This is a genomic window from Bradyrhizobium sp., from assembly GCF_049798375.1.
Lineage (GTDB): Bacteria > Pseudomonadota > Alphaproteobacteria > Rhizobiales > Xanthobacteraceae > Bradyrhizobium.
Genome location: NZ_JBARGP010000694.1, coordinates 1 through 51,390, shown reverse-complemented (window position 1 = coordinate 51,390; position 51,390 = coordinate 1). Strand labels below are relative to the sequence as shown.

Here is a 51,390-nt window from a genome sequence, read left to right as displayed (position 1 = left end):
GTACATGATGACGATGGCGCCGCCGAAGATCAGGTGGAAATGGCCGGTGATCCACTGCGTGTTGTGGATCGTCGCGTCGAGCTGGTAGCTCATGTTGATGAGCCCGCCGGCTCCGCCGAAGCCGAGCATCACGAACGAAAAGGCGAGCGCCAGCATCATCGGATTGCGCCATGGAAGGGCACGAATCCAGCCGAATGCGCCGCGGCCACCGCGCAGCCTGGCGGCGATCTCCACGGAGGCGCAGATCGTGAACACCGTCAGCAGCGTCGGGAGCGCCACCAGCGCCGTGAACGTCGAGTGGATGAACTTGAACCCCGCACCGACCTGCGGGTCCGCGAAGGTATAATGGATGCCGATCGGCATCGCCACGATCAGGAACAGGATGAACGCGATCCGTCCCATCGTGTCGCTGTAGAGGCGGCCACCGATCGCGCGCGGCACAATGGTGTAGTAGGCGATGTAGCTCGGCATCAGCCAGAAATACACGATGGCGTGCAGCGTCCAGGCGAAGAATACGCGGGCGAGCCCAGCGTCGATCGTGGTCCGCCAGCCGAGCGCGACCGGGATGATCTGCAGCAGCAATTCGAGCGGCACCCACGGCCGTCCAGGCCCATAGATAGGAGCCGGCGACGTTCGCGAACATCGCAAGCGGCACTGGCTCGCCCGGGTGTTCGCGTCGCCAGATGCGCAGGTTGATCGACATCAGCGCGCCCCAGATCCAGGAGCCGAGCACCACCAGAACGACGCCGATGTAGTAGAAGGCGTTGCCGATCAGCGGGGGGGTAGAGGGTGTAGAGCACCGAGGCGCGGCCGAGCGCCACCGGCACCATCGCCATGACCGCGCCGGCGACGATCAGCCAGAAGGCCGCCCAGGCCCAGCGCACGCCGACGAGAGGCTGCTTCAGCGCAGACTCGGTGATGGCGTAGCCGAAGCCCATCGCCACCAAGGTCGGAAAAACGTAGCCCATGACCGTGCCGTGCGCGGTGAGCGAACGGTAGTAGAACTCCGGATTGGACAGCCAGGTGCCGAGCGGGCTGTGAATGAACATCTGCCAGGCGCCGAGGCAGAGCGCCAAGCCGAAGGCGGCGAACGCCAGCCAGAAGTGCGCGAGGATGAGCTTCCTATTCACCAACACAGCTCAGCCTCGCCAGCATTCCAGGCCGAACCGCCTCCGTCCTTGCTGAAACGCAACCTCAAAGATGTAAAATCTACATTCGCCATTTCTGATTCTAACGGTTCGTTTACGGATCTTCCGGTCCGCTAGACCGTCGAGATTTGCGCCGCCTCAAAGCGGACGTCCTCCGCACACCCTAGATTCGCGGTGACGCTGTCCGCCCGAGTCCTTCATGACCCTCTTCGTGTATGTTTGCCCTATCACCAAACAACCAGTCCAGCATTGGCTCGATCGGGGCGGCGCGACGCGTCAAAACGAGGCGTTCGTCGCAGTGCCATGCCAGGCCTGCGCGCGGCTGCATTTCCTGAATCCCAGGACGGGCAGGCTACTCGGCGATAAGCCCCGGCGGAAACGGCTGCGCTCAGACGAAGTCGGTCCGCCCAGCGCTCGATCTCGTCGACCTCGGCCTCGATTTCCGTTCCGAGGTCGCCGGCGAAGCCGCGCCATGCGGAAAGATTGCCCTTTCGGAACGCCTATGAGGACCGGAATCTCCCGATCAAGGGCGACGGCGATCAGATGCCGCAGACCTCGGCCTTCGCACTCGGCCTTGCCGAATTTGTTGAGCACCAGGACGTCCGGAGCGCTCTCGAGCGCGGACGCAACCCGGACAGCAACGCCGGTGAGCGCGGATTCGTCGAGCCTGCAGGACGAGGCGCCCGCTCCGCGGTTCTCGAAGATCGCCGACCGGAGGCCGGTCGACAGGTCGTCGAGGATCACATCGCACTGCAGCGCGCCTCCACGACCACCACGCCAACAAGCGCAGCCACTTTCGCCAAGACGCTCGGAAAGAGGGTGACGGCCGGCGAGCCGCGTGCCCCGCACCGGCGAACTCGTCGGCCCTATAAAGCTAGGATTCACATGCCGTCCAAGCTCGACCCACATATTGCTGCGATCGAGGGCTGGCTGGCAGAGTAACCGCAGCTGACGGCGCTCGCCATCGTCGGCCGGCTGAGCGAGATTCAGCCCGAGGAGTTCGGTGCAAGACAGCATTCGATAGTGCAGCGTCTGCTGAGGGCGCTTAGACGGAAGACGGCCGAGCAATTGGTCGCCGCTGCCCCACTGCCGAGGTTGTGGACGGCTCGGGCTATGTAGGGCCCGACCCGCCCACAGCCCCTTTCGTCGAGCAAGCCGGGAAAGCCACCTGGCGCGGCCGATCAGTCGAGGTCGCATCAACCTGTGCAATGGCGCCATAGGGTAACATCCGCTCATGCGGCAATACGGGTGGTCCCAGTCGAACGCCGATTGACATCCCTCCCCGCTACCACCATCGGCCGAAATCCGCCCTTCCCTTCGAAGTCATTGATGGGCCTATGGATTCTGACGCAGCGAATTGCGCCAGGCGTGCCGCAGGCGCGCGTGGATTTCGACACGCCAGATCAGGCCGCCAACCCTGAGCTTAGGGGGAGGCGAGATTCTTAAGCGCCGCCGCGCCGCCCGGCTTGGTCTTGGTCTCGATCTCGGACATGAAGCCTTGTGCCGGCCTCGCTTGCCTTGGACAACGCGCCCCGCGTCCTCGGACAACAGGCGGCCCCGTCGCTGCCCATGGCCGTAACGATTCCCGGAAGGGCCTCCGAGCGCACCTTCCATTAATCCCGCCCCGGCGGCGTGCGGCGATAGGCTCAATACCCGGCGTACAATCGCACTCGGGAGTTAAATGCACTGGACTGCACCCTTTAAATGAGACACGGTAATTACAGTGACAGGCATTCCGAGGATGACCTGTGGCAGTACGAGCGAAGAGCCGTCAGTTTCCGACGGCGTTCAAGCTGAAAGCGATCAAGCGTTGAGCGAGGCGAAGGCGTTCTGGCGGTCGCTCGCGATCTAGGAATAGTACGCAAGATCCTGCATGACTGGGCCAAGGCGTGGAAGGCCCATGGGCCGGAGGGGTTGAACCGCAAGCGGGGACCGAAACCTGGCCCTCGAAAGCTCAAGCCTCTGGCGGCCTATGACGAGAAGCGCTCGGCTCTCGCGCAGGCGAAGAACGCGCGGATAGCCGAGCTCGAACGGCTGGTTGGCCGCCAGTAGATGGACCTCGATTTTTCTCGGCAAGCCTTGCGCGCATTGGAGCGGCCGGCAGCGCAAGGCAAACCCGTATCCCCATCATCGAAGTCATCAAGACAATGACATCGAGCACAACCGATTCCCACGCTGATGTGCTGCACCTGTGCCGGCTCGCAGGCCTGCCGCGCGCAACCTATTATCGGCGTCTCGCCAGACAGGACAGCAAGGCGGCCGAGTGCGAATTGCGCGACCTGATCCAGCGCATCTGCCTGAAACATATTTTCTACGGCTACCGGCGTGACCGCGATGCTCAGGCGCCAGGGCATAGCCGTGAATGCCAAGAAAGTTCTTAGATTAATGCGCGAAGACAATCTGCTCGCGCAGCGCAAGACGCCGTTCCTGAAGCCGCCCGCGGAGCGACCATCGGGCGTTCTCGTCGTCCCCAATCTCATCCGCGGCCTGGCGCCATCCGCCCCCGATCAGATCTGGGTCGCCGATATCACCTATGTCCATCTGGCCAAGGCCTTCGCCTATCTCGCCGTCATCCTCGACGCATTCTCACGCAAGGTGGTTGCTGGGCCTTCGAGAACACGCTCGATGCTTCTCTTGCCATTACGGCTCTGGAGAAAGCGATCGCTGCGCGACGGCCGCCGCCGGGCAGTCTGATCCATCACTCGGACGGCGGTGTGCAATATGCTTCCATTGCCTATCGCAAACTGCTGGCCGATCGCGACATCACCGTCAGCATGAGCCGACCGGGCAATCCGTTCGACAATGCAAAAGCCGAAAGCTTCATGAAGACGTTGAAGGCCGAAGAAATTAACGGCAAGGCCTTTGTCGACCTCGCTGACGCCCGCCGCCGCATCGACCGCTTCATCGCAGACGTCTACAACAAGGAACGCCTACATTCGGCGCTCGGCTACCGATCGCCCCTTGAGTTCGAAACGGCGTTCGCGCAGACAAGGTGCAATAACGCACCGTGGCAACCGCACTGTCACTGCATTTTCGTGTCTCACTTTTGGGGTGCACTCCAGCACTGTAGTGGCATGTCGCGAGATTGCGCCAAGCTTCGAAAACCGCCTGGTTCAGGGTCAGCGGACATTGTCGCAAGCCATAGGTTCGTACAGCGGATCCAATGCCCGGCGGACATTGGGAACGCTCGGCCGTGTTGCCTGTGCGCTCAGTACCTGTGCCTCGACGAAGGCGGAGAGTAGGCCGAGCGCGAGATCAGAATGCTGTGCTTCGATCGCTCTGTCCAGCCACTCGGGCAGCTCGCGCTCGCGCGAAAGGGCGCAATACCACTCCCCCTGATCATAGGCGATGCGACGAACTTGCCAGAGCGGCAATTCAATCTCAATCAGGGCCAGCGCAGCGTCTGCCCAGGCCTCCGCATCGATCAAGCGCGTCAGGCGTCCTGTCTTTTCGTTTTGTCCGAGAGACAGGAAGCGCCGGCAGGCCTTGTCGAGGATGTCCCACATCAGCGGGCGGGTCACAACATGCGCGATCCGTAGCCGCTCGATGAGCACCATGGGATCGAAATGCTGGGTGACGTGGGGCAGGGTGACGACGGTCATGGGAGTTTTCTCGGCCAACCGGCCAAGCGGACCGGCACCGTTAACATGGTCCGGAAGGGCATTTGAAAACGAGGCGAGGCGGCCTGCAGAAAAATAAGTATTTCATAAACGTGGTCGCGGTCCGTTGCGGGATGCCGCGGCTGGGCTTCGGAATCAAGATCGAGGCGAGAGGGGTCGCGTCGGCCTACCACCCGCCTTTATGAAATTCATATAACTTAGCCATCGCCCTCACCTCGAAAACCTATGGCTGAAGTGGCAGTTCAGCGCCATGCCATTCCCGGCTGTCCGCTCGGCAAGAATGTGCTGCATTTAACATACCGCAATCGACCGCCGGAAACAGAGGAATAGTTGCGTCAGGAAATAGGCGCGACGAGGAGTATCTCCATGATGGACATTCTGATGCTGGCGCTGGCCTTCGGGTTCTTTGCGCTCGCGATCGGCTACACCTTCGCCTGCGAACAGCTGTGACGGGAGTGTGGTCATGATTTTCGACTATACGCTTGCTGGCGCCGTCTCGTTCGGCCTGCTCATCTATCTGACCTACGCGCTGCTGCGGCCCGAGCGCTTCTGACGTGCTCGTTCTCCTGAAGCTGCTTCTGGCGGATGTCATTCTCGTCGTCCTCCTGCTTGCTTTGCTTTTTGCGCTGTTGCGCTCAAGACAGTTCATCAAAGCTTGATGCCAAGGACATAGACCATGACCGTGATCGGTTGGCTCCAGATCATCCTCTATTGCGCCATCATCGTCGCGCTGACAAAGCCGGTCGGCGGCTACATGACGCGCGTCTTTACTGGCGAGCGCACCTTCCTGTCGCCGGTGCTGCGCCCGGTCGAGGCCGGGATCTATTGGATATCCGGCGTTGACGAGAGGCGCGAACAGCATTGGCTGACCTATACGATCGCCATGCTCTTGTTCCATGTCGGCGGCTTCCTGATCATCTATGGGCTGATGCGGCTGCAAGCCGTGCTGCCGTTCAACCCGGCCGGTCAGTCCGCGGTCGCCGAGGATCTCTCGTTCAACACCGCGATCTCCTTCATCACCAACACCAACTGGCAGAACTACGGCGGCGAGAGTACGCTGTCTTACCTGGTTCAGATGGTCGGGTTGACACACCAGAATTTCCTGTCGGCGGCGACCGGCATCGTCCTGGCGGTGGCACTGATCCGTGGCTTCGCGCGCGCCTCGATGCGCACCGTCGGCAATTTCTGGGTCGACGTGACCCGCTGCACGCTCTACGTCCTCCTGCCGATCTGCATCATCTACACGCTGTTCCTGGTCTGGCAGGGCATGCCGCAGACGCTTGGGGACTACGTTGAAGCGGCCACGCTCGAAGGCGCCAAGCAGACAATCGCGGTCGGCCCTGTCGCCTCCCAGGTCGCGATCAAGATGCTCGGCACAAACGGCGGCGGCTTCTTCAACGCCAACGCCGCCCATCCCTTCGAGAACCCGACCGCGCTGTCGAATTTCGTCCAGATGCTATCGATCTTCGTGCTCGGCGCTGCCCTCACTAACGTGTTCGGTCGCATGGTCGGTAACCAGCGCCAGGGCTGGGCCATCCTCGCCGTCATGGGCGTGCTGTTCATCGCCGGCGTCGCCGTCACCTACTGGGCAGAAGCCAGCGGCACCAACACGCTCAGCGCGCTGGGCCTGACCGGCGGCAATATGGAAGGCAAGGAAGTCCGCTTCGGCATCGTCGCGTCCTCGCTGTTCGCCGTGATCACCACGGCCGCCTCCTGCGGCGCGGTCAACGCCATGCATGACAGCTTCACTGCGCTCGGCGGCATGATCCCGCTGATCAATATAGAACTCGGCGAGATCGTTGTCGGCGGCGTCGGCGCCGGCATGTATGGCATCCTGCTGTTCGTCATCCTCGCGATCTTCGTCGCAGGCCTGATGGTCGGCCGCACGCCGGAATATGTCGGCAAGAAGATCGAGGCGCGCGAGGTCAAGATGGCGATGCTCGCCATTCTCATCCTGCCGCTGATGATCCTAGGCTGGACCGCGGTCGCGGTGGTGCTTCCCTCCGCTGTGGCCTCGATGGCCAATGCCGGCCCGCACGGCTTCTCCGAAGTGCTCTATGCCTACACCTCGCAGACCGGCAACAACGGTTCGGCCTTTGCAGGTCTGACTGGCAATACGCCCTTCTACAACATCACTGGCGGTGTCGCGATGTTCGTCGGCCGCTTCTTCATGATCATCCCGGCAATGGCGATTGCCGGTTCGCTGGCGGGCAAGAAATCGATCCCGCCCTCGATGGGCACGTTCCCGACCACGGGCGGGCTGTTCGTCGGCCTCGTCGTCGGCGTCATCCTGATCATCGGCGGCCTGACCTTCTTCCCGGCGCTCGCGCTCGGCCCCATCGTCGAGCATCTCGCGATGAACGCCGGCAACGTTTTCTGATCCCGCTTTTGGAGTGATCTCCATGGAACCTATTCACAAGCCCAACAAGCGCATGCCGGTCTCGGCTATGCTGGATCCGAAAATCGTGGTGCCCGCCTTTGGTGCGGCTTTCACCAAGCTCGATCCACGCTTCATGATCAAGAACCCTGTGATGTTCGTGGTCGAGATCGTGGCTGCGCTCACCACCGTGATCTTCCTGCGCGACGTCTTCACCGGCGGCGAGCATCTCGGCTTCACCTTCCAGATCATCCTCTGGCTGTGGTTTACCGTGCTGTTCGCAAATCTGGCTGAAGCGGTCGCAGAAGGCCGCGGCAAGGCGCAGGCGGAATCGCTGCGAAAGACCCGCACTGAGGGCCAAGCCAAGCTTTTGACCGGATCGGGGCGCGAGTTCAGGCTCGTGCCGGGCACCGGCCTGAAGGTCGGTGACCTCGTGCTGGTCGAGGCGGGCGATACCATTCCGTCCGACGGCGAGGTGATCGAGGGCGTTGCTTCCGTCAACGAGGCCGCCATCACCGGCGAGTCCGCACCCGTCATCCGCGAGTCCGGCGGCGACCGCTCGGCGGTGACAGGCGGCACGCAGGTGCTGTCCGACTGGATCCGCGTTCGCATCACGGCGGCACAGGGCTGGACCTTCATCGATCGCATGATCAAGCTGGTCGAAGGCGCCGAACGGCAGAAGACGCCGAACGAGATCGCGCTCAACATCCTCTTGGCCGGCCTTACCATCATTTTCGTGTTTGCCACCGTCACCATTCCGAGCTACGCGGCCTATGCCGGCGGCTCGATCTCGGTGGTCGTGCTGGTCGCGCTCTTCGTGACGTTGATCCCGACTACCATCGGCGCGTTGTTGTCGGCCATCGGCATCGCCGGCATGGACCGCCTCGTGCGTTTCAACGTGCTGGCGATGTCCGGCCGCGCGGTCGAGGCCGCCGGTGACGTCGATACGCTCCTGCTCGACAAGACCGGCACCATCACGCTCGGCAACCGCCAGGCGACAGCCTTCCGTCCCCTGCGCGGTGTCACCGAGCAGGAGCTTGCCGATGCGGCCCAGCTCGCCTCGCTCGCCGACGAGACTCCGGAAGGTCGCTCCATCGTCGTGCTGGCGAAGGAGAAATATGGCATCCGCGGCCGCGAAATGGCCGAGCTGGGAGCGACCTTCATTCCGTTCACGGCGCAGACCCGCATGAGCGGCGTCGATGCAGGCGGCTCGTCGGTGCGCAAGGGCGCGGCCGATGCCATACTGAACCATATCGGTGGCGGTGCGCCGCTGGCGGTTGCGTCGGGCAACACCGCGCGGGCGATCCAGCCGGCAGCGCTGTCGGATCTCGGCCGCGAGGTTCAGACCATTGCCGATGACATCGCCAAGGCCGGCGGCACGCCGCTTGCGGTTGCCAAGGACGGCAAGCTGCTCGGCGTCATCCAGCTCAAGGACATCGTCAAGGGCGGTATCCGCGAGCGCTTTGCCGAGCTGCGCCGCATGGGCATCCGTACTATCATGATCACCGGCGACAATCCGATGACCGCCGCCGCGATCGCAGCGGAAGCCGGCGTCGACGACTTCCTGGCGCAGGCCACCCCCGAGGACAAGCTCAAGCTGATCCGCGACGAGCAGGCCAAGGGCAAGCTGGTTGCGATGTGCGGTGACGGCACCAACGACGCACCGGCACTCGCGCAGGCCGATGTCGGCGTCGCCATGAACACCGGCACGCAGGCGGCCCGCGAGGCCGGCAACATGGTCGACCTCGACTCCAACCCGACCAAGCTGATCGAGGTGGTCGAGATCGGCAAGCAGCTCCTGATGACGCGCGGCGCACTGACGACGTTCTCCATCGCCAACGATGTCGCGAAATATTTCGCGATCATCCCGGCGATGTTCCTGGCGTTTTACCCGCAGCTCAATGTGCTCAACGTCATGAACCTGTCGAGCCCGCAGAGCGCCATCCTGTCGGCGATCATCTTCAACGCGCTGATCATCATCGGGTTGATTCCGCTGGCACTGAAGGGCGTTGCCTATCGCGCGGTCGGTGCCGGCGCGCTGCTTCGCCGCAATCTGCTGATCTACGGCCTCGGCGGCATCGTCATTCCCTTCCTTGGTATCAAGGCGATCGACCTCGTGGTCACCGCCCTGCATCTGGCTTGAGGAGCCTGTCATGTTAAGAGAAATTCGCCCCGCCCTTGTCCTGCTCGTGGCGCTCACCGTCATCACGGGACTGGCCTATCCGCTCGGGATGACCGGCATCGCCGGCGTGCTGTTTCCGAAGCAGGCGCAAGGCAGCCTGATTGAGAGGGATGGCAAGGTCATCGGCTCGGCCCTGATCGGCCAGGAGTTCAAGGACGACAAATATTTCCACGGTCGCCCCTCGGCGACGGTGGCGCCGGACCCGAATGATTCGACCAAGATGGTCTCCGCGCCCTACAACGCCGCCAATTCGGGCGGCTCCAACCTTGGCCCGACCAGCAAGCCCTTGGCCGACCGGGTCAAGGAAGATGTGGACAAGCTGAAGGCGGAGAACCCGAACCAGCCGGTGCCGGTCGACCTGGTCACCACCTCCGGCAGCGGCCTCGACCCGAACATCTCACCGGAGGCGGCACAATTCCAGGTGCCGCGGGTGGCCAAGGCGCGGAATATGTCCGAGGATTCCTTGAAGCGGCTTGTGGCCGCGAACACTGAGGGCCGGCTGCTCGGCCTCCTCGGCGAGCCTCGGGTCAACGTGCTGGCTCTCAACGTCGCGCTCGACGGCGCGGCCAAGTAATGGTCGCGGCTAGGCCCACGTCGGCTGGATGTCTATAATGCTCTGATGGTCCGAGAGCGCCGCGATCCCGAACAACGACCGTCGCCTGAGGCGCTGCTGGAGGCCGCCCGGCGCGAGGACGGCGCGGCTGGCAAGCTCAAGATCTTCGTTGGCGCCGCTCCCGGCGTCGGCAAGACCTACGAGATGCTGCAAAGCGCCCACGCCAAACGCAAGGCCGGAGTCGACGTTGTCGTGGGCGTGATCGAGACCCACGGCCGCGCCGAGACCGAAGCGCTGTTGCACGGGCTTGAGGTGATCCCGCGCAAGCGGCTCGAATACCGTGGCCACTTCCTGGACGAGATGGATCTCGATGCGCTGATCGCGCGCCGGCCGCAGATCGCCCTCGTCGACGAGCTCGCCCATACCAATGCGCCCGGCAGCCGCCATCCCAAGCGCTATCTCGACCTCGAGGAGCTCCTGTCCCACGGCATCGATGTCTATACCGCCGTCAACATCCAGCATATCGAGAGCCTCAACGACGTTGTCGCCCAGATCACGCATGTGCGGGTGCGCGAGACGGTGCCGGATTCGGTCTTCGACCGCGCCGACGCGATCGAACTGATCGACCTCACGCCCGACGACCTCATCCAGCGGCTGAGGGAGGGTAAGGTCTATGTGCCAAAGCAGGCCGAGCGCGCGCTGGAGCACTATTTCTCCCCGGGCAATCTCACGGCGCTCCGCGAACTGGCGTTGCGGCGCACGGCCGAGCGGGTTGACGAGCAGCTCCTCACCCACATGCAGGCCAACGCTATCGCCGGTCCCTGGGCCGCGGGCGAGCGCATCCTGGTCTGCGTCAGCGAGGATCCGCGGGCAGCAGGCCTCGTGCGCTACACCAAGCGCCTCGCCGACCGGCTGCACGCGCCGTTCACCGCGATCTCAATCGAGACGCGGCGCACCCTGCAGCTCTCCGACGAGGAGCGAGACCGGCTCGCCGACACCCTGCGGCTCGCCGAATCGCTCGGCGGCGAGGCGCTGACCATTCCCGGCGTCGGCCGCCGGATTGCTGATGATGTCGTTGGCTTCGCGCAAGCCAACAACGTCACGCAGATCGTGATCGGCAAGTCGACACGCTTGCTCTGGTTCGAACTGACCCGCGGCTCGGTCGTTCACGACCTCGTGCGCCGCTCAGGCAACATCACCGTCCATGTCATCGCTGGCGAAGAACTGGCGGGCGAGCTTGCGCCGAAGACTTTGGTGCAGACGGCGGCGCGCACCGAGCCGTTCGACCCGCGGTCCTATTTGAAGGCGCTCGGCATTGTACTGGTGGGCTTGGGCGCGGCAGAGCTGATACAGCCCTACTTCGGCATCGAGAACGTTGATCTCATGCTTTTGACCTCGGTCGTGGCGGTTGCGGTGCGCTACGGACTGTGGCCTTCGCTGCTGGCCACGGTGGCGGCGTCGCTCTGTTACAATTTCTTCTTCATGCCGCCGATCTACACCTTCACGATCACCGATCCGACCAACGTCGCGGCGTTCATCCTGTTCATGGTGATCGCGATGCTGGTGTCCAATGTCGCGGCGCGCGTGCGCCGCCAGGCCGATACCGCGATCGGCCGCATCCGGATGACGGAGCAGCTCTACGCCTTCAGCAGGAAGCTCGCCGGCACCGCCACGCTCGACGACGTGCTGTGGGCCACCGCTTATCAGACTGCGCTGATGCTGAAGGTCCGGGTGGTGCTGCTGCTGCCGGACGACGGGCTGCTCACCGTCAAGTCGGGCTATCCGCCCGAAGACCAGCTCGACCAGGCCGACCTTGCCGCCGCCAACTGGGCTTGGAGCAACGACCGTCCTGCCGGCCGCGGCGCCGACACGCTGCCCGGCGCCAAGCGGCTGTTCCTGCCGATGCGCACCGGGCGCGGCCCGATCGGCGTCATCGGTATCGACAACGACCGCACCGGTCCGCTGCTGACGCCGGATCAGCGCCGGCTGCTCGACGCGCTGGTCGATCAGGGGGCGCTCGCGATCGAACGCGTGCTGCTGGTCGAGGACATGGACCGCGTCAAGCGCACCGTCGAATCCGAGCGGCTGCGCTCCGCGCTCTTGACCTCGATCTCGCATGATCTGAAGACGCCGCTCGCTTCTGTGCTGGGTGCGGCCTCGACCATGCGCGATCTCGCCGGCGCGCTGTCGGACACCGAGAAGCGCGACCTGCTTGTCACTGTGATCGACGAGTCCGAGAGGCTCAACCGTTTCATCGCCAATCTCCTGGACATGACCAAGCTCGAGTCCGGCGCCATTGTCCCGAAAACCGCGCTGCACGATCTCGGCGAGATCGTCGGCAGCGCGCTCCGCCGCGCCAGCAAGATCCTTGCCCACCACAACATCGAGCTTGAGCTCGCCGCGGACCTGCCGATGCTCGAGCTGGACGCCGTGCTGTTCGAGCAGGTGCTCTTCAACCTGCTCGACAACGCCGCAAAATACTCTCCGCCAGACAGCTCGATCTTTGTCCGGGGCCGGCTCGACAAGAACCAGGTCGTCCTGGAGGTCGCCGATGAAGGTGAGGGTATTCCGGCCAACGAGCTCGAGACCGTGTTCGACAAGTTCTATCGCGCTCAGAAGGGCGACCACGTCCGTCCCGGCACGGGACTCGGGCTGGCGATCTCCCGCGGCTTCGTCGAAGCGATGCGAGGCACGATCTCGGCCGCCAACCGCAGTGATCGCAGCGGAGCGGTGCTGACCATTCGTTTACCCGTTCCGACTGACACTCACGCACTGGACACCGCCGCATGAGCGCTCCTCCGATCAAAGTCCTGGTCATCGACGACGAGCCGCCAATCCGAAAGCTGCTTCGGATGGGCCTCTCGACGCAAGGCTATGAGATCCTGGAAGCGCCCAGCGGAAAGATCGCACTGGAGAAGCTCACGGAGAATCCGGCGCTGATTATCCTCGACCTCGGCCTGCCGGACATCCAGGGGCACGAGCTGCTACGCAGCATCCGCGGCCGCAACGAGAGCGTACCGATTGTCGTGTTGTCGAGCCGCGGCGACGAGGCCGGCAAAGTGCAGGCGCTCGATCTCGGCGCCGACGATTACCTCACAAAGCCATTCGGGATGGACGAACTGTTGGCACGCATGCGTGCCGCGCTGCGCCATCAGCTGCAGGTCAAAGGCGAGCGCCCGGTGTTCCGCACCGGCGATCTCTCTGTCGATCTCGTACGTCGTATGGTTAAGGTCGGTGAACGGGACGTGAAGCTCTCCCCGAAGGAGTACGATCTGTTGCGATTGCTGGTGCAGCACGCCGGTAAAGTGCTCACCCACAGAGTTCTGCTCAACGAGCTCTGGGGCGAACTGACAGATGCGCAATACTTGCGCGTCTATGTGCGCCAGCTTCGCCAAAAAATCGAAATTGACCCTGAACGGCCCCAATTTGTTCTGACGGAGACCGGAATCGGTTATCGACTCCGAGCTCCAGATTAGCGGTGCTGAGACTGGTCCGTTGTTGGGCGCAACGCGGTAGCCCTTCGATGGAAGAAAATGTGAATGAGTGCTGCTTACGCCCCGGCCGGATTTGGCGGGCGCTACGCTAGTTGCCAGGCTGGACCTGCCTACGCGCGTCACGCGCGTTCTTGAGGCGCATGGATTGACAACGGTTCAGGCGGTTCGCGGAGCTCCCGACAAAAGCTTGCTCAGCTTGCCCGGTTTGCGCCCCCGGTTCGGTGAAACTCCTGACAGAAACTCTTGGACTGCCGTAACCGATTGAAGTGCTACCAACTCATGAATAGGTCGGCTATATCAAGGAGGCGGGGCCGTGCCTTAAGCATCGAGAACGCGCCGTAGCTCATCCTCGACCGCGCCCTTCAACTTCCTCCATGGCGGTGACTATCGTCTTCGGCGAGGATGAAGTGCACGGCATTTGGACAATTTTGCCGACCGTCTTCGCTCCATCGAGGCACCCTTATGCAAGTTCATTGTCGAGCTGCAATTCGAGGCCATCTTCGCGAAAATGCTCGGCAAGACGGTGACGGCCGGCCTAGCCGCCTGCCACGCACCCGGCGAGCTCGCCGTCCCTAAAACCAGGGTTCGCATGCCCTCCAAGCTCGAGGCACACATCGCGGCGATCGGGGGCTGGCTGCGGCGCAATACGAGGGTTCAAACAGCGCGCAGAATCAGGCTGGGCGAGACTTTCTGCTTTGGAGCACCGGCCGGCAACACCGCGTCAACTTTGAATCAAGTTTCCAGGGTGGCCGGCCCCTAGGGCGTTGACCGCGGCAGACAACTGCGCGAGTCTGCGGTGCTGATCATTGCAGTAGTCCACAGTGTAGTCGCCAGTGTAGTCCGTAGCCCGCCGGCTCGCGTTGTTTTATCGAGGTAATTGGCGGATAGGCTTAAATCGGTCCGAGAATCCCTCCCTCTCCGCCATCTGACCGCTACGCGCGAAAACCCCGGTAAAACAAGGGGCGCCGAGAGCCCCCGGATTCGGTGGGGGAGAACCACGGTGGAGAACCGCGGATCGTTCAATTCATCCCAATTTGCCACCATTGCAACGATTGCGGAAGCCGAATTCCTGCAAGAACGATCCGGAGCCCAACCCTCTGGGCCACATCCCGAGCGGCCTTAGCCGCTGGGCTGATCGGCCACTCCCGTGTCATAGAGTTTCGCAGCGGTGCGAATGGAGCGGCTCGATCCTAGGCTCAAAGACTGCAGGCGTTCTAAGTTGGTTTTCTAGAAAATATTTTCCCGTGACCCCGCGAAGCGAGTTCAATGGCAAAGGATCATTTCGTCGCCCAAACCTATCTCCGGCAATGGGTAAACCCGGCCACCGATAAGATGCGGGGTTACGGCAAGCGGACCGGTAAGGAATTTCCATGCGCTACAGATAATGTCTGCCGGGAGTGGGATTGGGACGTAAACCCTCGCTTCGGGGACAATCCGCGACTGATGGGTGATTTTCGGAAAATCTTCGAACCTCAATGGAGGCCGGCAGTCTCTGCAGCTCGCGTCAGCCAGATGTCGATCGACGACCGGTTCGCTATCGCAGGATACTGGGCCTTGCTTACGACCTGCACGCCGTCATGGCATCGCAACGCAGTGCAGGTCGCGAACAAGCAAATCGCCGACTTCATTCCACTCGCGGCACGTCATCTCGCCAAGGAAAAGCCCGAGTATCAGGAGTTCGTGGAAGACGCGCTCGCAAAGGGAAAAATCCAGCCGAACTCCGATCTGCTCGATATCAAGGCGATGCTGACGCAGCAGCTCACACAAACGACATTTCTTTTATACCAGCAGGACTGGGTGATCATTCGCAACGATACCGAGGCGGCGTTCATCACAAGCGATAACCCGTCTTCCGTACTTCCGCGCCGGCCCTTCTCTCAAGGACTCGTTCGCTTCCTTCCACTTGCGCCGGATCTCGCCCTGCTGACAGCGATCGATCCCAAACTACAGCGCGCTGCCAACATCGACGACCTCGCCGGCAAGCCCTGTCGTCACTGGCTCCTCAAGCCGGATGGCGTCCGTAAAGAGCATATCGAGCGGCTGGCGACCGATATGAGTTGGAGCCTGCTGGAGAACTACGTTCGCTGGGTCGCGAACGAGGAAGCCTTCGCCCAGAACATCAACGATCTCGCGGACGAGGGCACGGGAAAGCTGCTTGAGCTGACGGTCAAATACAAGAACCTGGAGTGGTCATTCTCGTGCGGCGAGGGCGATCTCGCCGGGCACGAGGGCGGCGGGGAGCACTCCCGGGTTCCCCACTGGCATTTCCAAATGTACGTCGATGGCAGGCCATTCGTGCGCTACAACGACTATCATCTGCCGCTGTCCGAAGCGGACGCGGGCTTTCTGCAGTTCATGCGTGATCATCCCGGAAAGGTCCATAGGCGGCTGGCCGGCGGCGCGGGAATGAGCGAGGTATTTCACGAGTCGATGCTCGAGGAACTCGTCGCGAAGGGCCGGTCCGGCGCCAGCGACGAGGACGTGGAGAAAGCCCCGATCAAGCTCGACACTATTATCATGGCTGACCCGGGCACCACGATCCGCGGCGAAGATGTCTACAATCTGCTCCAGGCCGCCCGGGCGGAAGGCGTCACGGCGACGAGCAAGATGCGCGGGCTCAAGAACGTGACGGTACGGACCACCGTCTCCGCCGGTCCCGGCGTCGTGCGACAGGCGCCGCGTTCGGGACGCAAACGGGGCCGCGACCAGGAGGCCGTCCGGCGCGACCGCGCCTGGCGCGAGCAGCAGAAGCGCGAGATCTGAGACCACCGCCCGCGAACGGGAGGCCCGGCTTGCCGAGAGGGCGGCTGTTTCGTCGCATTTCGTGGCGATGACGGACGCGCTTCAAGCGACGGCTTCGTCGGGTAGCGTGAGGATCGTCAGGATCTCGTCGTTCGGCAGCAGAAAAGACTGCTCCTCGACCTCCGAGCGGTCGCATCCCTTGAAGCTGAACCAGGCCTCGGCGGGCGTTTTCCTCGGAAAGTTCTGCTCGGCCTCTCCGTCGAACAGCATGTGACCTGCATAGCTTTCTCGGTCGAGCGTGTCGGAAGGGAACCACCAGTTCTGGACCATTTTCGAGCGCCTGAACCAGCGCCGACGCGTCCTGCCGTGACAGACCACGATCATTGGAAACCGATTCAGGCACGCGATCTTGACGGCCGTCGCCGTGTCGCTCACGCGAAACTCGTGGGCGAGTTCGCGAACGGCAGACAATGTGGGTCGCCTCATCTTGCGCACGCGCGGAACGACCATGAAGTCCGGCAGAATGAGATCGGAGGCGAAATCGTCGGCTTGACGCTCGGGATTGAGGGCGTCGTCGCGGAAGTTGCAGACTTCGTCCTTCCCGCAGAAGAGAATGCGGCCGCGATGATGGTGCCAGTGGCCCAATTCGTGAGCCAGGGAGAAGCGCCTCCTCTCGGGCATGCTGAGACTGTTCACCGAGATGACGGCTTTGCGCTTCGTACCGATGATCCTCGCTTCGCATCCGTCCATCGGGCGGTAGTTCACCGCCGCGCCCTTGATCCACGCGATCGCGTCGAGATCGATGTCCTTCGGCTCCGATATTCCAAGGTCGATCAAGGTGCGTTCCGCGGCGGTGATTGCGGTCATTCCTCTAGATCGCCTTCGTTTTCCAGCGCTTCCAGTTGGGCCAGATCGTCCAATGCGCCTTCTTCGTCGCGCGCCGAAAGCTTCTTTCCCTGGCGAGCCGCCATCATCATGCCTTCCATGTTTTCGCCGGCGCCGGAGCGCATGGCTCCGAGTTTGCCTCGCACCCGCTCCCTGTCGATCCGGGAAGCGTTGGAAGGCTCTGACCCGCGGGCAGCTATCGCAGTCCTCGCCTGATCGAGCTTGGCCTTTCCGCACGATCTCTTCGCCTCATCGAGGATGGCATCCAATTCCGCAACGACCTTGGCCTCGTCCAAACCTTCTTCGGCCAGAAGCGCCTGCAATTGTGTCGGCGAGGCATTCAAAATGTCCTCGTCGAAGGCGTCGGAAATGCGCTGCAGTTCGTTGCGCCCGGGATTCTTCCTGGTCATGATGGAAGCCCTTCTGGGAATTTCTTTTTCACGGCCTTCTTGATCCGCCGCATGGCGTAGTCGTACGCCGCCTGATCGACTCCGATCTCATCCCGCAATTCCTTTCCTCGTTTTCCGTCCGCGAGCGCCACGACGACGAACTGCGCCTCCTCGTCGCCGTCGAGGCATCCGTAGATCGCGGACACGATGTCGGCATCTTCCTGTTCGATGAGCGACAGTTCCGGATTGTGCTGGTCGGTGAGGACCTGCAGATCGTGTATGTCCTCCGTCTTCGATTTCGCGTTCTTTCGCTCGCGCTTAAGCTTCGCACGACGGTGGTACGCGAGGTTCTGCATCGTCTTCGCGAGGAAGGCGATCACGGGGACGTCGATCGGGCACTTCCGCCTGCCGAGCAGAGTGAGGCAGAGGGCTTCACGGTAGAGCTCGCCGTCCCCGAAATCGGTGCCAGAGCTGCGCCTTCGCTCGATCAACTTGAGACGCGACTTGTCCTCGGCAGAAAAGACTTCGAGCGCCTTCAGCACCTCCTCGGGAGCGAGATGCTCGGGATCCTGCGGTCGGGTACCGCTCACGGCTTCCGTGTCGCTCATTCGGTCTCAGCGGCTGCTGCCCCTGTATGCCGGCCTCGATCGGCTTTTCGGACAAGCAGACGAAAATGTTTCGCCTGCGAGTCCGAAACGGCCGACCGCGGTGGCATACGTGCGTGACGGCATCAAAACGAGGTTGGCTGGTCCATCGAGCGTAGCAGAAAGCGTTACCGAATCGAAGGTCTGCGTGCCGTTCACTGGAGGGTCTGGGAATGCATAAAAACATCGTCGTCTTCTCCGACGGCACCGGCCAGGACGGCGGTGCCCGTCCGGAGCAGCGGATCAGCAACATATATAAGATGTACCGCATCTCGCGCGATCACGCCGAGACCGGCATCGATCCGGCGCGGCAGGTCGTATTCTACGACGCCGGCCTCGGCACCGACCTCGGCGCCACCGCGCTGACCGCGCCGGTCCGCTTTGTTCAGAAGCTGCTCGGGTCCGTCACCGGCGCCGGCATCAAGCGCAACATCGCCGACTGCTACGAGTTCATCGTCAACCACTACGAGCCCGGTGACCGGATCATGCTGTTCGGATTCAGCCGCGGGGCCTATACGGTCCGCAGCCTGGCCAACCTGCTGATGCTCTGCGGCGTGCCGACAAAGGGTCCGGACGGTCCGTTGATGCGCTACCGCAAGCAGGTTAAGGACGTCGCCTGGGAGGCGGTCGACACGGTACTCGAACACGGCGCCGGCCATCCGCGCGAGGAGTTCGAGGCCGAGCGCCTCGAACTGGCGCGTCGTTTCCAGGTCAAGTACGGATCCGGAGACGGCAGCGACTCCAGCGTCGCGCCCTACTTCATCGGGGTCTTCGACACCGTGGCGGCCCTCGGCGCCAGCGGCCTGCGCTACTTCGTCATCCAGGCAGGCCTGGCCACCGGCGTCGCCACCGCAGCGTTCGCCGCCGGCTTCCTTCCCGCCGTCGGGATCGCGCTGCTGTGCTCGTGGCTAGGCGCCGGCTTCATGCTATCGGGTTTCCTCGCGCAGATCGGCATCGTCGCCGGCGCGCTCGGCGCGTTCTGGTACTGGCAGAACAAGTCCACGACCAAGACGATCGTCGACTACCCGAAGCCTGGAGAATCCCGCTCGCACAAGGCCGAATGGAAGGGCACGAACTTTGACCGGCTCCTCAGCCGCCACGTCGCGTTCGCCCGCTCCGCCAACGCGATCGACGAACGGCGTAAGGATTTCGACCGCGTCGGGTGGGGCGGCGGCAACGAGGGCGCGCCGGTGTTCCCCGGGCACGAGCGGCTTCGCCAGTGGTGGTTCGCCGGCAACCATTCCGATGTCGGCGGCTCTTATCCGGAGCCCGAGTCCCGCCTATCCGACATCGCGCTGGAATGGATGTGCCGCGAAGCGATCTCCATTCCTGACGGCCTGCTCACAGGCCCCATCTTCGTGGACGGGACGAAGCTGGAAGGAACGGGCGACGCTGGCCAGGCGCTAAACATCCGTCCGGACGCCGGCGGCGTGCAGCACTGCGAGATAGCCGGCATGCGCGATACCATCGACGCCATGGCCGACTCGCTGCCGAAGTGGGGGTGGCTGCGCCGTCTGCTCGGCCGTCAGAACTGGGAGATCAAGATCCGCGACGTGGGCACGGAGGCAAAGGTCCATCCGAGCGTCGCACGACGCTTCGACCTGCCCGCGGTCGTACAGTGCGCGGCAGGAACGGCACCCTACCGGCCGGAAGCGCTCGCCCAGCACGTCGATTTCAAGCGATACTACGAGAGCGCCACGCCCGAACACGAGCCCGTTCGACCTGCCGCACCCCAAGCGGTCGGCGGCTGACCGAGGAACGAAAGGACAGGCCGATGACCATGAAGGCGGTATTCGTCGGCATCGACCGTCATCGATCGCCGGACGTACCGGAGCTCGGCGGTGCGAAGCGCGACGCGACCGCGCTGTGGGCATTGTTCTCGGACTCGGTCCCGGGGCTCGCCTCGCGGCTGCTCGTCGACGACCAGGCCACGCTGGCGGCGGTGAGGGATGCGGTCGTCGGCACCCTGAACGACGCGGGCGCCGACGACATCGCGGTCGTGAGCTTCGCCGGCCACGGCTCTCCAGACGGCAGCTTGGTCCTGTACGACACTGAGCCCACCGACCTCGCCGGCTCGGCGCTGTCGATGACGGTATTGGCCGAGGCGTTCCGGACGACGAAGGCCAGGGTGGTTCTGTGCATCCTGGACTGCTGCTTCAGCGGTCACGCGCCGGCCCGCGTGATCGAGACCTCGGCCACCCCGCGCAGCGCCTTCGCGCTGACCGGCATCTTCGGCGAGGGGCGCATCCTGCTCGCGGCCTGCGCGCCGGCCGAAGCCGCGTGGGAGCAGCCCGGCACCGGTCACGGCCTGCTGACCTACGCGACCATCGAGGCGATGAGTGGAAGCGTCGGCGCGCCCGTCAGCTTCCCCGCGGTCGCCGACGAGATCATCCGCCTGACGCGAGTCGAGGCGACCCGCATCGGCGTGACGCAGACGCCCGCGTTCCTCGGCAACGTCCAGGGCGGCCTGGTCTTCCCAGCGCTGGTGCGCGGCGCCAACTATGCCGCCGCTTTCCCGCCCGTGCCGGTCCACCGCATCACCGGCTCCTTCGCTGAGCTCGCCGGCGTCGGTATGCCGCAGGAGATCGTCGATGGATGGAGCGGGGTCTTCCCCGATGGCCTTAACGCGCTGCAAATCAAGGCCGTGAACGAATTCGGCATGCTCGCCGGCAAGTCGCTCCTCACGTTCGCGCCGACCAGCAGTGGCAAGACCCTGATCGGCGAACTCGCCGCGATCCGCGCGGTCAGCGCCGGCAAGAAGGCTGTCTTCCTGCTGCCGTACCGGGCCTGGTGAACGAGAAGTTCGAGGATTTCGGCGCGCGCTATTCGCCCGCGGGTTTGCGCGTCGTCCGCTGCAGCGGCGATGCTTCCGACGGCGTCGGCCCCGTCCTGAGCGGTCGCTACGATCTCGGCTTCTTCACATACGAAATGTTCCTGAATCTGGCGCTGTCTTCCCGCGCCTGCTCAATCAGCTCGGTCTCGTCGTGCCTGACGAAGGACAGTTCATCACGGATCCGGCGCGCGGCATCACCGTCGAACTGATCTTCGCGATGCTGCTGCGCGCCCGTCAGCGCGGCATTGATCCTCAACTCGTCGTTCTGTCCGCCGTTATCGGCAAACTCAACGGCTTCGACCGCTGGCTCGAGCTACCGCTGCTCACCTCGCGCGACCGCCCCGTGCCGCTGATCGAAGGCGTGCTCGACCGGCGCGGGGACTTCCAGTTCGTCGACGTCGACGGAACGAGCAAGACCGAATCCCTCATCCCGCCGGGCCGGAACGTGCAGCGCCGCGACAAGCCGAGTTCGCAGGATGTCATCGTCCCGCTCGCCAAGCAGCTTGTCGCCGCCGGCGAGAAGATCATCGTGTTCCGCAATAAGCGCGGTCCCGCACAGGGTTGCGCGCGCTATCTGGCGAAGGAATTGGCATTGCCGCCCGCGACCGCCGTGCTGGGCGCCCTTCCGACCCAGGATTTGACGGCGGCCTCGCAGGATCTGCGCGGGTGCCTGGAAGGCGGCACTGCCTTCCACAACACGAATCTGCTGCGCGCCGAGCGCGAGGCGGTCGAGCGGGGATACCGCGCTCAGGGTGGTCAGATCCACGCTCTCGCCGCGACCACAACGCTCGCCGCCGGAATCAACAGCCCGGCCTCGACGGTCGTCCTGGTGGAGAACGAATTCGTCGGCGAGGATGGCCGCCCCTTCACCATCGCCGAATACAAGAACATGGCAGGTCGCGCCGGTCGCCTCGGCTTCAACGAGACCGGCAAGGCGATCATCCTGGCCGACACGCCGATCGAGCGTGCGCAGCTGTTCCGGAAGTACGTGCTCGGCACGCCGGAAGACGTGACGTCGTCGTTCAAGCAGCGGGATTTGCCGACCTGGATACTGCGGCTTCTCAGCCAGGTCCGCGGGGTGCGCGCCGCAGAAGTCGCGGGGCTGCTCGCCAGCACGTTCGGCGGCTACTCCGCTTCACTGGTAAATCCGTATTGGATCCGCCAGACCGAAGACGAAATCGCCGCGCTCGTCGACCGCCTCCTGCTGGCCGGTCTTGCCGAGCGCGACGGCGACTTGATCCGCCTGACGCTGCTCGGACAGGCCTGCGGAGCGTCTTCCCTGACCTTCGAGTCGAGCCTGCGCCTGATCGAATTGATGCGTCAGCTGGACATCGCGCGGGTCGATCAGGTGAAGGTGCTGGGCATCATTCAGGTGCTCGCCGAGATGGACGCGATTTACACGCCCGTGATGAAGAAAGGGCGCGCCGAGTCCGTCCGCGCCAGCGAAGTCGGCCAGCGTTACGGCGGCGAGATGGTGCAGTTTCTGCAACGCTACTGCGACGGCGAGGTCGAGTTCTGGGCGCGCTGCAAGCGCGCGATCATCCTATTCGATTGGATCGAGGGAGTCCCTGCCGACGAGATCGAGCGACGCTACACGACGAATCTACGCCAGGGGGTCGTCAGCTACGGCGACATCGTGCGGATAACCGACGGGACCCGCTTTCATCTTCGGTCCGCTCACCGCATCCTATCCGCGCTGTTCCCCGATCAGCCGGCCTTACTGCTGACGTTCGACGACCTGTTGCGCCGCATCGAATTCGGGTTACCCGCCTCCGCGCTGAACCTGACGGTATTGCCGGCGGCTTTGACGCGCGGACAGTATCTCGCTCTTCATGCGGCGGGCGCGCGGACGCTCGACGCGGTCCTCTCGCTGGGTCCGGACATCCTCGAAAGGTGCGTCGGGAAAGGGGCCGCGGAAACCATCGGCGAGATCGCGCGGGACAATGCGCCGGCCGCCTAGCAGTAATGCCGCCATCTCGCGTTGGATGGCGAACAGGACATCGATGAGCTTAACCGCCTGGCCATCGATGTGTGGACGGACCACGTCCTGTTCCGGCCATCTGGTCCGCGCCGGCGGGAGAAAAGTTACCAACGCAGCTGCGATGCGAGCCGCATCGGGGCGGGCGGCGCGCCCGGCCGCCGGACCGGCCCGGGCGGCGTCGCCGTGGAGAAATTCCGAAAAGAAGAAATTCAAGGACCCGTTTCCAAGGACTCGTTTTCTCAAGGATTCGATTTCCAAGGATTCGTTTTTCGAAGGATTCGTTCTCCAAGGATTTGTTTCTCAGTCTGGAGGGACGTCGGCCAGCGGCTGTTGGACAACACCTGCACGCAGCGGACCGGCCGCCACGAGGAAGACGGCTGCTGGCCGTCTTACGACGCGCCGTGACAGGCCCTATGGCGCCCAAGCACCATCAGACGCCGCTTTCGGGAGGCGACCGCAAAGCTCTGAAGAAGGAGCTCGGCAAGGCACGCGCGATGACCAGCATCCTCGCCGCGCAGGCCGAGGCGCGAACTAAGGGCGAGGCTCTCATCAAGCAGGCCGACCGGCTTCTGTGCGAGTCATGGAACGAGCGCATGTGGGCTGACGGCGAGCCGATCGACCCGTCACCGACTGTCGACCAGGCCGTCAACGGCGGCTACAATTGGCTGCAGATCGAATGCTCGCGCTGCCAGGCCGCTCGTGACGTCGACCTCGCGGTGCTCACCCATCCGTCAACGACGTTCGTGCACGACCTTGCCGGCCGATTGCGGTGCCGGAAGTGTGCCAAAGCTGGCAAGCGTACGGCTGCCACCCTGCTGCAGCTGGGCCAGCGGGCCCGGCATCGGGATCCGGAGACCTGACCTTTGTGCAATCTCTATTCGATCACCACCAACCAAGCCGCCATGAGCGAGCTGTTCCGTGTCGTCAACCGGTACGTCGGCAACCTGCCGCCGATGCCCGGGGTCTTTCCTGACTACAAGGCGCCCATCGTCCGGAACGGCGCCGATGGCCGGGAGCTCGTGACTGCTCGCTGGGGCATGCCATCGTCGCAACATGCGCTGATGGAGGCGACCAAAAAGCGTGCGGCTAAGCTCGAAGCCAAAGGCAAGCCAGTCGATTTCAAGGAATTGCTGCGGAAGGAGCCGGACAGCGGCACGACCAACATCCGCAACGTGAAATCGAAACACTGGACGCGCTGGCTCGGCGTCGAGAATCGCTGCGTGGTGGCCTTCAACTCGTTCAGCGAGTTCAATAGGGCCGAAGGCGGCGACATCTGGTTCGCGCTCGACGAAAGCCGGCCGCTCGCGTGCTTCGCCGGCATCTGGACCAACTGGACGTCGGTGAGGAAGGTCAAGGAGGGCGAAACCACCAACGACCTCTACGCTTTCCTGACGACGGACGCGAATGCCGAGGTCGGCGCCATCCACCCGAAGGCGATGCCTGTGATCCTCACGACCTCCGACGAGGTCGAAGCCTGATGACGGCGCCTGCCGAGGAAGCCCTGAAGCTGCAGCGCCCCCTCCCCGACGGGGCGGTCCGGATCGTCGCCCGGGGTGTGAAGGAAGATCCCGCGCCGGCGACGTAACGTTCTGCACAGTCGCTGCGGAACAGGTGGACAAGATTCAGCTCTGCCGATTGCGAATCCCTGACCCGTGCTAACCGCCCGGAACGAGCAGGCGGGCGGAAGGATTCGTCCAGTCAGGAGTGACCTCGATGCTGATGACGAAGGAAAGGCGACCGGCGATCCGGACGCTGCGAGGCTGGGCGATCAACGTGCTGCAGGAAGCCGGCGCCATCCATGAATGCGAGGAGCACGGCTGGGCCAGAGACCGCGCCGATCCGCACGCACGCGAGCATGTCTTGGATCTTGCCAGGGAAGACCCGCCGGCGGGCGTCTCTCCGGACGACGCCGTCGCGGAAGTCCGCGAGGTCTTGGATTCGATTGGGGATACATGTCCGGAGTGTCCGCCGAAGATTGGCTAGGCTGCCCAGGGTCCAAAGTTTGTCGGCGCATGTGAGCGCGAAGCATTCAACCAGCCCTATCGATCAGATCGACCGAGGTTCTTGTTTATTGAGGCGACTTGCGGCAATGGGCAACAGTCCTGATTGAGATAGGCGACGAACAGTTTATCGAGGAATGCAAGGAATGGGTGAGGCGAAAAGACGCGCGGCCGCGGCCAAACTGGCGAAATGCCGCGGCTGCATGGAGCCGCTCACGCCAGAAAATGATTCCGCGGCACACGTTTTTCCGAACGCCCTGGGAGGACGACTGAAGCCGAAAGGCATCATCTGCCGCGTCTGCAACACGGCCCTCGATCGAGTAGCCGACAACGCCCTCGTCAAAGCATTCGGCGACTGGCCGACCCTGCTCAATCTGCCCCGCGACGAGGGCAAACATCCACCGAAGCTCGTCGAAACTCGCGACGGGCGCCGGGTTCGAGTCGAAGCAGACGGAAGGATCACATCCGCCGATGTGACCTATGACGTCACGACTGTTGACGACGGACACGAGGTGCGGATCGCGGCTGGAAATATGAAGACGTTCGGCCAGTTGTTAAACCGCGCCAAAAAGGATTTCCCGCAGCTGGACATCGAAGCAGCGAGAAAAGCGGCACAGGTCGTTGGCGTGAACGACGGCGACCTTCTCAAGCTCAATCTTGACTTCAGTCCGCAGGCGACATTTGGCGGAGTGATTACCGCGATATGGATATACCTCATTCACACCACCGGGCGGGCTTTCATGGACTGGGACCGGCTGTTGAAATGTGTTGCAGACATGCAGGTGCGCGGTGGCACGTTCCGATATCTGATCGACGGTCTACCCGGACTAGACGGACCGAACATCGCGCTCGGCCACAAAATCGTCGTCCGTTCGGTTCCTCGGACTGGCGAGATGATCGCGTACGTCGAGGTCATGGGAGTCCTGCGCATTGGCGGATTATTTGCCGCCGCTGGCGGCCCAAGTGACCTCATTGAGCACATTTATGTCTACGATCTGGACGGCCAAGCCGACCGCAGCAGCGAATTTTCTGTCAACCAACGGGAGTTCGAACAGCAAGACTGGCGGACAGTAGGGCTCGGTCCCGCGGACGCTGAAGACCTCAGAGCACATTATTCCGGCGCCATGGAAACCTTGGTCGCGCATTACCACAAGCGATCCCGGGCGACGCCGCCCTCTTAAATCAAGCAGAGCTCTCAAAGAGAGCCGCCTCTCAGCCCAAGCCTCAAGGGCGCCTGGCAGACCTTAAGCGGACCCATGCGAGCACCTCCTCACGCCGACTTCCTTTGCGACCTCGCCGGCGCCTTCTTCGCAGCGGCCTCCTTGGCTGTCTTCTTCCCAGCGATCGGCATCAGCATCTCCTTCTGGCCGGCTGCCGTTTTCTTTCCCTTCTTGGCGGGCTTCTTTGCAGCAGGGGCCGCTTGCTCGCGATCAGCGCCACCGACGCTGCGTCGCAGCGCTTCCATCAGATCGACGACGTTCTCGCCGCGAGGCCTCTCTTTGGGCTGGATCGTCTTGCCGGCGCGCTTCTGGTTGATGAGCTCGACCAGCGCGGTCTCGTAGTGGTCCTCGAACTTGCCGGGCTGGAACGAGCCAGACTTCTGCTCGACGATGTGGCGGGCGAGATCGAGCATGTCCTCGGTGATCTTGACGTCCTGAATGTCGTCGAAATATTCGGCCGGGTCGCGAACTTCATAGGGGTAGCGCAGCAGGGTGCCGATCAGCCCCTTGTCCATGGCCTCCAGCGCGATGATGTGCTCGCGGCTGGTCAGCACCAGACGACCGATCGCGACTTTTTCCATCTCGCGGATGGTCTCGCGAATGACCGCGAAAGCGTCGTGGCCGACCTGGCCATCCGGACGCAGATAATACGGCCGGATCAGATACCGGGGATCGATCTCGGTGCGGTCGACGAACTCGTCGATTTCGATAGTCCGGGTCGATTCCAGCGCGACGTTCTCCAGCTCCTCCTTGGTCACCTCGATGAAGGTGTCGGTGTCCACCTTGTAGCCCTTGACGATGTCCTCGTTGGCGACCTCCTGGCCGGTGTCGGCGTCGACCTTGGAATATTTGATTCGATGGCCAGTCTTCCGGTTGAGCTGGTTGAACGAGATCTTCTCGGACTCAGAGGTGGCGGGGTATAGCGCGATGGGACAGGTGACGAGCGAAAGGCGCAGGAAGCCTTTCCAGTTCGCGCGGGGGGCCATGACGCAGCTACTCCAAACGGTGACCGGTTCGGACTCAAGACGAACGGGCGACCCTGGTTCCGACTCCCTGAGCGGCCGCAACCGGATTCATTTTGTCCGTTCGACCTTCGGCGGACTCGACTTTTTCGTTCTTGATATGTTCTAGTGGTGGCATGACCGATCGACCCGCCAGCTGGCGCATTCCGACCCGAAAGCAGATGGACAAGCTCGCGGCCGCGTCTGCGGTCCGCGCAAATGTGCCGCCGGTGCGTCCGTCGGGGCCCGGCGACGAGATGCCGCCCGAATACTGGCAGGCCATCCTGGACGACGCCGCCGGCGATCGGGCAACCTCCTCGGGCCCATCGGTCCGAACGCAGCGCCTGGCCGAGATCCAGCGGCACCTGCTGCGGGTCGCCTGCCGCCGCTGCGGACGGATCGTCGAGATCCAGACGGCCGACGCCGTCCGGCTGCCCGGACCTCAGGCCATCTGGAAGGACGTGGGGCAGAGATTGCTGGACGACACTTGTACCCAGCGGACCGGGCGACTCGAAGAGGATGGCTGCTGGCCCTCATTCGAGTAATCGCCGGCGCGTCGACGATAGCCTTTGAACCGGATTCCGATGGCGCCGAAACATCATCCCACGCCGCTCTCCGGAGGCGACCGCAAGGCCCTGAGCAAGGAGCTGGGAAAGGCGCGAGCGATGACCAACATCCTCGCCACCCAGTCCGCCGAAATGCGGGCCAAGGCCGAGACCATGCTGCAGCAGGCGGACCAGCTGCTGTGCGAAAGCTGGAACGAGCGGATGTGGTCCGACGGGGAGCCGATCGATCCCTCGCCCACAATCGACCAGGCCATCAACGGCGGCTTCGCGTGGCTGGAGATCCGGTGCTCCCGGTGCAAGACGCCGAGCGAGATCGATCTGACCGCCTTGAAGCACCCGCCGACCACCTTCGTCCACGACCTCGCCAGCCGGCTGCGGTGCCGAAAATGCGCCGGGGCGGGCCGACGCCCGCCGGCGACCCTGCTACAACTGGCCTGGCAACCCCGGCATCCTCGAACCGAAGCCTGACTCATGTGCAATCTCTATTCGATCACGACGAACCAGGCGGCCATCAGTGCGCTGTTTCGCGTCGTCAACCAGTACGTCGGCAACCTCGGGCCGATGCCAGGCGTGTTTCCTGACTACAAGGCGCCGATCGTCCGGACCGGCGCCGACGGCCGCGAGCTCGCCACCGCTCGGTGGGGGATGCCGTCATCGTCCAAAGCGTTGATGGACGCCACCAAGAAGCGGGCGGAGAAGCTGCAAGCCAAGGGCAAGGCGGTCGATTTCAAGGAATTGCTCCGGATGGAGCCGGACGGCGGGACGACCAACATCCGCAACGTGAGATCGAAGCACTGGACGCGCTGGCTGGGCGTCGAGAATCGCTGCGTAGTTCCGTTCAACTCCTTCAGCGAGTTCAACAGGGCCGAAGGCGGCGACATCTGGTTCGCGCTCGATGAGACCCGCCCCCTCATCTGTTTCGCCGGCATCTGGACCAATTGGACGTCGGTCAGGAAGGTCAAGGAAGGCGAGACGACCAACGATCTCTACGCATTCCTGACGACGGAGCCGAATGCCGAGGTCGGCGCCATTCATCCGAAGGCCATGCCCGTGATCCTGACGACGCCGGAAGAGGTCGAGACCTGGATGACCCGGCCTCCGGATGAGGCTCTGAAGCTGCAGCGGCCGCTGCCGGACGGGGCACTCCGGGTCGTCGCCCGCGGCGTCAAGGAAGATCCCGCGCCAGCGACGTAGCTTCTGCAAGGCGTCGGCGGAACACGTGGAAAAGCGGAGCCCCGCCAATTCGGAATCCCTGACCCGTGCTAACAGCCAGGAACGGGCCGGAGACCGAAGGATTCGTCTTGGCAGGAGTAATCTCGATGCTGATGACGAAAGAACGAAGGCAGGCGACGCGAACGCTGCGCGGCTGGGCGATCCACGTGCTGCAGGAGGCGGGCGCCATCCACGAGTGCGAAGAGCACGGTTGGGCGAAGGACCGCGCGGACCCGCATGCGCGGGAGCACGCCTTCGAGGTCGCTCGCGAAGACCCGCCGTCCGGGCTCTCGCCCGACCAGGCCGTCGCCGAGGTTCGCGAGGTTCTGGATTCGATCGGCGACGTCTGCCCCGAATGCGCCTAGCAATGAGTTCCCCTTGTATGGATCCCGTCTCAGGTTCACTGTTGCTGACGTATCCTCACCCCTTGGAAATCCCAGTATTATTAGTCCTTTGTGGAACGCTTATCTTCGCGCCGCGTAATCGTTGGGGGCACAAGAACTAACGCAGGCGAGCTTTGGAGCGCAGAGACCGATTCGAAGCCGCGCAATCGGCCGAAGGCCGCTACCGCATGCTGGTGGAGGCGGTGACCGACTATGCGATCTACATGCTCGACGCCAATGGCATTATCAGCAGCTGGAACCCGGGTGCGCGGCGCTTCAAGGGCTACGAAGAATCCGAGATCCTCGGCGAGCATTTCTCCCGGTTCTACACCGAGGAGGACCGAAAGACGGAGCTCCCGCGTCGGGCCCTCGAGACAGCGGAACGCGAGGGCAAGTTCGAAAGCGAAGGCTGGCGCGTACGCAAGGACGGCAGCAGATTCTGGGCATACGTCATCATCGATCCGATCCGCGACAGCGAAGGCAAACTGGTCGGTTTCGCGAAGGTCACGCGTGACCTGACGGAACGGCGGGCAGCCGAGGCCGACTTGCGCCGGAGTCAGGAACAGTTCCGCCTGATGGTGCAGGGCGTGACCGATTACGCAATCTTCCTGCTGAATCTTGAAGGTATAGTCTCAAGCTGGAACGCGGGAGCGGAACGTATCAAGGGCTACAATCCGGAAGAAATCATCGGCCAGCACTTCTCCATCTTCTACACCGCGGAAGACCGCGCAGCCGGACTTCCGGCTATCGCGCTCGAAACAGCACGCCGGGACGGGAGATTCGAAAAGGAAGGTCTGCGCGTCCGCAAGGACGGCACGACATTCTGGGCGAACGTCGTGATCGACGCGATCCGCGACAGCGACGGCGTTCTCATGGGCTTTGCGAAGATCACGCGGGACGTCACCGAACGCAAGAAAGCGGAAGAAACGCTGGAGCGTACCCGGGAAGCATTGGTGCAGTCGCAGAAGATGGAGGCGATCGGTCATCTTACCGGCGGCGTCGCCCACGACTTCAACAACCTGTTGATGGCCATCCAGGGCAGTCTCGAGATGATGAGACGCCGCCTGCCTTCAGGCGATAGCCAGATGCACCGGTTCATCGACAATGCCATGCAGGGTGCCCAGCGCGGCGCGGCACTGACGCAGCGGATGCTGGCATTTGCCCGGCGTCAGGAGCTCAAACTCCAATCCGTCAATGTCCCCGAACTCATCAACGGCATGACCGACCTGCTGCGGAGCTCGCTGGGCTCGACCATCCAGATCGAAACCCGCTTCTCGTTGGGCCTGCCGAACGCGTCCGCCGACGCGAACCAGCTTGAACTCGCCATCCTGAATCTTGCGATGAACGCAAAGGATGCGATGCCTCGAGGCGGCTTCGTCGTCATCTCCGCGCATGAGCGGAACGTTCAGAACGAGCCTGGGCTCAAGCCGGGGCTCTATATTTGCCTGTCCGTAAAAGACACCGGCACCGGCATGGACGACCAGACACTGAGACACGCCATCGAACCCTTCTACACGACGAAGGGGGTGGGAAAGGGTACCGGTCTCGGCCTTCCGATGGTCCTCGGCATGACCGAGCAAACCGGTGGCAAACTATATCTCAAGAGCAAACCCGGAGAGGGAACGACTGCTGAGCTTTGCTTGCCGGCGGCGCTTAGGGCAAAGCAATCGGAAGCATCGGACCCTTCTCCTCCTGCCTCATCTACCGCGCGCTCGCTCAGGATAGTCAGCGTCGACGACGATCCCTTGGTCGCCTTCAATACACTCGCCATGCTGCAAGAACTCGGACACACGGTTTTTTCCGCCTCAAGCGCAGCAGAAGCCTTAACCCTCATCGGCGAGAAGGGAGATATCGATCTCCTCATCACCGATCAGGCAATGCCCGGCATCACCGGCTCCGAACTAGCGGAAGTGGTCCGCCGCGATTGGCCGGGCATACGGATCCTGATTGCCACCGGCTACGCCGAATTGCCGGAGGGCCCGGCTCAGGCAATTCCGCGGCTTGCGAAGCCTTTCTTCGAGCGCGACCTCGCAGACGCCATAGAGCTGTTAGCGAGTTAATGATGCCCACGAAGCACTAGCGTGGAAGCCGAAGCGTGAAGGTCGTGCCAGACTTCTGTTTGGAGGCGACGGAGATCTCGCCGCCATGGGCTTCGACGATCAATCTCGCGATGTAGAGCCCTAGGCCCAGGTGGGTCCCGTGCTCGGCGGTAACCTTGACCTCCTGGCCGCGCATCCACGATTGGAAAATGATCTTCTGACTTTCAGGCGGAATCGGCGGGCCAAAATTATGCACGGTCACGACGACGGTCGCGGAGTCTATTCCGGATATGGCCACGGAAACCGGCATCGAGGCATCGCTGTACTGGATCGCATTGCCCATCAGGTTGGAGAGGACCTGCCCCATTCGCGCCGCGTCCCAGAGGCCCGTCGGGTCGCCCTGATGGGTGACTTCGATGGTCTGGCTCGGGTTGATGCCCCGCAATTCGTCTGCGATTTCCTGGCACAGCGTGACCATGTCGGTCTCGCTTTTTTCGACCGGGATGTCCGTGCCGAAAGAGGAGCGCGTGAGATCCAGCAGGTCGTTGAGGATGCGCGTGGCCCTGTCCGTAGTCCGGACCATCTCGGCAACCATTCTTGCCTGCTTCGGATCAGACGCTACCGATCGTGCCATCCTCTGCGCAGCCATGGAAGCCGCGCCTATGGGATTACGCAGGTCGTGCCCAAGGACTCCCAGAAACAGGTTGCGCGAGTTGTTGATCGTCTTGGTGTAATGGGCGACCGATTCCGTCACGGCCTGGTCGATTGCTTCGTTGAAGCGCGTAAGATCCTCGATATCCGTGCTGGCAAGGATTTCATGCTGCGCCACCCATTGCTTCACGACGCTTGCGCGTAGCGCGCGATATTCCGAAACCATCTGGTCGATGTCGAACCCATCGGCGAGCCGAAGCGCGGAATGAACTTCCGCAGCGCTCTGGCTGAAGGGTCCATTTTCCTCGGCCAAGCCGTGCGACTTCTCGACCCGCTCGCGCGCGGTCTGCGGCGACTCCAGGTCGTCGGCGACGAACTTGAGAATGTCGGCGATATGGTCTTCGAGAGCGAGCTTCGACATCGCGTCGCTCGCCGGCGAGCGTGTTCGGGCGAAGTCCGTCCATTCCTTGATGATTGCTGGTTGGTTGTTGCGGATGAAGTCGGCCAAGCGCTCTTGACCTTGGCTCACCCATTTTCCTGAATCACTCACCCTGCACTCCAGCGCTCATACCACGTTCCCAGTTTGCTCAATCAATGCGGCATTGCCAAGCTCGCAAGTGACGCAGCGAGTTCGTCCCGGCGGAATGGCTTCGTCAGTCTCGGCAGGTCGGGTGCCACTCCCTCCGCCTCGGCGTAGCCCGAGACGAGCAGCACCTGCACACCTAAGATCTCCGAGCGCACGATGCGCGCCAGATCAGTGCCGTTCATGCCGGTCATAAGGTGATCGGTAACCAGCAGTTGGGGCCGAACGCCGGTTCGAAGAATGGCAAGAGCCTCCTCGGCTGACCCGGCTTCCACGACCGCGTAACCCAGGTCGGCCAGCATGTCGGCCGTGCTCGCCCGCACTAATTCCTCATCGTCCACAAGCAGGGCCGTTCCAGCCCCGGGGTTCAAGGCCTGCGCGGCATCATCATGCTCCTGCTCGCGCTGGGCCGGCTCATCGCTCAGGGGCAGCCAGAGTTCGACGTTTGTGCCTACGCCCAGCCGGCTCTGGATTTGCAAGGCCCCCCCGAGCTGCAAGGCCAGCCCATGAACCATGGACAGGCCTAGGCCCGTCCCCTTTCCGACGCCCTTGGTCGAGAAGAACGGATCGACCGCGCGTGCGAGTGTCGCTCCGTCCATCCCGACCCCGGTGTCGGCGACCGACAGGCGGAGGAAGCGCCCGAGCGGCAGGCCGGAACGATGCCCAGGCAGCACCGGTTCTTCGTCGGCGCTGATGCGCAACGTCCCGCCGTTCGGCATCGCGTCGCGCGCGTTCACGGCCAGATTCAGGAGGGCCATTTCAAGTTGGTTCGCGTCGGCCTTGGCCGAATGCAGGTTATCGGCGACCTCCATGGAAACCTTGATCTGCGGCCCGCTGGTGCTGGCAATCAGGTCGGCCATCCCCTTTATCAGACCGGCCATGTCGACCGCGGTGGCCTGGAGCGGCTGCCGACGCGCAAAGGCCAGCAGCCTCTGCACCAGCGTCTTTGCACGGTCGGCGGATTGGGCGGCGCCCGCGATCAGGCGCTGCTCCCGTTCCCCACCGACGCCCTTGCGCTGCAGGGCATCGAGGGCACCGACGATCGGGGTCAGCAGATTGTTGAAGTCGTGCGCAACGCCGCCGGTGAGCTGACCCATGGCGTCCATCTTTTGAGCATGTCGCAACTGCTCCTCGGCTTGCGCCAGACGCTCCTGCTCGCGGACGCGAGCCGTCACGTCGTACACGAACTGATAGGCGCCGATGCGCCGGCCTTGGTCGTCCCGCAGGCTGTTGTACTTCATTTCGTAGTGGCGGCGGTTCCGCCCGGGGTCTCCGAATGCCCCAACTTCGGTGAACTCTTCCCCGGCCAGCGCGCGTGCCCAAACCTTGCGAACTGCCTCGCGCTCGTCCGGCAGATGAGTGAGCAGATCCAGCATGCTGTCGCCGACCGCCGGACGGACGCCGAAGATGCTCTCGAACTCGGCGGAGGCGGCCTTGTTGATGGCGACCCAGCGAAAGGCGGGGTCGACGACCTGGACGAACGCGTCCGTGCCTTCGACGATGTCGGCAAGGATTCGCCGCTCGGCCAGCACTTCCGCAACGCGCCGCTCCAGCGTGGCATTCAGATCCTTCAACCTTTGTTCGCTGGCGCGGATGGCCTCTGCAGCTTCCCGACGGACGCGCGCCATCTTGATGTTTGCGGACACCCGGGCGAGCAGTTCGCGCGAGGAGAACGGCTTCGTCAGGTAGTCATCGGCCCCGGCCTCGATGCCCTCGATCGTTGCTTCTTCGCCCGCGCGGGCCGATAGCATGATCACCGGAATGTCTCGTAGCTCAGACTGCTCCCGGACCGCGCGGAGCAGGCCGAAGCCGTCGAGCTCTGGCATCATCACGTCCGTGAGGAGCAGGTCCGGAGGCTCGGTTTTGATCGCGGCCAAGGCGACTTTGCCGTCCGCCGCTGCCTGGACGTCGTATCCTGACTCCTGAAGGAGGCGGGCGATGTAGTCGCGCAGGTCGGCGTTGTCATCGGCGAGCAGCACGCGAGACCGCCCCGAGCCGTTTTCTTTGGGCTCCGGCGGCACTTGGGCCGAAGCGTGCGCCGGCACAACCTCGGTGAGCAGGTCCGGATCCGCCGAGTTCGAGATCCAGCGCAGTGCTTCCCCGACGAATGCCTGGGCGCGATTGGCGTCATGTCCGGCAACCGCGACCGGCTGAACCCGATCGGGAGGCAAGTGTGCCAAACCCAGCGGCATTTTGACGGTGAAGGTCGTGCCGCGGCCGAGCTCGCTGGCAACGGTGATCAGGCCGCCATGAAGCTTGACGAGTTCCTCGACCAGCGCGAGCCCGATCCCCGAACCCTCGAAACTTCGTCCTTGTGCTCCTTCGACTCGGTGAAAGCGGTCGAAAAGCTTCGGCAGTTCCTCCGCCGGGATGCCGACGCCGGTGTCCCGCACCGTCAACACCGCCTGTCCTTCCTGCTCCTGCAGGCTCACCGCGATTTCGCCTTGGTGAGTGAACTTGAAGGCGTTGGACATGAGGTTCAGGACGATCTTCTCCCACATGTCATGATCGACGTAGACCTCTCCCGAGAGGGGTCGGACGTCGACGTTCAGGCGCAGTCCCGCGCGGTCCGTCGCGGACCGGAAGCTGCTGGCGAGATCGGACGTGACGGTGGGGAGGTCCGCGGGCCGGAACGTCGCGTCGACCCGGCCCGCTTCCAGCCGAGAGAAGTCAAGCAGCGCGTTGACGAGCCGTAGCAGGCGCAGAGCGTTGCGATGCGCAACCTCCAGTCTGGCGCGCTGTTCGGGCACGGCGGTCGCGGCGAGCGCATCCTCGAGAGGACCCAGCATCAGGGTAAGTGGCGTGCGGAACTCATGGCTGACGTTTGAGAAAAATGCCGTCTTCGCGCGATCAATTTCTGCGAGCATCTGCGCGCGCCGGCGCTCGTCCTCATATGCGCGGGCGGTTGCGATCGCGGTGCCGATATGGCCTGCCGCGAGATCGAAGAAGGAGAGGTAGTTCGCATCCACGCGGCGGCGCGGATTTGCGCCCATGACGAGGAATGCAGAAGAACGTTGTTCGCCGGCGACCGTGATGGGCGCGATCACCACTTCCGTGACGGGCTCGGACCAGAATGGGTCGCTCGGAGCGTAGCCTGGCATCGCCGGCGCCGCGATCGGTCCGCCCTGCCTTTCTGCCTCGTCAAGTGGCCATGGCGTGATTCCGCCGGCCGGCGGGACGGCCCCGCAACCAACGGTCGCGACGAGGCGGGTCGTGTCGCCCTCCCGCAAATAGAGCAGGGCGAACGGGACGTCGGCGCGGTTCTCCGCAAGGATGCCGGTCGCCCGGAGGCAGGTTTCATCGACGCTGAGCGAGGCATTAGCGCGCTCGCCCAGTCGGCTGAGCGTCCGCAGCCGCCGTTCCGAGAGGACCCGGTCGGTCGTCTCGACAACAGCGTTGAAGATGCCGTCGATGTTGCCCTCCTCGCCGCGAACGGGGCTGAAAGTGAAGTTGAAATAGCACTCTTCGAGGTATCCATGCCGGAGCATCGGCAGCAGCTCGTCCTCCTGCCACACGCCCTCGCCGGTGGTGCGGACCTCGTCGAAGAGGGGGCCGATGGCGTCCCAGATTTCCGGCCAGACCTCGCGTCCAGCGCGGCCCAGTGCCCAAGGGTGCTTGCTGCCGGGAATGGGGCTCCATGCATCGTTGTAGAGGAGAGCGAGCTCCGACCCCCAATACAGCGCGATGGGATAGCGCGAGTTCAGCATGATGCTCACCGCCGAGCGCAGCGACTGGGGCCAGGCAGCCGGGTCACCCAGCGGAGTGGCCTGCCAGTCATGGCGCCGCATCAGCTCGCCCATGGCGCCTCCTCCGCTTAAGAACTGAGACGCATTTGAACTCATGGATACATCCCGCTTCGAAGCAGCGTCAGAAAGACAAATAATAATATTTTAGAGGTGGCGACTTCGGATTGTCCATCGAGGCTGGTCAGGACTCGCGCAGGCTCGTTTCGACGGAACTCAGCATCTACACAAGACGATCAATGGAACCTGGTTCCCGAACGCGCCGGAACGGGAACCCGCCTACCTTGCCAGCGGGGAACTCTCAAAGCATGCGAAGAGCGCGGCCGGGCCAGGATATATCTCGATGCATCCGGCTTGCCTCAGCGTCTGTTCGGTGAACCCGCCACACAGCACGCCGATGGTCGGGATCCCGGCTTTACCCGCCGCTTCGGCATCATAGGGCGTGTCGCCGATCGCGACTGCGTCGCCGCCCCGAATTTTGAGCCTGTGGATAGCGGCCTCGAAGATGTCGGGGGCGGGCTTCGATTCCTTCACGTCATCTGACGAGGTCGACACATCCACCAGGCCGGCAATGCGCGCGATATCGAGGTACTGGTCGAGTTCATCGTTCTTGGCCGAGGAAGCGACGGCGACCCGAACCCCAGCATCCCGTAGCCGCGTAAGCAGGTCCGGGACTGCCGAGAACGGTCGTACAAGCGGCAAATATTCGGACTTGAACCGCTTACCGCGCCATTCCTCCATCTCCTTGCCATGGTCTCGTTGTTCGTCGGCCGACAGGAATACGGGAATGAGCTTGTCTCCGCCTTTTCCGATCTGGCTCCGTGCTTCTTCGAAGCTCACGTCGTGGCCGAACTTCACCAAGGCTTCCTGCCACGCGAGCGCGTGGAAATCGACCGAGTCCAGAAGCGTGCCGTCCAGGTCGAAGATAGCTGCCTTCGGCATATCAATGTCCTCCATCTCGAGCGAGCTTGGCGTACCAGTCGGCGTAGGGCGTATTCTTCGCCATGTGCCGGTTGAGGTCGGGAGCGCCGTCCTTCCACCAGACCGGACCGCGTTCGCCAAGCTCCCGCTTGGCGTCGTCAACGGCCCGATGCGCCGCCACTTCGGCAGGCGGATCCTGTTTGGCTTTCGCGTGCCGGACGGCTCGCCTCGCCGCCATCAGCTGCTTCACCAATTTCAATCGTTGGTCTTTGTCGAGATCCGGGTTGGCCATCCGCCACAGTCGTCCGCGGACGACGAAATATCTGCCATCCGGGGTCTCCGGGTGCTTCACGCCGACTTCCGCCGAGCCCCTGCCGCCGGCTTCTTCGAAGCGGTCTCCTTCGCCGGCTTCTTGCCGGCAATGGGCATCAGCATCTCCTTTTGGCCGGGCGCGGCCTTCTTGGCTTTCTTGGCCGGCTTCTTGGGGGCCTTGGTATCCGCCGCGGCGCCACCGACGCTCTTGCGCAGCGCGTCCATAAGGTCGACGACGTTCTCGCCGCGCGGGCGCTCCTTGGGGGTGATCGGCTTGCCGGCGCGCTTCTGGTTGATGAGATCGACCAGCGCCGTTTCGTACTGGTCCTCGAACTTGTCCGGTTCGAAGTTTCCGGCCTTCTGCTCGACGATGTGCCGTGCGAGGTCGAGCATGTCCTTCGTGACCTTCACGTCCTGGATCTCGTCGAAGTATTCGGCCGGGTCCCGCACTTCGTAGGGGTAGCGCAACAGCGTCCCCATCAGGCCCTTGTCCAGCGGCTCCAGCGCGATGATGTGCTCTCGGTTGGTCAGCACGACGCGGCCGATGGCGACCTTGTCCATCTCGCGGATGGTCTCGCGGATCACCGCAAAGGCGTCGTGGCCGACCTTGCCGTCCGGACGCAGGTAGTAGGGACGGATCAGGTAGCGCGGATCGATATCGCTGCGGTCGACGAACTCGTCGATCTCGATCGTCCGGGTGGATTCCAGGGCGACGTTCTCGAGTTCTTCCTTAGTGACCTCGATGAAGGTGTCGGTGTCGACCTTGTAGCCCTTGACGATGTCCTCATTGGCCACCTCGTCGCCGGTGTCCGCATCGACCTTCAGGTATTTGATGCGGTGGCCGGTCGCCCGGTTCAGCTGGTTGAAGCTGATCTTCTCGGACTCGGACGTCGCCGGATAAAGCGCCACCGGGCAGGTGACCAGGGACAGCCGAAGGAAGCCTTTCCAGTTGGCACGGGGGGCCATGTACGCGGAACTCCAGGTGACGGTGCCTGGATTCAAGACGAATGAGGCTCATCGGTTCCGACACCAGGTCGGCGTCGGCGCCGAGAAAATTTGGTCCGGACCCCGGCGCGTAGCGGGCCCACCCGCAGCACGACCGAAGCGAGCGAATGGGCTCCAAAATGACGTGAATCGCCTGATTTCGGAGTACCTCGTGGCCCGCGCCGCCGGTATGGTCATCCAACATGATCGCTTTGCCGAGACCCCTATGAGACGAGAGCTTCCTCGATCCAGCCGACCTGGCCGGCATGGCCCAGGCGCTGGGACGGTCCTCGGACTACCGGGTGCTGCGGCGCCTGGTCGCCCGAGCGCCATACACGCCGGCCGTCGGGCAGGACGTCAAGACGGGTATTCTGCTCGACACCGAGACCACCGGTCTCGACCACGCCAAGGACGAGATCATCGAGCTCGGCATGGTCAAATTCGACTACACGGCGGACGGACGCATCCTCGGCGTCAGAGATGTATTTTCGGCCTTCAATGAACCGACGGTGCCGATCCACGCTGACATAACGGCGATCACCGGCATTACGAACGAAATGGTGGCCGGTCATAGATTCGACGATGCGGCGGTCGCGGCCTTCGTCGGGGACGGTTTGATCACAATCGCGCACAATTCCGCTTTCGACCGCAAGTTCACGGAGAGGTACTGGCCGGTCTTCGAAGGCATGGCCTGGGGCTGCAGCGCGACCGAGATCGACTGGCGAAAGCACGGCTTCGCGGGGGCGCAGCTCGGATATCTGCTGAACGGGGCCGGCTACTTCCATCACGCCCATCGGGCCGTTGACGACTGCCATGCCCTGCTGGAGATCCTGGACGTCACGCTGCCAACGACCGGCGCGCCGGCGCTCGCGCTCCTGCTCGAGACCGCCCGCAAGCCGACGGTGCGCATCTGGGCGGAGCAGTCGCCGTTCGAGCTCAAGGACACGTTGAAGAAGCGCGGCTACCGCTGGAACGACGGCAGCGACGGGAGACCCAAGTCTTGGTTCAGAGACATCGACGAGACCGCCTACGACGACGAGATCGCCTTCCTGCGGGCCGAGATATACATGCGCGACGTCGAGCCCAGCGTGCAGCGGCTGACCGCGTTCAACAGGTTCAGCAGCCGCATCTAGCCGGCAGGACCCCGACTACCGAGCGAGCCGCTTCTCGACACGCTTGCGGGAGTTGCCGACCTTCTTGACCGCCTTCTTGACTGCGGAAGCCGAGCGGCCGGTCTTCTTCGCCTCGTAGCCGACTTCGTACTTCTGCCCGCCGGCCACGCGGGCCCGGTCCTGTTTGCGCCCCCGAGCGGTTTTCTTCTTCGCTGCCTTTGCCATGGTCGGCTCCTTTGTTGAACGATGCCGAAGCAACGTCACAAGGATTCACTGGTTCCGGAACGATTCCGCATGTGCCACCTTGAATCACGTTTGTTGCGTGGAGTTGGTTCGTGGCGTTTGCGCGTAGGAAGCCTGCCGACATCGGCGTCAAGGCGTCGTTCCCGATTTCGTCGAGCCGGCCCTGGCATCTTCCATCGGGAAGGTGCCGTCCGGGTCCCGCTGGATTCACGAAATCAAGTTCGACGGCTACCGCGTCCAGGCCCACCTTCACAACGAAGCGGTGAAGATCTTCACCCGGCGCGGCCATGACTGGACCAATCGATTCAAGAAGGTCGCCAGCGACGCCTGGCGGATCAAGGCAAGCTCCGCGGTGATCGACGGCGAGATCGTCGTGCCCGCTGCCGACGGCTCCACGGATTTCTCGGTGCTGCAGAACGAGCTGAGGGGAAGTTCGAAGCGCATCGTCCTCGTCGCCTTCGACTTGCTCTACCTGAACGGCCGCGACCTGAGGAAGCTCCCTCTTCACCAGCGGAAGGCGGAGCTCAAAAAGATCGTCGCCGGCACCGACGTCCAGTTCAGCGAAAGCTTCGAGATCGAAGGCGCAGATATGTTCGCGCACGCCTGCAAGCTCGGGCTCGAGGGCGTGGTATCGAAGGTCCGGGACAGCACCTATGTCAGCGGTCGCGGCAATAATTGGGTAAAAAAGACCTGCGCGCAGCGGGAGACGCTGACGATCGCGGGCTTCGCCCTCGACGGCACCAAGTGGGACGGCCTCTACGTCGGCAGGCGCAAGGGACCGGACCTGGTCTACGCCGGCAAGGTCGACCATGGCTTCGACAAGACATCGACCGCGGAGCTCCGGAGAAGATTGGAGCCGCTCGTTCGCAAGACCCAGCCCTACGCCAAGCAGGATCGCCCACAAGGGCGTCTGGGTCGAGCCGAAGCTGCTCGCGGAGATCGAGTACCGCGCGAAGTCGGCCGAGGGAAAGGTCCGGCACGGCTGGTGTGCGGAGCGGCGGCAGCTTCGATGTGTGCTCGTGACGGACCATCTCATGCCCGGAATGGACGGATCCGAACTTGCACGGACAGTCCGGCAGCTCCGCCCGGAAATCGGAGTTCTCCTCGTTTCCGGATACCCCTAGGTTGATGGGGTCGAACCGTCGCTCGTGAGGCTGACGAAGCCGTTCCGGAAGGACGAGCTCGCACCGAGCCTCGCCCAGCTCCCGGTTCCTCTCGATCGTCCTGACACGCAATTGAAGGATTGGCCCGCCTTGCGAGAGGATCGATTGCAAGCTACGGACGGCCGACCAGCCCATCGGGCTCACCCGGAGCTGCTTTGCGGTCGCGGGGTTAAGCAGAAGCCTAGCAACCGGTCGACAAGCTACTCGCTCGGGCGCGGTTTCAGCTGCGGGGCAGAGCCTGCGAACAGGTCTTTCCATCGGAGATCCCGCGAGGGGTTTCGCCCTGCACGAACATCAGAAAAAACAGGATCGCCCCGGTGAATCCTGCGAATGCGCCTGAGGCCACAAGCGGATTGTGCAGCGTCGATCCGCGAGGCAGGCCGAAGCCGACGGGGAGCAGGACCGCCCCAGCAATCGCGACGATCATCTGAAGGTTCGCCGGTACGGCCGGAACCAAGCCTCGGCCACAGGATTTCACGGCCGGACTGGCATTCGAACGGTGGCACCATGAGGGCGTATGCTGAGCCGTCCTTCTGGTGTTTCATGGCAAACCGAGAGACCTGCGCGTGCTGAAACAGGGCGCACCCGGGGCAGGGCGCGAATGAAGTGGATGCTCGTTGTGCCGGCCGGCCGAGCCCGCACAAGTGACGGGAACGAGGCTGGACCACAGCGCTCCAAGCGGTTACGCCCCACTGGCATTCAGCGGTGCCAAGAAACCGGTGCAAAAGCTCGGCGCATGGATCGTTAGATCATCCGGACATTCAGCTGACGGAGCAGCGGCAGCTGAATTGCCTCGCACCGAGCCATGTCGATGGCGGGGCCGTTCTCTCGCCCGCAATCTGATCCTGACGAGAAGCCAATCTTAACCGGAATCCGCTTTCCTGTAGCTTTAGAAAATTGCTTCCATGGCACAGGCCTTAACCGGGTTTTCGGCCCCCAGACAGGTAACGAAGGAAGCAGCTGGACGCGCGCGCCAGCGCCGGCCGATGTATGTCGCGCAAGCCTCCAGCTTCCTGTTGGATTCCGCTATACTGTCGCTGTACTACTTGGCAGGGACGACAGACGCTTGGGTGGCGGCGGGGTATGCCGCGGGCGGCACCGCCTGGACCGCCCTGATGTGGGCAGCTTCCGAGCTGCACCTGACGGACCGCTTCAAGGACCACTACCTGACGGTCCCTCAGAGCTTCGGTAGCATCGCCATTCAGCTGACGGCCGTCTATCTGGCGCCCGAAATCGGATTCTACTTCGTCAGCATCATCTTCATCGTGCTGGGCTTCGGCGCGCTGCGGATGAGCGCGAGACAAGCGAGCGCAGTTTGGACCTTCTCGGCGGTCGGCTTGACCTTCCTGTTCATTTGCACCGACAGGCCGATCGCGATGCCGATGGCTACGCTCACCGAGCGCCAGTTGGCTCTGCTCTGCTTCGTCACGGCGCTGGGGCGCTGCGCCTTTACCGGGCTCTACGGCAGTTCGCTGCGAGAGATGCTGTACAAGAGGGGCAACGAGCTCGAGGAGGCGCACGCGCGGATCGAGGAGCTGGCGCAGATCGATGAACTTACCGGCGTCCTGAGCCGCCGGTACATCATGCGGGCGCTGAACGAAGAGGTTGCGCGCGCCCAGCGCAACGGGATGTCCTGTTCCGTGGCGATCATCGACCTCGATCTCTTCAAAAGGATCAATGACGGTTACGGACATCCGGTAGGCGATGAGGTGCTGAGGAGCTTCGCCGTCTCGGTGGTCGCCAATATCCGAGACGTGGACAGGCTGGGCCGCTACGGTGGGGAGGAATTCCTTGTGATCCTGCCGGGGCTGCCAGGAGATCAAGCTGTCGATGTGGTTGATCGGATAAGACAAATCGTTCGCGGAATGAACTGGGGCGCGATCGGCGATGGGCTCGCGGTGACCATGTCGGCGGGCGTCGCTCAACTCAGGGCGGACGAAGCGCCGGACGATGTCCTCGCCCGAGCGGATGTAGCTCTCTACAGAGCCAAGGACGCCGGAAGAGACCGCGTGATCGGCTAGGTCACGGAAGCTTCCTGGGTATGTCCCCTTCGTCCAGCAGCCCTCCGAGGCTGGGACAAGTTGGCTTGTCGGCCGGGGCATCTCAAATGATTGATCCGGACCGCGTGCGCCGATATCCTCGTCATCATCAGGAGAGCGACACAGACGACAGTGGGACCTGGCTCGATGCATGTCTGGACAACCTCGCCCGGTGAGCTCAAACATGTGCGCACGATCATGATGTGCGCCGCTTATTTCGGCGGTCGGCGCGCGAAGATGGAGCTCAGGTCGGGCGACTTCGCTGTCGGCGTGATCGTCAGCACCAATTTCGGAACCGACGTCTCCGAGCCGAAAACCGAGCTGCAAGGTGAAGCAGCTTTTTCGTCCGGAAGGATGTTCGGCGAGCTCCACGTGCTGCCTGACGTCGGCCCGGCCCTGGTCGTGCAGGCAATCGAGATCGAAAGCATCGAGCCGGCCGACGTGCTTGCTCTTAAGGCGGTCAAAAGCTGATCTACGGCCAAGCCGCGCAGCCTATTCCGTGTGCGAAAAGGTGCGGGCCTGGGACACCTCGTCTTCTTTGTCCAGCATCATCTGCCGCACGAGGGCGGCAGCGGCATTTTTTGCAAGTCAATCGGTTCGTCGCCACGGCGAAGCATGCGTGGGGAGCTGCCGCTCCGCGTCCGCACCTGGCGGGGAGAGGCGATGGAGCCTCCGGAATGCAAGTCCGCGCCAAGAGAGTCCGCACGCGTCTGCGATCATCAGGGGCGGGAAAGGATCATGGCGGGAACAAAGGGTCGGCAACAGCAGTTTTGCCTGTGGGCTAAAATCGGCGCTCCGCCGAAGGGTTGCTCGACGCAAAGGATCGACTGATGAGTGCGACCCGCATGGACCTACACGGATATGTGGAGGCCCTTCGAGAGACCGTCCCCCATAGCATCGATCCCGCTGCTAAATTGACCATCGAAAGCTGGCTTGCCGAGATGAACACCGCGGCCGATATCGGTGACGAGCATACCGCCGCTCGATTGGCTTGGATGATTGCCGAGAAAGTTGAGCTGGAACTTGAGCGGCAGCGACACCATCGCGACTGACGACGCGGGCACTACAGCGTACAGGGAATTCTATCTGCATGAGTGCTGTCCTGTTCCGGCGAGGCACCCGCTTTCCCGGAGCAACCGGATAGGTCTAGCGCGGCTTTCGGGCCGGGCAGCGGGCCCGGTTGATGTTGACACCGAACGTGACAGAGGTCGCCGGACGCATTCGACGGGAGAGAAAGGGGCCGCCGACTGATGCAACCTCGTATTCCGGCCATGTTCACGGTAGGAGAACTACGGAACCCGGAGGTTGTTCTCCAGACGGAGAACTACGGTCCGACGTACACGTCACGCCCTTTGGGCGAGCTGCGCGGGTGTCCGAAATCGGCTCGCTGCGGAGGCAAGAAATCGATGACGGCCGTTCACGCAGGCTCTCGCGCGATCTGCTCAGCCGCGGCGAGATCCGCATCGAAAATAGATATTTAGCGCGCGGCTGACAAGCCCTGCAGACATCTCGCTGTGTTGCTGGCTAAGAAACGCACGTAGCGAGGAAACTCTGGCTAAACGCGAGGGGACGCCATAGCTTAACCAAGAGGCATGGTGAACGTAAATCGCGTCTCCTCTAACGTCGAACTGACGCTAAGCTCCCCTCCATGCGCCTTCGCGATCTGCGAGGCGATGTAGAGCCCGAGCCCGAGACCTTGCCGGCTGGCATGCGCGTTCCCTCTGAAGAACGGCTCGAACAACTTGTCCATGGCGGCTTCCGGGATCGGTGGGCCTGCATTGGATACCCAGATTTCGAACAGTCCTTCTCGCGTCTGAGCATGAACGATCACGGGCTTGCTGGAAGCTCCGTGCGTCAGCGCGTTTCCGACCAGATTGGAAAGCATCTGGCCTAATCGGGACCGGTCGCAGTCGACGGGACGATCGATCTTGAACTCGGTTTCGATCGTCCGGCCGGGGGAGGCAAGCCTCAGTTCATCGACGACCTGCGCGAGGATCGGCTCGAGAGGCTTGCTCGCATCGCGGTTCAGACCGATACCGCCCCCGAGCCGGCCACGTGCCAGGTCGAGCACGTCGTCCATCAGTCCTGCCATTCCATCACGGTCGTCTGCATCATGGCGATGACCTGACGTTCCTTTTCGGTCTGAGCCGTCCGGTCCAGGATGCGTGCACCGGCGCTGATGGAAGCAAGCGGGTTGCGCAGATCGTGCCCGAGAACGGCGATGAACTGCTCGCGCAGCTCGGAAACATTGTGCTCATTATGCAGTTCGTCGGCCGACACCTTCTCGGCGGCCCGGGCCAGTTCTCTCGCCCCGATCAGCTCCTGTTCATAGCGAAGGCGGTCGGTCGCCCTGATGAGCACGAGGCGTATGGACAGCGGTTTGCCCGCCGCGTCGCGCCGTTCGCTCGCGTTCGCGATCATCTGCATCGGCTTGCCATCCAACCCCACCGCGTCGATGGCAAACTCCTCGAAGGCCGCCTGCATGCGCAGCAGGGGCGCGATATGGGTTTCGTAGTAGATGCGCCCCGCCATGGTAAGGAAATCGCTAAACCGCTGACCGAGCATCCGATCGGCCGAATAGCCACTTCACTCCAGGAAGGTGCGGTTCACATATTCCACGCGGCCAGCTGGCGTCAGCGAAACGTATCCGCATGGAGCGTTTTCGATCATGTCCTCGAAATCGAACGAACTCTGGTCCATGCTCGGCGTCAAACGAAGGTTCGCATCGCGGAGACCACTTGTTCGGGAGCGCTGAGATTCCGGCAATGTCCGGTGGCTTTCAACACGATCATTCGGCTGTTCGGGAGGGTGCGGTACACGAACTCGCCGACCTCCTCTGATGCGATGATGTCCTCGCTGCATTGAAGGATCAGAGTAGAGAGGGCCACCCGGGCGAGATCGTCGCGGTTGTCGGACGTAAACGTCACGCGGGCGAATGCTCTGGCAATCTCCGGATCAGTCCTGCAGAAGCTGTTGGTCAAGTCCTGGCCGAGCTCCGGCCGGTCCGGGTTGCCCATGATCATGGGCGCCATCTGCGCCGACCAGCCCATATGGTTCGAGTCCAGGAACTGCAGCAACTCCTCGATCTGCGTCGCACTGAAGCCGCCTCGCCTGCGCCGACGTGGTCGAAAAGGATCGTCCGGAAATCCTTCTCGAATGTAGGCGCCACGAAGCGCCACATGTTCTGGTCGCAGCTGAAGCCATGGGCGAACATCATCGCGTCGCCGCCGGTGCCGCTGACGTGCACGTTGTTTCGCTCGATGGCTCCCGCCATTGCTTTCCTTCCAATTTGCGACCCGATGACCAATCTAGCTGGCCTCGTTAGCGCGTGGCGAGGCCGATGGCGAGGAGGTGCTCTCGCTGTCTAGCGGGTAACCCCTGTCGTGCCGCCAGGTCCGAGTTGGCAATGCACTCCGGTGGAGGGAGTGAGCATCGGCGGGCGACGATGGGGGAGCCTCTCGGCTGGGACCGTCGCTTCAGAACCCAACCCGGAGAGCTTCGCCGGCTGCCGGTTCTCGGTGCATGCGATACCGACGTGGTTGCCAACTTGAGAGTCGGGGCCAATCAGGTCGTTCCTGTGAGCTCCCGCAGAACTCCGACGACGTGGGCGCTACGATACGGCTTAGGCAAAAACACGCTGCCGGCCGGCAAATCGTCATCTTCGATGTGGACGCGACCGGACGTCGCGACGATCTTGATCGGCGGCCAGCGGTCGCGGACGAAGCGTGCAAGCTTCAACCCATCCATCGAACCCGGCATCTGAACATCGGTGAAGACAACGTGGATGTCGGAGCGGACTGCGAGAATGGCGATGGCTTCGTCGGCATTGGCCGCCGAAATCACTTCAAAGCCCGCGTCTTCGAGCACCTCGACGGAATCCATCCGCAGTAGGTACTCATCCTCGACGATCAATATGACGGGGCTCGAATACGCCATTTCGGTGCAATCCTCTACGCTGCCAAGCGCGTTGCCAAGATATTGTTCCCAAAGATCAATCGCTTGCGTTTTGCCACCGAAATCAGCGACCAGTTAGGAACGAGGAAGGCGAAATGTGAACGTCGTGCCGGTCTTTTCGCCGGAGGTGACGACGATCTTGCCGCCATGGGCTTCGACGATCAGCTTCGCGATGTAGAGACCGAGCCCGAGATGGGCGCGGTCACCCAATTCTTGGCCCCTATCCACGACTGGAAAATTGCCCTTTGACTTTCAGCAGGTATTGCGGGACCAAAATTGTGAACGCTAACGGCTAAAGCGAGGGGGGTCGTTGCCAGATATGGTCACGGAGACCGGCCTCGTTCCGTCGCTGTATTGGACTGCGTTGCCCATCAAGTTGGAGAGGACCTGGCCCATTCTTGCCGGATCCCAAAGGCCGTTCGGATCACCTTCCTGAACGACTGTGAGCGTCTGCTTTTCGTTGACGCTTCGCAGTTCGTCGGCAATTGCGCGACATAGCGAGGCCAGGTCCGTTTGTGAGTTTGCGATCGGGATGTCGGTTCCGAAAGATGAGCGAGCAAGATCGAGCAGATCATCCAGAATTCGCGTCGCCCGGTACGTAGTCCGGACGAGATCGGAGACAATTTTGGCCTGCTTTGGATCCAGCGTCCCAGACCGCTTCATCCACTGTGCGGCCATTGAAGCTGCGCCAATCGGGTTCCGCAGGTCGTGACCAAGGATGCCCAGAAACAGATTCCGGGAGTTATTGATTGGTTTGGTGTAGTGGGCGACCGATTCCGTCACAGCCTGATCGATCGCTTCGTTGAACCGGGTGAGGTCCGCTAGATCGGTGCTTTCGAGGCTCCTGTGGTTGCCACCACTGCTTTACCACGCTCGCCCGCAACGCTCGATATTCCGAGACCATCTGATCGATGTCGAAGCCGTCTGCAAGGCGGAGCGCCGCGTGTACCTCTGCCGCGCTCTTGCGAAACGAACCGTCTTCGGCGTCCATGCCGCGCGACTTGTCGAACTGTTCGGCCAGCGTTTGAGGAGTCTCCAGGTCGGCGGCGATGAACTTTAGAATATCGACAATGTGGTCTTTCAGCGCGAGCTCCGACATCCCCTCGCTCGCCGGTGAACGCGTTTGCGCAAAATCGATCCATTCCTGGATGATGGCGGGTTGGTTGTTGCGGATGAAATCCGCCAGGCGCTCATGGCGTTGGCCAGAGATCTCGTCGACTAGATTGCTCAAAGCTCCACCATCGCTTGCTCAGCGTCGATCAAGCCTACCTCAATTCCTTTGAGATTACTGCGCCCCAATTGCTCCAACAAGATTGCTTTTTGGCCCATGGAACTCTGGGAAGTGATCCGCAAGACCATGCGAATGGCTTCAATCGTGGAACGAAGCTGCGGAGTTGTGGTTCTAAACCCCTGCAACATTTCTCACTGTTCTGAGGCATCGTGCAGACCATTCCGAGGTGTTGCGCATGGCCCCGACCCGAAACCGCATTCCGTCACGAGCGTCCCAATTCGAGGGCGAGGCTTCGTTGCGTCGGCACCCGATCATCACGGTCGCTGCCGCAGCAGCACTCCTGCTGGCTGCAACCGCCCTCGTAAACCGGCAGCTTGCAAAGAAGGCGCAACGCGATAATCCGCCGAGTGGACGATTTATCGAGGTCGATGGGGTTCGGCTGCATTATGTCGAACGCGGAAGCGGCAGGCCGCTCGTTCTTCTTCACGGCAACGGCAGCATGATCCAGGATTTCGCATCGAGCGGCCTGATCGATCTGGCCGCCAAGACGTATAGGACGGTCGTATTCGACCGCCCAGGCTTCGGACATAGCTCCCGCCCCCGGGACGTCCTGTGGACCCCGGCGGCGCAGGCGGATCTCTTCAAGAAAGCGCTCGAGCGCCTCGGTGTCGAGCGGGCCATCGTTCTTGGACATTCGTGGGGAGCGGCGGTCGCGGTGGAGCTGGCCGCCAGGCATCCCTCGTTCGTAGAGGCACTGGTGCTCGCATCCGGATATTATTATCCGTCCGCGCGTACCGACGCCGTGACCTCGTTGCCATCGGCTCTTCCGGGGCTCGGCGACATTCTCAGCTACACGCTATCGCCGATGGTGGGCCGGCTAATGTGGCCGGCCACGTTGCGCAAGATGTTCGGACCGAGCCGAGTCCCAATGAAATTTGCCGCCTTTCCCATGGAAATGACGGTCCGCCCCTCGCAGATGCGAGCCGCCGCCGCGGAGGCCTCAATGATGGTGCCGGCCGCCTTCATGGCATCGAAGGGCTACAGTGGACTGAATGTGCCGACAGTCATCATCGCAGGCGATTGCGATCGGCTGATCGACATCGACAAGCAATCCGCCAGGCTGCACGATGAGATCAAGCAGAGCTCCCTGCATCGGATTGCCGGGGCGGGACACATGATCCAGCAATCGGCAACTTCGGACGTGATGGCGGCAATCGATGAGGCCGCGGCCCGGACCCTGCACTGACGACGGAAGTCGCCGTCGCGAGGCGGCCGTGAATGGGACGGACGGTGAGGGGAGCGGTGTCGGCGGTCGCCACCGCGCCAGACGGTCTCGCGCCTTAAGGAGCCGCCTTGGCCTGCGAACCTTCCCTCCCTCACCAATACTGCTGCAAGGGGCTCTACTGGGCTCCCTGAGGGGGCACAGCGCAATCGGCTTCCGAAGCGGGACGAAAACGCAGCAGTTAGACCCGAATGATGGCAGAGAGCGTCGGCTACGGCACCGGGCCGGGAGATGTCGCTGCCTATTGAGTGCTTGGAGGAGGCTCTCGTCGACGGAAAGAGATTCAGCACCGTCGACACGGCTTGGGAGGGCACAAGCATTTTGATCGATTTCGAGGACGACACCCGACTGGCGCAGCAAGGACGTCCAAAAAGACGTTCTACTCGCCGAAACTCGCCATCGAATGCGAAACCTTACGGATCGTGCGCTCCCTTGCAAGTCATATCGAGGTTGAAGGGCAGTCTGCCGAGCAATTCCGCGATTCCCCGGACGCTTAAATGCAGTGGCCGTGCCGAGAACCTGGTTATTGAAGAATGGGTTGGGGGCCCGCCGCGGCTCGTCAATCCTCTCACGACGCAGATGAAAGGCTTCGACGACGAGGAGGCCCTGCCGCAGGGAGGAGAGGTGCAGATATCCCTTTCCCTTTATGCCTGAATACCTGACGCGACCCGACCGGAATTCTTCGACTGGTTCCTGCAACGTATATGCTTCGAAGCTCCGACCATGGCGCTCGATCCCCATGCGAAGACAGTTGATGAGCTGGCGCGCTTGCGGAGTCTGCACGCCGAAAAGCATGGACCCGCTCGCGTTCCTGCTGCTGCGGGAAATCATCAAGGAGATCGAGGCCGATCTTGACCGGATCGGCAACAGCGGCAACGCCGACGAGGGCGCCTAAGCTGGCAGTCAGCCCGCCCCGAGCAGTGCTCGGATGGCTCCCTGCAGCTCCTTCAATTGGAAAGGTTTGCGCAGCATCGGCCGATCGCCCAGCGCGCGAGGTAGGCCGGCCTCCGAATAGCCGCTCGCGAAAAGGAATGGGATGCCTCGTTCCGCTATCACTTCGGCCGCGGGGACGCTGACCGATCCGGCAAGGTTGATGTCGAGGATCGCAATATCGAAGGCTGCGTCCCGCGCGAGCGAAAGCGCCTCAGCCAAGCTTCCGGCTTCCGCGGTCACGCGATGACCGAGCTCCTCGAGCATGTCGGCAAGCATCATCCTGATCAGCGCCTCATCCTCGACAAGGAGGAACGATTTGCCGGTTGCTTCAGTGGCTTTCAAGAGAGAGTTTTCCTCGTTCAGTATCATCTAGGTGCCGTACGCGCGGACTGGGCGAGCATCGAGCACGGACCTCAGGCGCAGCGACAACTCCGGCGGCGAAAAGGGCTTCTGGATGAGGACGACATCGGGATGAAGGCGACCGTCCCGAACGATGGCATCTCTTCCGTACCCCGTCATGAAGAGAACCTGTAGCGTAGGACGTTCGGCAAGAGCGCGATCAACCAGTTGTCTGCCGTTCCTTCCGGGCATCACGACATCGTCAGCAGGAGATCGATCTGTTGTTTCGGATCGGCGATGATTTTCAGGGCTGCCTCTGCGTTGTCGGCCGTCAGCACCGAGTAACTCATATCGCCTAGCATCTCCAACAAGTGCTCGCGGACCCCTCGATCGTCCTCGACGACCAGTATCTTCTCCCCACGCCCTTCCAAGACGCTGCGATTGGGCTCGTCCAGCAAAACAGGTTTGGTTCCTTTCGATCGGGGCAGATATAGGTTGACCGTTGTGCCCCTCGCGGGCTCGCTTCGGATAGTCACGTGCCCTGACGATTGCCGAGCAAAGCCGTAGACCTGACTGAGTCCTAGGCCTGTCCCTGCGCCTGGAGCCTTGGTTGTGAAGAACGGCTCGAAAA

46 protein-coding genes and 6 pseudogenes are annotated in these 51,390 nt (G+C 62.8%); 30 read left to right on the top strand and 22 right to left on the bottom strand.

All coding sequences use genetic code 11. From position 1 onward, the window contains the following. Nucleotides 1-1,136: pseudogene (locus WA702_RS27285) on the bottom strand (cbb3-type cytochrome c oxidase subunit I); the annotation flags it as partial. On the opposite strand from WA702_RS27285, the gene WA702_RS27280 reads away from it, so the two are divergent. Then, on the top strand, nt 1,038-1,265 hold the full coding sequence (locus WA702_RS27280) for a hypothetical protein (protein WP_425113648.1): 228 nt from the start codon (nt 1,038-1,040) through the stop codon (nt 1,263-1,265). The pseudogene WA702_RS27285 and the gene WA702_RS27280 overlap by 99 nt on opposite strands. Nucleotides 1,266-1,424: 159 nt before the next feature. On the opposite strand, the gene WA702_RS27275 is transcribed toward WA702_RS27280, so the two are convergent. Further along, nucleotides 1,425-2,057: a DUF2478 domain-containing protein gene (locus WA702_RS27275; protein WP_425113647.1), complete on the bottom strand. Its 633-nt coding sequence runs from the start codon at nt 2,055-2,057 to the stop codon at nt 1,425-1,427. Between the two features lie 1,425 nt (nt 2,058-3,482). On the opposite strand from WA702_RS27275, the pseudogene WA702_RS27270 reads away from it, so the two are divergent. Continuing rightward, nucleotides 3,483-4,111, top strand: a pseudogene (locus WA702_RS27270) (IS3 family transposase); the annotation flags it as partial. 156 nt (nt 4,112-4,267) lie between these two features. Here WA702_RS27270 and WA702_RS27265 read toward each other — a convergent pair. Then, nucleotides 4,268-4,750, bottom strand: a complete 483-nt coding sequence (locus tag WA702_RS27265) for a hypothetical protein (RefSeq protein WP_425113645.1) — start codon at nt 4,748-4,750, stop codon at nt 4,268-4,270. 481 nt (nt 4,751-5,231) lie between these two features. On the opposite strand from WA702_RS27265, the gene WA702_RS27260 reads away from it, so the two are divergent. From WA702_RS27260 to WA702_RS27225, 8 genes are all read left to right on the top strand, one after another. After that, on the top strand, nt 5,232-5,321 hold the full coding sequence (locus WA702_RS27260) for a K(+)-transporting ATPase subunit F (protein WP_035677463.1): 90 nt from the start codon (nt 5,232-5,234) through the stop codon (nt 5,319-5,321). A gap of 123 nt (nt 5,322-5,444) precedes the next feature. Continuing rightward, nucleotides 5,445-7,148 (top strand): potassium-transporting ATPase subunit KdpA, encoded by a 1,704-nt coding sequence (gene kdpA, locus WA702_RS27255; protein ID WP_425113644.1) that lies wholly within the window; start codon nt 5,445-5,447, stop codon nt 7,146-7,148. A gap of 22 nt (nt 7,149-7,170) precedes the next feature. Then, a complete protein-coding gene (gene kdpB, locus WA702_RS27250; protein WP_425113643.1) occupies nt 7,171-9,288 on the top strand; it encodes a potassium-transporting ATPase subunit KdpB in 2,118 nt (705 codons plus the stop codon). Nucleotides 9,289-9,298: 10 nt separating this feature from the next. Then, entirely contained in the window at nt 9,299-9,901 is a 603-nt protein-coding gene (locus WA702_RS27245; RefSeq protein WP_425113642.1) for a K(+)-transporting ATPase subunit C, read from the top strand. A 45-nt stretch (nt 9,902-9,946) separates the two neighbouring features. Further along, a complete protein-coding gene (locus WA702_RS27240) occupies nt 9,947-12,670 on the top strand; it encodes a DUF4118 domain-containing protein (protein ID WP_425113641.1) in 2,724 nt (907 codons plus the stop codon). Beyond that, nucleotides 12,667-13,356, top strand: a complete 690-nt coding sequence (locus WA702_RS27235; protein WP_425113640.1) for a response regulator — start codon at nt 12,667-12,669, stop codon at nt 13,354-13,356. Before WA702_RS27240 ends, WA702_RS27235 begins: the two co-directional genes overlap by 4 nt. A 436-nt stretch (nt 13,357-13,792) precedes the next feature. After that, on the top strand, nt 13,793-14,134 hold the full coding sequence (locus tag WA702_RS27230) for a hypothetical protein (protein WP_425113639.1): 342 nt from the start codon (nt 13,793-13,795) through the stop codon (nt 14,132-14,134). Nucleotides 14,135-14,640: 506 nt separating this feature from the next. Continuing rightward, a complete protein-coding gene (locus WA702_RS27225; protein ID WP_425113638.1) occupies nt 14,641-16,137 on the top strand; it encodes a DUF4238 domain-containing protein in 1,497 nt (498 codons plus the stop codon). Nucleotides 16,138-16,218: 81 nt separating this feature from the next. On the opposite strand, the gene WA702_RS27220 is transcribed toward WA702_RS27225, so the two are convergent. From WA702_RS27220 to WA702_RS27210, 3 genes are all read right to left on the bottom strand, one after another. Further along, the gene (locus WA702_RS27220; protein ID WP_425113637.1) at nt 16,219-16,881 is read right to left on the bottom strand and encodes an ImmA/IrrE family metallo-endopeptidase; all 663 of its coding nucleotides are present in this window, start codon (nt 16,879-16,881) and stop codon (nt 16,219-16,221) included. A gap of 98 nt (nt 16,882-16,979) precedes the next feature. Then, a complete protein-coding gene (locus WA702_RS27215) occupies nt 16,980-17,411 on the bottom strand; it encodes a hypothetical protein (protein WP_425113636.1) in 432 nt (143 codons plus the stop codon). Next, nucleotides 17,408-17,998 carry a sigma-70 family RNA polymerase sigma factor gene (locus WA702_RS27210; RefSeq protein WP_425113635.1) on the bottom strand — a complete coding sequence of 197 codons (591 nt, stop codon included), beginning with the start codon at nt 17,996-17,998 and terminating at the stop codon, nt 17,408-17,410. Before WA702_RS27210 ends, WA702_RS27215 begins: the two co-directional genes overlap by 4 nt. A 209-nt stretch (nt 17,999-18,207) precedes the next feature. On the opposite strand from WA702_RS27210, the gene WA702_RS27205 reads away from it, so the two are divergent. The 8 genes and pseudogenes from WA702_RS27205 to WA702_RS27170 all read left to right on the top strand — a co-directional run bounded on the left by WA702_RS27205 (nt 18,208) and on the right by WA702_RS27170 (nt 26,029). Beyond that, nucleotides 18,208-19,785, top strand: coding sequence for a DUF2235 domain-containing protein (locus WA702_RS27205; protein ID WP_425113634.1), 1,578 nt, complete (start codon nt 18,208-18,210; stop codon nt 19,783-19,785). A 23-nt stretch (nt 19,786-19,808) separates the two neighbouring features. Next, nucleotides 19,809-20,828, top strand: a complete 1,020-nt coding sequence (locus WA702_RS27200) for a caspase family protein (RefSeq protein WP_425113633.1) — start codon at nt 19,809-19,811, stop codon at nt 20,826-20,828. Nucleotides 20,829-21,018: 190 nt separating this feature from the next. Continuing rightward, a complete protein-coding gene (locus tag WA702_RS27195; RefSeq protein WP_425113632.1) occupies nt 21,019-22,827 on the top strand; it encodes a DEAD/DEAH box helicase in 1,809 nt (602 codons plus the stop codon). A 21-nt stretch (nt 22,828-22,848) separates the two neighbouring features. Continuing rightward, nucleotides 22,849-23,253: a hypothetical protein gene (locus tag WA702_RS27190; protein ID WP_425113631.1), complete on the top strand. Its 405-nt coding sequence runs from the start codon at nt 22,849-22,851 to the stop codon at nt 23,251-23,253. A gap of 8 nt (nt 23,254-23,261) precedes the next feature. Beyond that, on the top strand, nt 23,262-23,708 hold the full coding sequence (locus tag WA702_RS27185; protein ID WP_425113630.1) for a hypothetical protein: 447 nt from the start codon (nt 23,262-23,264) through the stop codon (nt 23,706-23,708). A gap of 3 nt (nt 23,709-23,711) precedes the next feature. Continuing rightward, nucleotides 23,712-24,433, top strand: a pseudogene (locus WA702_RS27180) (SOS response-associated peptidase). 128 nt (nt 24,434-24,561) lie between these two features. Beyond that, a complete protein-coding gene (locus WA702_RS27175) occupies nt 24,562-24,831 on the top strand; it encodes a hypothetical protein (protein ID WP_425113629.1) in 270 nt (89 codons plus the stop codon). Between the two features lie 163 nt (nt 24,832-24,994). Further along, on the top strand, nt 24,995-26,029 hold the full coding sequence (locus tag WA702_RS27170) for an HNH endonuclease (protein WP_425113628.1): 1,035 nt from the start codon (nt 24,995-24,997) through the stop codon (nt 26,027-26,029). Nucleotides 26,030-26,118: 89 nt separating this feature from the next. Here WA702_RS27170 and WA702_RS27165 read toward each other — a convergent pair whose 3' ends face one another. After that, a complete protein-coding gene (locus WA702_RS27165) occupies nt 26,119-27,054 on the bottom strand; it encodes a Ku protein (RefSeq protein WP_425113627.1) in 936 nt (311 codons plus the stop codon). Between the two features lie 152 nt (nt 27,055-27,206). Between WA702_RS27165 and WA702_RS27160 the strand changes: the two genes are divergently transcribed. From WA702_RS27160 to WA702_RS27140, 5 genes are all read left to right on the top strand, one after another. Further along, a complete protein-coding gene (locus WA702_RS27160) occupies nt 27,207-27,614 on the top strand; it encodes a hypothetical protein (RefSeq protein WP_425113626.1) in 408 nt (135 codons plus the stop codon). 39 nt (nt 27,615-27,653) lie between these two features. Continuing rightward, nucleotides 27,654-28,103 carry a hypothetical protein gene (locus WA702_RS27155; protein WP_425113646.1) on the top strand — a complete coding sequence of 150 codons (450 nt, stop codon included), beginning with the start codon at nt 27,654-27,656 and terminating at the stop codon, nt 28,101-28,103. A 3-nt stretch (nt 28,104-28,106) separates the two neighbouring features. Then, nucleotides 28,107-28,829: an SOS response-associated peptidase gene (locus tag WA702_RS27150; protein ID WP_425113625.1), complete on the top strand. Its 723-nt coding sequence runs from the start codon at nt 28,107-28,109 to the stop codon at nt 28,827-28,829. Nucleotides 28,830-28,954: 125 nt separating this feature from the next. Further along, nucleotides 28,955-29,212, top strand: coding sequence for a hypothetical protein (locus tag WA702_RS27145; protein ID WP_425113624.1), 258 nt, complete (start codon nt 28,955-28,957; stop codon nt 29,210-29,212). 152 nt (nt 29,213-29,364) lie between these two features. Next, on the top strand, nt 29,365-31,290 hold the full coding sequence (locus WA702_RS27140; protein ID WP_425113623.1) for a PAS domain S-box protein: 1,926 nt from the start codon (nt 29,365-29,367) through the stop codon (nt 31,288-31,290). Between the two features lie 16 nt (nt 31,291-31,306). On the opposite strand, the gene WA702_RS27135 is transcribed toward WA702_RS27140, so the two are convergent. From WA702_RS27135 to WA702_RS27115, 5 genes are all read right to left on the bottom strand, one after another. Beyond that, on the bottom strand, nt 31,307-32,470 hold the full coding sequence (locus WA702_RS27135) for an ATP-binding protein (RefSeq protein ID WP_425113622.1): 1,164 nt from the start codon (nt 32,468-32,470) through the stop codon (nt 31,307-31,309). A gap of 41 nt (nt 32,471-32,511) precedes the next feature. After that, on the bottom strand, nt 32,512-36,303 hold the full coding sequence (locus WA702_RS27130; RefSeq protein ID WP_425113621.1) for an ATP-binding protein: 3,792 nt from the start codon (nt 36,301-36,303) through the stop codon (nt 32,512-32,514). Between the two features lie 222 nt (nt 36,304-36,525). Continuing rightward, on the bottom strand, nt 36,526-37,188 hold the full coding sequence (locus tag WA702_RS27125; protein WP_425113620.1) for an HAD family hydrolase: 663 nt from the start codon (nt 37,186-37,188) through the stop codon (nt 36,526-36,528). 1 nt (nt 37,189) lies between these two features. Next, nucleotides 37,190-37,519 (bottom strand): hypothetical protein, encoded by a 330-nt coding sequence (locus WA702_RS27120; RefSeq protein ID WP_425113619.1) that lies wholly within the window; start codon nt 37,517-37,519, stop codon nt 37,190-37,192. Next, on the bottom strand, nt 37,516-38,445 hold the full coding sequence (locus WA702_RS27115) for a Ku protein (RefSeq protein WP_425113618.1): 930 nt from the start codon (nt 38,443-38,445) through the stop codon (nt 37,516-37,518). The genes WA702_RS27120 and WA702_RS27115 overlap by 4 nt, the downstream gene beginning before the upstream one ends. Before the next feature lie 284 nt (nt 38,446-38,729). Here WA702_RS27115 and WA702_RS27110 point away from each other — a divergent pair, with 284 nt between their 5' ends. Then, on the top strand, nt 38,730-39,596 hold the full coding sequence (locus WA702_RS27110) for a 3'-5' exonuclease (RefSeq protein ID WP_425113617.1): 867 nt from the start codon (nt 38,730-38,732) through the stop codon (nt 39,594-39,596). A gap of 15 nt (nt 39,597-39,611) precedes the next feature. Here the strand turns inward: WA702_RS27110 and WA702_RS27105 are convergent, their stop codons facing one another. Then, nucleotides 39,612-39,800 (bottom strand): DUF3606 domain-containing protein, encoded by a 189-nt coding sequence (locus WA702_RS27105; protein WP_425113616.1) that lies wholly within the window; start codon nt 39,798-39,800, stop codon nt 39,612-39,614. A gap of 110 nt (nt 39,801-39,910) precedes the next feature. Here WA702_RS27105 and ligD point away from each other — a divergent pair. Then, nucleotides 39,911-40,798: pseudogene (ligD, locus tag WA702_RS27100) on the top strand (non-homologous end-joining DNA ligase); the annotation flags it as partial. Nucleotides 40,799-41,201: 403 nt separating this feature from the next. Here ligD and WA702_RS27095 read toward each other — a convergent pair. After that, complete coding sequence (locus tag WA702_RS27095; protein WP_425113615.1) at nt 41,202-41,408, bottom strand: hypothetical protein; 207 nt, start codon at nt 41,406-41,408, stop codon at nt 41,202-41,204. 478 nt (nt 41,409-41,886) lie between these two features. Here WA702_RS27095 and WA702_RS27090 point away from each other — a divergent pair, with 478 nt between their 5' ends. The 3 genes from WA702_RS27090 to WA702_RS27080 all read left to right on the top strand — a co-directional run bounded on the left by WA702_RS27090 (nt 41,887) and on the right by WA702_RS27080 (nt 44,072). Next, complete coding sequence (locus tag WA702_RS27090) at nt 41,887-43,002, top strand: GGDEF domain-containing protein (protein WP_425113614.1); 1,116 nt, start codon at nt 41,887-41,889, stop codon at nt 43,000-43,002. A gap of 165 nt (nt 43,003-43,167) precedes the next feature. Beyond that, nucleotides 43,168-43,491, top strand: a complete 324-nt coding sequence (locus WA702_RS27085; protein ID WP_425113613.1) for a hypothetical protein — start codon at nt 43,168-43,170, stop codon at nt 43,489-43,491. 359 nt (nt 43,492-43,850) lie between these two features. Then, entirely contained in the window at nt 43,851-44,072 is a 222-nt protein-coding gene (locus WA702_RS27080) for a hypothetical protein (protein WP_425113612.1), read from the top strand. 527 nt (nt 44,073-44,599) lie between these two features. Here the strand turns inward: WA702_RS27080 and WA702_RS27075 are convergent. The 6 genes and pseudogenes from WA702_RS27075 to WA702_RS27050 all read right to left on the bottom strand — a co-directional run bounded on the left by WA702_RS27075 (nt 44,600) and on the right by WA702_RS27050 (nt 48,205). After that, nucleotides 44,600-45,720, bottom strand: a pseudogene (locus WA702_RS27075) (PAS domain-containing sensor histidine kinase). 8 nt (nt 45,721-45,728) lie between these two features. Continuing rightward, nucleotides 45,729-46,294: pseudogene (locus WA702_RS27070) on the bottom strand (alpha/beta fold hydrolase). Nucleotides 46,295-46,584: 290 nt separating this feature from the next. After that, entirely contained in the window at nt 46,585-46,956 is a 372-nt protein-coding gene (locus WA702_RS27065; RefSeq protein WP_425113611.1) for a response regulator, read from the bottom strand. 93 nt (nt 46,957-47,049) lie between these two features. Further along, nucleotides 47,050-47,184, bottom strand: a complete 135-nt coding sequence (locus WA702_RS27060) for an ATP-binding protein (RefSeq protein WP_425113610.1) — start codon at nt 47,182-47,184, stop codon at nt 47,050-47,052. A gap of 75 nt (nt 47,185-47,259) precedes the next feature. Next, on the bottom strand, nt 47,260-47,757 hold the full coding sequence (locus tag WA702_RS27055; protein ID WP_425113609.1) for a sensor histidine kinase: 498 nt from the start codon (nt 47,755-47,757) through the stop codon (nt 47,260-47,262). Beyond that, entirely contained in the window at nt 47,717-48,205 is a 489-nt protein-coding gene (locus WA702_RS27050; RefSeq protein WP_425113608.1) for an RsbRD N-terminal domain-containing protein, read from the bottom strand. The genes WA702_RS27055 and WA702_RS27050 overlap by 41 nt, the downstream gene beginning before the upstream one ends. A gap of 235 nt (nt 48,206-48,440) precedes the next feature. Here WA702_RS27050 and WA702_RS27045 point away from each other — a divergent pair, with 235 nt between their 5' ends. Both WA702_RS27045 and WA702_RS27040 read left to right on the top strand, forming a co-directional pair. Further along, the gene (locus WA702_RS27045) at nt 48,441-49,451 is read left to right on the top strand and encodes an alpha/beta fold hydrolase (protein WP_425113607.1); all 1,011 of its coding nucleotides are present in this window, start codon (nt 48,441-48,443) and stop codon (nt 49,449-49,451) included. A 267-nt stretch (nt 49,452-49,718) separates the two neighbouring features. Continuing rightward, nucleotides 49,719-50,141, top strand: coding sequence for a hypothetical protein (locus WA702_RS27040; protein ID WP_425113606.1), 423 nt, complete (start codon nt 49,719-49,721; stop codon nt 50,139-50,141). Between the two features lie 249 nt (nt 50,142-50,390). Here the strand turns inward: WA702_RS27040 and WA702_RS27035 are convergent, their stop codons facing one another. Next, nucleotides 50,391-50,789 carry a response regulator gene (locus WA702_RS27035; RefSeq protein ID WP_425113605.1) on the bottom strand — a complete coding sequence of 133 codons (399 nt, stop codon included), beginning with the start codon at nt 50,787-50,789 and terminating at the stop codon, nt 50,391-50,393. 221 nt (nt 50,790-51,010) lie between these two features. After that, nucleotides 51,011-51,390: ATP-binding protein (locus WA702_RS27030; protein WP_425113604.1), on the bottom strand; the 380-nt coding region annotated here is incomplete at its 5' end.

What these genes read in the sequence shown, in the direction of transcription:
- WA702_RS27160 (WP_425113626.1), top strand. Translation starts at nt 27,207, where the DNA reads ATGACCGATCGACCCGCCAGCTGGCGCATTCCGACCCGAAAGCAGATG.
- WA702_RS27205 (WP_425113634.1), top strand. Translation starts at nt 18,208, where the DNA reads ATGCATAAAAACATCGTCGTCTTCTCCGACGGCACCGGCCAGGACGGC.
- WA702_RS27170 (WP_425113628.1), top strand. Translation starts at nt 24,995, where the DNA reads ATGGGTGAGGCGAAAAGACGCGCGGCCGCGGCCAAACTGGCGAAATGC.
- kdpB (WP_425113643.1), top strand. Translation starts at nt 7,171, where the DNA reads ATGGAACCTATTCACAAGCCCAACAAGCGCATGCCGGTCTCGGCTATG.
- WA702_RS27210 (WP_425113635.1), bottom strand. Translation starts at nt 17,998, where the DNA reads ATGAGCGACACGGAAGCCGTGAGCGGTACCCGACCGCAGGATCCCGAG.
- WA702_RS27215 (WP_425113636.1), bottom strand. Translation starts at nt 17,411, where the DNA reads ATGACCAGGAAGAATCCCGGGCGCAACGAACTGCAGCGCATTTCCGAC.
- WA702_RS27115 (WP_425113618.1), bottom strand. Translation starts at nt 38,445, where the DNA reads ATGGCCCCCCGTGCCAACTGGAAAGGCTTCCTTCGGCTGTCCCTGGTC.
- WA702_RS27125 (WP_425113620.1), bottom strand. Translation starts at nt 37,188, where the DNA reads ATGCCGAAGGCAGCTATCTTCGACCTGGACGGCACGCTTCTGGACTCG.
- WA702_RS27185 (WP_425113630.1), top strand. Translation starts at nt 23,262, where the DNA reads ATGGCGCCCAAGCACCATCAGACGCCGCTTTCGGGAGGCGACCGCAAA.
- WA702_RS27040 (WP_425113606.1), top strand. Translation starts at nt 49,719, where the DNA reads ATGTCGCTGCCTATTGAGTGCTTGGAGGAGGCTCTCGTCGACGGAAAG.
- WA702_RS27150 (WP_425113625.1), top strand. Translation starts at nt 28,107, where the DNA reads ATGTGCAATCTCTATTCGATCACGACGAACCAGGCGGCCATCAGTGCG.
- WA702_RS27275 (WP_425113647.1), bottom strand. Translation starts at nt 2,057, where the DNA reads ATGTGGGTCGAGCTTGGACGGCATGTGAATCCTAGCTTTATAGGGCCG.
- WA702_RS27235 (WP_425113640.1), top strand. Translation starts at nt 12,667, where the DNA reads ATGAGCGCTCCTCCGATCAAAGTCCTGGTCATCGACGACGAGCCGCCA.
- WA702_RS27105 (WP_425113616.1), bottom strand. Translation starts at nt 39,800, where the DNA reads ATGGCAAAGGCAGCGAAGAAGAAAACCGCTCGGGGGCGCAAACAGGAC.
- WA702_RS27245 (WP_425113642.1), top strand. Translation starts at nt 9,299, where the DNA reads ATGTTAAGAGAAATTCGCCCCGCCCTTGTCCTGCTCGTGGCGCTCACC.
- WA702_RS27090 (WP_425113614.1), top strand. Translation starts at nt 41,887, where the DNA reads ATGGCACAGGCCTTAACCGGGTTTTCGGCCCCCAGACAGGTAACGAAG.
- WA702_RS27265 (WP_425113645.1), bottom strand. Translation starts at nt 4,750, where the DNA reads ATGACCGTCGTCACCCTGCCCCACGTCACCCAGCATTTCGATCCCATG.
- WA702_RS27085 (WP_425113613.1), top strand. Translation starts at nt 43,168, where the DNA reads ATGCATGTCTGGACAACCTCGCCCGGTGAGCTCAAACATGTGCGCACG.
- WA702_RS27225 (WP_425113638.1), top strand. Translation starts at nt 14,641, where the DNA reads ATGGCAAAGGATCATTTCGTCGCCCAAACCTATCTCCGGCAATGGGTA.
- WA702_RS27240 (WP_425113641.1), top strand. Translation starts at nt 9,947, where the DNA reads ATGGTCCGAGAGCGCCGCGATCCCGAACAACGACCGTCGCCTGAGGCG.
- WA702_RS27065 (WP_425113611.1), bottom strand. Translation starts at nt 46,956, where the DNA reads ATGGCGTATTCGAGCCCCGTCATATTGATCGTCGAGGATGAGTACCTA.
- WA702_RS27095 (WP_425113615.1), bottom strand. Translation starts at nt 41,408, where the DNA reads ATGATCGTCGCGATTGCTGGGGCGGTCCTGCTCCCCGTCGGCTTCGGC.
- WA702_RS27110 (WP_425113617.1), top strand. Translation starts at nt 38,730, where the DNA reads ATGGCCCAGGCGCTGGGACGGTCCTCGGACTACCGGGTGCTGCGGCGC.
- WA702_RS27035 (WP_425113605.1), bottom strand. Translation starts at nt 50,789, where the DNA reads ATGATACTGAACGAGGAAAACTCTCTCTTGAAAGCCACTGAAGCAACC.
- WA702_RS27130 (WP_425113621.1), bottom strand. Translation starts at nt 36,303, where the DNA reads ATGGGCGAGCTGATGCGGCGCCATGACTGGCAGGCCACTCCGCTGGGT.
- WA702_RS27165 (WP_425113627.1), bottom strand. Translation starts at nt 27,054, where the DNA reads ATGGCCCCCCGCGCGAACTGGAAAGGCTTCCTGCGCCTTTCGCTCGTC.
- WA702_RS27155 (WP_425113646.1), top strand. Translation starts at nt 27,654, where the DNA reads ATGGCGCCGAAACATCATCCCACGCCGCTCTCCGGAGGCGACCGCAAG.
- WA702_RS27145 (WP_425113624.1), top strand. Translation starts at nt 28,955, where the DNA reads ATGCTGATGACGAAAGAACGAAGGCAGGCGACGCGAACGCTGCGCGGC.
- WA702_RS27175 (WP_425113629.1), top strand. Translation starts at nt 24,562, where the DNA reads ATGCTGATGACGAAGGAAAGGCGACCGGCGATCCGGACGCTGCGAGGC.
- WA702_RS27200 (WP_425113633.1), top strand. Translation starts at nt 19,809, where the DNA reads ATGACCATGAAGGCGGTATTCGTCGGCATCGACCGTCATCGATCGCCG.
- WA702_RS27260 (WP_035677463.1), top strand. Translation starts at nt 5,232, where the DNA reads ATGATTTTCGACTATACGCTTGCTGGCGCCGTCTCGTTCGGCCTGCTC.
- WA702_RS27045 (WP_425113607.1), top strand. Translation starts at nt 48,441, where the DNA reads ATGGCCCCGACCCGAAACCGCATTCCGTCACGAGCGTCCCAATTCGAG.
- WA702_RS27080 (WP_425113612.1), top strand. Translation starts at nt 43,851, where the DNA reads ATGAGTGCGACCCGCATGGACCTACACGGATATGTGGAGGCCCTTCGA.
- kdpA (WP_425113644.1), top strand. Translation starts at nt 5,445, where the DNA reads ATGACCGTGATCGGTTGGCTCCAGATCATCCTCTATTGCGCCATCATC.